This window comes from Ruminococcus sp. RTP21358st1_G6_RTP21358_211008 (assembly GCF_040908885.1).
Classification (GTDB): domain Bacteria; phylum Bacillota; class Clostridia; order Lachnospirales; family Lachnospiraceae; genus Blautia_A; species Blautia_A faecis.
This window is the reverse complement of record NZ_JBDGDM010000030.1, coordinates 1-50,491: the sequence shown is the minus strand read 5'-3', so window position 1 is coordinate 50,491 and position 50,491 is coordinate 1. Positions and strand designations below refer to the sequence as shown.

The following is a 50,491-nucleotide window of genomic DNA, read 5'->3' as shown; positions in this document are numbered from 1 at the left end:
AGATTTAATCATATACACCCCTGCCTATATTTTAACACAATGAAAGGAACCTGCGAACAGATTCCTTTCCATTTTTTTCTTAAGTTTATGATGTTGACCATAGCAGGTGGCCGTGGGGAGCATCTGGAAGAGCTGGCAGATCAGGTTATTGATCTGATAGGGAAAGCACAGGAACCAGATGGATATCTGAATACTTATTTTTCCGTAAATGCCCCTGCGAAGAAGTGGACCAATCTGGTGGAGGGCCACGAATTGTACACAGCCGGACATATGATCGAAGCTGCTGTTGCTTATTACCAGGCTACAGGTAAGGAGAAAATCCTTAATATTGCAAAGAAAAATGCAGATCTCATATGCAGGGTGTTTGGTACAGGAAAAGGCCAGAAACGAGGTTATCCGGGACATCAGGAAATTGAACTGGCCCTGGTGAAGCTTTACCGGGAGACCGGAAAGAAGATTTATCTTCAGCAGGCCAGGTATTTTATCCAGGAGAGGGGCAGGAATCCTAATTATTTGCAGGCAGAAATTGCGGGAAGAGGACATCCGGAATTTTTTCCGGAGTTCGAGAGGTACGATCTGGAATATTCCCAGGCTCACAAGCCTCCTGTAGAGCAGGATGAGGCAGTTGGACATGCAGTAAGGGAAATGTATATGTGCTCCGCAATGGCTGATCTGGCCGGAGAAGATGCCGATTCAGGGCTTATGGAAGCTTGCAGCAGAATTTGGGAGAACATGACGACACGGCGGATGTACATTACAGGAGGAATCGGAAGCAGCGGCTTCCGCGAGCGGTTTACTACAGATTACGATCTTCCAAACAGTACCAACTATTCTGAAACCTGCGCATCTATCGGTGTGATGATGTTCGGGCAGAGAATGGCAGCCATCACAGGAGATGCTTCTTATTATGACTATGTAGAGAAAGCGTTGTATAACACTGTGATTGCAGGAATCAATATTGCAGGAGACCGGTACTTTTATGTAAACCCACTTGAGGTGGTTCCGGAATTTTGCACAGAGCACACTTACATGGAGCATGTGAAACCGGTAAGGCAGAAATGGTTTGGAGTTGCCTGTTGCCCGCCAAATGTGGGAAGAACCCTTGCTTCTTTGGGACAGTACATATACGCAGAAGATGAGGAAGGGGTTTATATTAACCAGTTTATCTCCTCTACAGCAGATACAGAAATCAAAGAGAGCCGTATGAAGATAAAAATGGATTCCACGCTTTTGCAGGATGGAAAGGTTCAGCTCCAGGTGCAGTCGTCCGGACCAGGAATCCTGAACATCCGCATTCCCTGGTACAGTGAGAAATGGGAATGTGTGCAGAATGGAATTTCCATAAAAACGCAGCCTGACAAAGGCTATCAGAGGCTTTGCATTTCACCGGGAGACACACGGATCAGTATTGATTTCCATGTGGTTCCCAGATGGATGGGAGCCAATGACCAGGTGAGGGCAGATGCAGGAAAAACAGCCCTGATGAAAGGTCCGCTGGTGTATTGCCTGGAGGAAAAAGAAAACGGCAGATTCCTTTCAGAGATTTTTGTAGAAGAGAACACTTCGATAGAAGAAAACGCTCCCGCAGAAGAACTGGTAGGAAATGTTCCAACTCTTTCCTATAAAGGAATACGTGTAAGAAACAAAGGTGCAGACGGCGAAAATCAGTTGTACGGAAGTGTAGAGCTGGAAAAAGAAGAAGTTTCTCTGCGGGCCGTTCCGTATTGTATGTGGAACAACCGGGGACAGGGGGAAATGCTTGTATGGCACAAGCTGCGGATATGACAGTATTACAGATTAACTTTAAAACAGTAAATGTTTACAGCGGCCAGGCAAAGCCGTTATAATAAGATTAAGAAAAGGAGAAGTAGTATGAAGAAAAAACAGTTATTGGGGATTTTACTTGCAGGTACAATGATGGTTGGAGCAGCAGTTCCGGTTTTTGCAGCAGATGGTGACAGAGTAAAGATCACATATGCACAGTGGGGAAATGAAACTGAGACAGCAGCTACACAGGCAGTTGCTGATAAGTTCAACAGCGAACAGGACAAGATCGAAGTAGAAGTAGTGAAGATCGATCACGATACCTACGTTACCAAGCTGAATGCCATGGCTACAGCTGGTGAGCTTCCGGATACCGGTATTATGAGTGAGGCCGGCGTGCTGAAATTTGCAGAGAACGGACTTCTTGCAGACATCAGCTCTATGTATGGTGAAGGCGATGCCAAACCTCTGGATTGTCTGACATTCCGTTACGACGGCACACCAGTTGCATATTCTGCAGCAAACGAAGTTCTGAACCTTTGGTACAACAACGATCTTCTGAAAGAGGTTTGTGAGAAGCAGGGAATCGATCCTTCAGAGGTGACTCCTCCGGCAGATGCTGAGGATGCATGGGATTGGGATACTTTTGTCCAGACAGCACAGAAGCTGACTCTGGATATCAATGGAAAGAATGCTTTGGATCCTGATTTTGATCCGGACAATGTAGATATTTACGGATGTACCATTAACACACTGCCATGGCAGCTGGAAGTATGGGCAAAATCCAATGGCGGCGGATATTACAGCGAAGATGGCTCTGAATGCACCATTGACTCTCCGGAAACGGTAGAAGCACTTCAGAGAATCGCAGATCTGTCAGACGTTTACCACTGCGCACCTCCTGTAACAAGTGCTGCTAATGCTCTGGAATCCTCCCTTGGAAGCAAAAAGGTGGTTATGGCAACAGACGGTGCATGGAACGTCGGCACCTTCCTTGGACCAAGCGCTGATTTTGATTACGGTGTAGGTGTTCTGCCTTACATGAAAGAAAAAGTTACTATCTGTACTGGTGGACCAAACGTGGTATTCTCCACAACAGAGCACCCGGAAGAAGCTATGGAATGGCTGAAATGGTATTATCAGGAAGAGAATTCCTGGTCCCTGATCGAGGCTGGAACATGGATGCCGATCCTGGATTCCTGGTACACAGATCCTGAGAAAACAGATAAATGGATCAGCAACCCGAACTATCCGGATAAAGACATGTACAAGAGCGCAGTTGTGGATTATGCTATGAACAACGCACAATCTACCTCCTGGTATTATGTAAACGGAACTGAAGAGTTCAACGCCACACTTGATTCTGTATTCTCCAGCGTATGGGCTGGTGAGGAGACCATGGAAGAAGCGATTAACGAGAACCTGGAAGAGCTTCAGGATATCTTTGCTGAGAACAATGGCTGATCGGAGCTGTTCATACAGGCTCTAGAGCTGGTTATTTTATAGCAAAATAGTGAACGAAACAGTTACTGATAATAGGTAACATGAAGCAGCAGTGAAAATCTGCTGAAAAATAGGAAAAGCAACTGGACTGACCGGTTACTGTCCAAGGATATTATTTCATATTACTGACAGATACCGGTCAGCTCCCTTTTAAGAGGTGCGGGCATGAAAGCAAATAAGAAAAACAAAATAAAAGTGACATCAAGGGCCGGTAGAAAAGAAGAAAGGACCGCTTATCTCTGTCTGATACCGGCATTCCTTGGAGTAAGTCTGATCAGTTATCTGCCGACACTGGCAGTATTTGTTTTAAGCGTATTTAAGTGGAATGGTCTTTCCTCACCGGAGTTTGTAGGTCTGGAGAACTTCCAGCGTATTTTTACAAAAGATATTTATTTCGCAGATTCTATAAAAGCGACAATTTTGTACGCTCTTCTGGCTGTGGTAGGCGCTATTATCTATTCTCTTCTGGTAGCCCTGCTTTTGAATATGAAAATATGGGGACGGACATTATTCCGTTCTGTTTTCTTCATTCCATACCTTTTGCCTGCAATCGGTGTTTACAAAGGATGGCAATGGTTATATGAAGGTAACTTCGGACTTTTTAACTTTGTCCTTCGAATGGTGGGACTGAAACCTCAGAGATTCCTGGACAGTCCGAGTCAGGTAGTACCTTCCCTGGTAGTAATTGCAATCTGGACAAGCGGCAACCTGATCGTGGTTTTCCTTGCAGGACTTCAGAATGTACCGCGGGTTTACATGGAAGCAGCGGAAATTGATGGTGCAAATGCATGGCAGCGCTTCTGGAACGTTACCATTCCAAGCATTTCCCCGATTATTTTTTACAACGTGCTGACTGCCCTGATCACACACCTGCAGGTTATCAACCCGGCGCTGGCTCTTACAGATGGCGGCCCAGGAAAAAAGTCCATGTTTATGTCCTATGTTATTTATCTTTATGCATTTAAGAAAAACAAACTGGGATATGCAGCTGCTTATTCTGTGATCTTCTTTATCCTGGTTGGAATTTTTACGGCAGTACTCTTTAAGACGCAGAAAGAACAGATTTTCGGAGAGGGGGAATGAGAAATGGCTGGAAAAATGGCAAGCAGAAAGAAAAAAGAAAAAGCCTTTAATGTTCTGGCGTTTTTCATTGTACTGATTCTGGCTGCATTGGTACTTCTTCCCATCTGGTGGATTTTCCGTTCTTCCCTGATGAGCACGGCAGCATTGAATGAATATCCGCCTTCCTTTATTCCTCATGAGTGGCTCTGGTCAAACTATTCCAAAGCGCTGGAGACTTTTGAGTACTGGACTTATTTTAAGAACACATTCACCATTATCATTCCGGCAGTTACCTTTGGTACCATCACTGCGATTTTTTGCGGATATGCCTTTGCAAGACTTCGTTTCCGCGGGAAAAAGCTGATCTTCAACATCTGTGTTGGCACGATTCTTCTTCCGGGAATGGTAACCTTGATTCCTCTGTATATTTTCTGGACAAAGGGAATGGGACTGGGTGATACATATTGGCCGTTGATCTTGCCGTTCTTAACAGGTGGTGGCTTTTTCAACATTTTCCTGATCCGGCAGTTTCTGATGACGATTCCAAAGGAACTTGATGAGGCGGCTTCCATTGACGGGGCTGGAAGAATGAGAATCCTATGGACAATTCTTGTTCCTTCAATTAAACCGGCGGTAGTTGTAGTTGGAATGATGCTGTTCATCCAGATATGGAACGACCTGCTTCAGCAGATCATTTACATTAACAGCATGAGCAAATTTACCTTTGCCATTGCGCTGACCAACTTTACCGGCTCATTCGGAACTAACTGGCCGGTGGCACTGGCAGCCACGTTTATGACAATCCTTCCTGGTATTGTGATTTATATCTTCGGGCAGAAGAGCTTTGTGGAAGGAATTGTGCTGACTGGTATGAAAAATTAAATTATAACAATATTAACATTTTCAGGCAGGGCGGTGGTCCTGCCTGTACGAAATTTAAAATGAGGATGTAAAAAGCCTCTTTTTCAAACACGCTCTAAGACAATGCTTTGTGGGGTGTATGAAGAGGCTGTAATCAGGCAGTAATTTTGAGGAAAAGCATATGAGACTGACAAAAAGATTCATGGACTGGTATCAGGGAAATAATGATAAGGAGAAAGAGACGCCAAAGGGCGGTGTGAAGAGAGTTGGTTATGTACTCTGGAATTACGCCGGCAGACTGGTTGGGGCAAATGTGCTGTTCCTTTTGTGCTGTATTCCAATCGTGACGATTCCGGCAGCTCTGTCAGCACTGAACCGTTATCTTTCGGCGATTTACCGGGTAGGATATGGTTTTTCCCTGGAGGATTACTGGAAAGAATTTAAGTCTGATATTCTGAAAAATCTTCCGGCGGGAGTGCTCACCGGCGCTCTGGGATTCTATTCCTGTTATCTGCTCAGTCTTGCTGGAAATTTTGGCAAGGGAACTACCCATGATGTGCTGATTGGGTGTGGGATTGGTGTAATGATCTTTGCCATACTTATTGGTGGATATTATTTTGTAATGTCCGCTATGTTAGACCTTGGCGTGGGGGTATTGCTGAAAAATACATTTCTCATTATGGTATTGGAATGGAAGCTGAGTATGGTGATCGTAATCACTGTGGTAATTGCCGGCGGAATTTTGCTGGCACTGGCACCATATTCTCTGTTTCTGCTGCTTACGATCGGCGTTTCTTTTCCGCAGATGGTGATATATGCCTGTGTGGACAGGGCCGTGGAGCGAAGGGTGCTGCAGCCCTTTGAAAAATTACAAAGTAGAAGAGCAGGGGAGTAGAGATGGCGATTGTGGCTGTGAATAAAATATGATAAGATTGTGATAGAAAGAATTAATAAAAAAACCGGAGGGAGAAGTTCCATGCCGACCATAAAAGAAATTGCAAAAGCCTGTAACGTATCAGTTGCGACTGTTTCCAATATTATAAATCATAAAGGCAGCGTTGGTGATGCCACCAGGGAGCGTGTAGAGAAGGTGATTCGCGAGATGAATTATACGCCTAATTATGTTGCCAAAAATCTGAAAACCAAAAACACCAGAAGTATCGGTGTTATTGCAGAAGATATGACAGTTTTTGCTCTTCCTGATATTATCGACGGCATTACGGAATACTGTGAGGAAGCTGATTACCAGATTCTTCTTGTAAATCTCCGTCTTTATAAGAAATTCCAGGATAATTATTACCGTGATAACCGTCACAAAGAAATTGTACGTCAGGAGTTCCAGAAGCTTCTGGCAAAGCAGGTCGAAGGAATTATTTATGTGGCTGCCCATGAGCGCCTGATCGATATTATCCCAGAGGATCTGCCCATTCCAACGGTAGTTGCTTATGGCTTTACTGGCAGTGGGAAAATCCCATCTGTAGTGGTGAAGGATATCAAAGGTGCCCATGATCTGGTCAGTTATATTGTTTCCAGAGGACACAGGAAAATTGGTGTTATCGCAGGTAAGAAGGAGAGTATTCATACCCAGTCCCGTCTGGAGGGCTACCAGAAGGCTTTGTTCGAAGGAGGGATTCTCTATGATCCGGATATGGTCACTTATGGTGACTGGGATCGGCAGAGTGGTTATGAGAACACAGATATCCTTTTGGAAAAGGGTGCAACAGCTATTTTCTGTATGAATGATTTCATGGCTGGTGGAACCTATGACCGTTTGGAAGAGCTTGGGCTTCATGCTGGGAAAGATGTGGCTGTGGCTGGCTATGATAACCGTGAAATGGCATGCTATGAAAAGCCGCCGCTTACTACCATGGCTCTTCCTCTTCATGATATTGGCTATAAAGCCTGTCAGATCATTATTGGGATTCTGACAAAAGAAGAAGTGGAGTTGGATAATGGAAATTGCTTTGTGGAGTGTATTCCTTGTATTCGGGAGTCGGTGAATGCGGTGGAGGCATAGAGAACGGTATTTGCTATTTAATGTGCTGAAAAGTTCTTCAGGAGGGACGCATTGTCCAAATGCGTCCGGAATAACGACCAGCACATTAAATAGCAACTTTTTTAAGAAATCGCAGCTTCAGCGAATGCAGTTGTAACCAGGTTTTCACAATCTGCCCTGTCAGATAATTCTCCTGCACTCTCCAGAATATCCTGCAAAAGTTCAAAACTATCTTTTTCGAATATCAGATTCTCTTTCCAGGTATCCTGCTCATAATAACGCTTGACAATTGTGGTAAGAGTATCCATATCTGTTTCCGGGAATTGAGGGGAAATCACTTGCGCAATTTCCTCAGGGGAATGGCTTTGTACATAGTCCATACCTTTTTGAAGGGCGTTTGTGAAGCTCTGGATAATCTGTGGGTTTTCGTTTAGAAAGCTGGTCTTTGCACTGTAAGAGGTATAGGGGACATAACCGGAATCCACGCCCAGAGAAGCCACTACATAACCTTTTCCTTCTCTTTCAAGGGCAGTTGCGGAAGGCTCAAATTCAACAGTAAAATCAGCCGACATGTCACCAGTAAATGCAGCAGCAGTGGAACCAAAATCAATACTCTGGTCAATTTCCAGATCTGTCATCGGATCAATATTATGATTCTTTAAAATGTACTCAAATACCATTTCTGGCATACCACCCTTACGACCACCAAGAACTCTCTTATCTCTCAGCTCATCCCATGTGAAATCCGGCATTTCTTCTCTTGCCACAAGGAAGTTTCCAGCCCTCTGGGTGAGCTGTGCGAAATTCACAACCGGATCAGTGGCACCTTCCTGATAAGCATAGATAGATGCCTCGGCACCCATAAATCCAATATCAGCTTCCCCGGAAATAACAGCAGTCATAGTCTTATCCGCACCAAATCCTGTGACAAGTGTCAGATCCAGCCCTTCCTCTGCGAAATACCCTTCTTCAATTGCCACATACTGCGGTGCATAGAAAATCGAATGTGCTACTTCGTTTAAGGTAACCTTTGTAAGCTCCTCTTTTGATTCTCCATTCTTTGCAGCAAAGACTGTGGCTGGCAGTGCAGTTACTGTAAGAATCACAGCTGCTGCCAGTGAAATCCATTTTTTATTTCTCATACAGTGACTCCTTTTTTGACTTCTGCTGTTAGGATATGCAAAATATGGGAAAGATGTTCGTAATAAGCATATTGCAAAGCTAAAAAAGAGGGTCGAGAAAAGTTATTTATCTGCCTCTTCTGATAAAATTTGTAACTGGATTTTTAACTTTCCTAACAGTTAAAAAATATGAAACGTACTTAACAACAATTCAATTGTGCTCATCTGTCAATTCTGCTATGCTTTAATCACAAAAGCTTTTGGAATTTTAACCGAATAAGCTGCGAAGCAGCATTCGGTTATGAGCAAGTAGCGAAGCGGACCTGGAATATCCGCTTGACTCAGGAGAAAAATATGATGAATATTGGAAATGTGATTAAAAAATATAGAAAAGAATTAGGTTACACGCAGGAAGAAATGGCAAACCGTCTGGGAGTAACCACTCCGGCGGTGAATAAGTGGGAAAACGGGAACTCCAATCCTGATATTGAATTGTTAGCGCCTATTGCAAGACTACTGCATATTTCCCTTGATACCCTTTTGTCTTTTCGCGAAAATCTGACTGACATTGAAATCGAAGAGCTGATCCACAAAATGGACAAAATGTTTTCTGAGGAAGGCTTTGAGAAGACCTATCAGTGGGCTGTAAATACTATAAAAGAATATCCAAACTGCAATCTGCTGATCTGGCAGCTGGCAGTAATGCTTGATTCGCGGCGGATCATTGGCATGTGCGAGAATCCTGACAGGTACGATGAGCAGATCAATTCCTGGTACGAAATGGCGCTCGGTGATAAAGAGGAAAGAATTCAGCACCATGCAGCTGATTCCCTGTTCGGCTTCTATTTGCGGAAAAAGAATTATGAAATGGCAGAAAAATATTTAAACTATTTTTCCAATTATGATCCCATGAAAAAGGTGAAGCAGGGACAGTTATATATGGAGCAGGGGAAAACAGAAGAGGCATTTGAAATGCTGGAAAAGGCTGTTTTTTCAGAGTATACCACTTTAAATATGGCTTTTGGAATCATGATTACTAAGGCTCTTGAGGAAAAAGACCATGGATACGCAAGGTTTCTGGCAGAGAAAATGAGTACATTAGCTTCAGGCTTTGATATGGGAAAATACAATGAATGTGCAGCAATGTTGAATGTTGTGACCGCCGAGAACAATGTGGAGGGCACTTTCCAGGTTGCAAAGCAATTGCTGAACAATGTGGACACCATAGGTGATTTTCAAAAATCCCAATTATACAAGCATATGAAATTCCGGGAAGTCGAAAATCCATATACGGAAGAAATGAAAAAAGAATTGCTGGAAGGCTTCAGAAACGCGGAAGAGTTTGCTTATATGAAAGAATATGAACCCTGGGAAAAATTGTTATCAGGGAATTAAAATTGTCACTTTCCTCAAAATGGTTGTATATAAATAAAGAACGATGTATAGTATATGCAAGGTTTTTTCTTTTATTCCAAATCAGGAACATGCTTATGTGGCAAACAGAGTATAGAAAGACATACGAGGAGTGACAGCAATGGAAACAATCACAAGAGACGAGGCTTTTGCATTATTAAAAAAATACAACAAGGATCCATTTCATATCCAGCATGCACTGACTGTGGAAGCGGTCATGAAATGGTATGCAAACGAACTGGGATATGGAGAGGATGCTGAATACTGGGGAATCGTAGGGCTTCTTCACGACATTGATTTCGAGCTTTATCCGGAAGAGCATTGCCTGAAAGCACCGGAAATGCTTCGCGAGGCAGGGGTAGGCGAGGATGTGATACATAGTGTGGTATCTCACGGATATGGAATAACTGTAGGCTGCGGTGTAACAATCGATGTAGCACCGGAACAGGAGATGGAAAAAGTGCTCTTTGCAGCAGACGAACTTACCGGATTGATCTGGGCAGCAGCATTAATGCGTCCGTCCAAGAGCACTAAGGATATGGAACTGAAATCCCTGAAGAAAAAGTACAAAAGCAAAGGTTTCGCAGCAGGCTGCTCCCGGGAAGTAATTGAGCGCGGTGCGCAGCAGCTTGGATGGGAACTGGAAAAACTGCTGACCATGACACTGCAGGCGATGGCAGCCAGTGAAGATACGATTAATGCGGAACTGGAAAATGCCTGAATACTTTTTGTAACCGAATGAATTGCTTTGCAGTATATCAGTCAACTATGGTATACTGCATCATTTCATAATGTAATCTGCATCCTTCAGTAATATCAAATGGAAGAAGTGCTCTTGCTACCAGCTTCAGTTCTTCTTCGGGAAGATCTGTCCTGCGCAGATGAGCGTAGTCGCCATCAATAGATTCTACAATATAATCACAAATTAACATAGGAATATTTCCTCCGGTTTGTATTATTTATATGCTTATAGAATACCACAGAGAAAAACGTTTTTCAAACACCAATTCAGGTGCTATAATAGAATTCATAGATGAAAAAATTATCAGTGAATAACATCAGAAAATGAGGTATCAAAAATGTCAGCATTAACAATCAGTCCGGAAGATGAAAAAAGAGTAAAAGGAATGGGCTTTTTGAATAACAGAGGAACCGATCTGTTTTCAGCAAGAGTTCTTACAACAAATGGAAAAGTAACTGCAGCACAGCATCGCTGTATGGCAGATGCAGCAGAAAAATTTGGCAGTGGTGAGATTCTGTATACCACCAGACTCTCTGTGGAAATTCCGGGAATTCCTTATGACAAGATTGAAGAATTTCAGAAATTTATAGCGAAAGAAGGCCTGGTAACAGGCGGAACAGGGGCAAAGGTACGTCCTGTAGTGTCCTGCAAAGGAACCACCTGTCAGTATGGACTTCTGGATTCCTACGCAATCTCTGCAGAAATCTACAAACGCTTTTATGAAGGCTACGGAGATGTGGCGCTGCCACATAAATTTAAGATTGCAGTAGGCGGATGTCCAAACAACTGTGTAAAGCCAAATTTGAATGATGTAGGCATTATCGGTCAGAGAATTCCGGAAGTGAACACAGACGTCTGTAAAGGCTGCAAAAAATGCGCCATCGAAGCGGCTTGTCCCAATAAAGTGGCAAAGGTCGTAGACGGGAAAATTCAGATTGATAAAGAAGCCTGCAAGCACTGCGGCCGCTGTGTTGGAAAATGTCCGTTCCACACCATTGAGGATGGCGCTTACGGCTATAAGATATACATAGGTGGCCGTTGGGGCAAGAAAGTGTCAATGGGAAAAGAGCTTGGAAAAATATTCACATCCAAAGAAGAAGCACTGGATGTAATTGAAAAGGCAATTCTTTTCTTCCGTGACAATGGAATAAAGGGAGAACGTTTTGCGGAGACTATTGAGAGAATCGGCTTTGAAAATGTGGAGAAGCAGCTGTTAGAGCAGCTGTGAAAAGACGTTACCCGGGAGAGTCATTACAATTTGTGGAAATGCTCTGCAAAGATAAAATAGAATTTGGAGGAAATAAACACCTATGAATACAAGAGAACAAATCCATGCATTATCTGAGAAAATGCTTGAAAATCTTGGAAAGCTGGTTGCTATTGATTCCCAGCTTGGCACCCCGTCAGAGGGAAAACCCTTCGGAGAAGGACCGGCAGAGGCACTTGAAATCGGGCTTGAAATTGCCAGAGAGCTTGGCTTTAAAACCGTAAATCTTGATAATTACTGTGGTTACGCCGAAATGGGAGAAGGCGAGGAAATTGTAGGTATTGCAGGTCATCTTGATATTGTACCTGTAGGTGGGGACTGGACCTACGATCCATTTAAGCTGACACGAGATGGCGACCATGTATACGGACGTGGAACTACAGATGACAAAGGACCTGTAATTGAAGCTCTCTATGCTATGAAGCTTCTGAAGGATTCCGGTGTGAAACTGAACAAAAGAGTCCGTCTGATCATGGGATGCAATGAGGAAACCGGTTCCAAATGTATGGCACATTATAATGAGGTAGAGGAAGAGTTATCCTGCGGCTTTACACCTGATGCAAATTTCCCATGTATTCATGGTGAAAAAGGCTATATGTCCATGATGGCATATTCCAAAAATACCAGAATTATCTCCATGAATGGTGGTTTTGTTTCTAACGCAGTATGTGATAACTGTACTACTGTGATTCCGGCAGGGGCTGGTCTTAAGGAGAAGCTGGAGCAGGTGCTTTCCGAAACAAAACTTCAGGAATATAGAGTTACAGAAGCCGAAAATCAGATCACCATTTATGCAAAAGGCGTACCGGCTCATGCCAGCACTCCAACCCTTGGCATCAACGCCGCAGGTGTTACCATGGAATGTCTTGCAAAGGCAGGCTTCGAAGATGATTTTGTTAAATTTTATAATCAGCACATTGGAACAGCCTGTGATGGCTCTGGTGTTGGTCTTAAAATTTCCGATGAGTTTGGTGAGCTGACCTTCTGCAATGGAATCGTAAAAACAGAGAATGGTGTGATTTCCTGCACCATCGACATCCGTGTACCTGTAACCTTCAAAAAGGATGATATTCTGAATCGTATAGAGGGTAATCTGGAAGATGAAAATGGCCGTATTGAGGTGGGGGAAATCGGTAATCCGTTGTTCTTCCCAAGAGAATCTCCGCTGGTAAATGCCCTGTACAAGGCTTATGTGGATGTGACTGGCGACACGGAGAACAAACCAATGGTAATTGGCGGTGGTACCTATGCCAAATCTCTGAAAAATATTATTGCATTTGGTCCGGAAAAGCTGGGTGTGGATTATCGTATTCACGGTGCAGATGAGTTCATTCTTGTTTCCGAGATGGAAGAGGCTGTGGAAGTGTATATGGAAGCAATTAAGAATTTGTTAGCAATTTAACCAAACCCAACAAGTTTAAATATAAAAATAAAAGAAGAAGTCCTCGAATGTTTCTGGCATCCGAGGGCTTTTTTACGTGATCAGGAAATTACTTTGTAATACTTCTTAAAAAAATGTCAATATCTGTATCAGAAATGACAATACCCGAATCGTTTTTTTATTGAAGAATGGCTATACGGCTGTCTGTATTGCCAGTCCACTGGCTTAGTTCGGTGCGTGTGCATTTCTGATCCCTTGCTATTACAGGATGATGAAAGACAGCGCACAGACTGCTTAAATTGTGGACTCCATATTGACTTGAAAAAACAGATATTTCTCGGTATTATTATTGGGAATATCTGTTTTTTTGTAAGAAAAATCGAAGAAAGATAATTTTTATACGGTTATGTCATTCGATGATAGCTGTTTAGAGGAAAAGGGAGAAATTTAAAATGAATGAAATTATAAAAAGTTTATATAATAGAAAATCCATGCGCGTATACGAAGAAAAGTCCATTCCGCAGGAGATGAAGAAGGTCATCCTTGAAGCCGCAGCCCAGGCGCCTACAGCAGGTTGTCAGCAACTTTATACTATTTTGGACATTACAGATGAAGAATTGAAAAAGGCTTTATCTGAGACCTGCGACTACCAGCCATTTATTGCGAAAGCACCTATGGTACTGGTATTCTGTGCTGACTGCAAGAAGTGGTATGATGCATATCTGGAAGCTGGCTGTGAGCCAAGAAAACCAGGTATAGGAGACCTTATGCTTGCGGTGACAGACACGGCAATTGCCGCACAAAATGCAGTTGTGGCAGCGGAGAGCTTTGGTATCGGTTCCTGCTACATTGGTGATATTATGGAAAATTATGAGAAACAAAGAAGACTTCTGAACCTGCCTAATTATGTTTTTCCAGCTGTTATGCTGGTATTTGGTTGGCCCACCCAGCAGCAAAAGAATCGCTCTAAACCCCAGAGATGTGCACAGGAACATATTGTCCATGAGAATACCTACCGCAGTATGGACGACACTGAACTTCGCGAAATGTTGAGTCACCAATACAAAAATTCCACCTTCGAAGACTGGTGCAAAGCCTTCTGCAAAAGAAAATATAATTCCGATTTTTCAAAAGAAATGACACGGTCGGTGGGGGAATATCTGAAGCAGTTTGAGTGAATATTGCAGTTTTTAGAATTACTTATATCAGGGAAAAGGAGAACAATAGGATGTTCAGAATTGGAATAGCAGAGGATGATCCCTCATTCCAGAAGACAATTTCCGAATATATTGAGCGTTACAAAAAAGAAACAAATATAGATATCCAGGCGTCTTTTTTTCAAGATGGAAATGAATTGGTATTTAAATACGAACCCATATATGATGTTCTTTTACTGGACATTGAAATGCCAAAAATGAATGGTATGGATGCTGCCAGAGAAATCCGAAAAAGGGATCAAAGAGTGCTGATTATATTTATAACCAACATGGCGCAATATGCAATCAATGGTTACGAAGTGGGTGCCTTGGACTTTGTCCTGAAGCCTATAAAATATTTTTCTTTTTCTATGAAACTGGAAAAAGCCCTGAAGTCTGTGAAAGGCCAGGAGTCTGTTAATATTCTGTTGGAATACAAAGACGGGATGAAAAAAGTGTCCTCCGATGAGATTGTTTATGCGGAGATTCGTGATCACTGGCTGCATATTTTTACGGTAGATGAAGAATATCAGCTTCTTTCTACCATGAAAGAATTTGCGGCAAAATTGGCAGACTATCATTTTATTTGCTGTAGCAGTTCCTTTTGCATTAACATGAAATACGTCACAGATTTTCAAAAGGATATTATAACCTTGAATGATAAAACAGAATTAAAAGTCAGCCGATCGAAGAAAAAAGAGGTAAAAAAGGCATTACTTGATTATTACAAAGGAGGGCTGCGCTGATGGTATCAGAAATTTTATCCCAAATTCCCATATACATAGGACATGCATTTTTTTCAATCAACGTGTTCCCAATCATACTGTTATTTTCAATTGGCATTCAGAAAAGAAAACACTTTGCATGGCGAATTGTCCTTGGCTTTCTGATATCCGTATGTTGTTCTGCGCCCTTTTCTCATGGGCTTTTTACATACATCATGCAGTTTACCTTGTTTGTATTCAGCAGTTATTTTGCATACGAAATTTCCTGGAAAGAGGCTTTGTATAGCGTTACATGTGCCTATGCAGTACAGCATATCAGCTATTGTGTATATCTGATTTTGTTTCGACCAGTTCATGGAATACCGGTTTATGCACCGGCATATATTGTGTGTGCAGTGTGCATTGCACTTTTGCTGTACTGGTTTATCGGAAGAAAATTACCTGAAAATGGACATTATGATGTGGATATTCGTTTCTCTATGATGTCGTTTTTCCTTATTATCATGCTCGCTCTGGGGCTTAGTATTGCAGCAGATACCATGTTTAATGCAGAAGAAAATAATCTCTATTACCTATGTAAAGCATACGATCTGATTTGTTGTCTGTTTGTATTATGGGAACAGATGGATTACAAAAATAAATTGAATAAACAGAGAGAGCAGGATCTGGAAAAACAGGTTCGGCTGAAACAAAAGGAATTGTTCCGGCTGAGACAGGATGATGTGGAGCGGATCAATCTGATCTGCCATGATCTAAAAAAACAGCTGGAGCCACTGAAGCTTTTCTCAGATGAAGAACAGCAAAAAGCATACTATGAACAGGTGTGTAAAACTATCCAGTCTTATGATTCCCAAGTGGAAACCGGAAGTAAAGTTCTGGATACTTTGCTGTCCCAGAAAAGACTGGTATGCATGAAAAATAACATAGAATTAACCTGTGTGGCAGACGGGAAGAAAATGGATTTTATATCTGCTGTGGATTTATATACTATTCTTGGAAATGTAATTGACAACGCAATTGAGAGTGTACTTATGGTTTCTGACGAAGAGAAAAAAGTGATTTCCACATCTATTTGGACCAAGGGAAATCTGCTCCTTATTCAGATACAGAATTATATGGAAAACGAGAAAATAAACTTTTCAGAAGGGCTTCCTGTGACTACAAAAAATGCACATGATGGTCACGGATATGGGTTGAAAAGTGTGCGAAAATGTGTGGAAAAATATAATGGAAGTATGGATATTACAGCGGAAAATCACATGTTCAGCCTGACGATTATTATACCTGTCGCAAAATAAAGTGCAAATTACGAAATCTGGAATGCCTGTTACGAAATCTTAAAATATCCTTTTTGAGTATGTGTTAAGCTCCTGACCATGATGAACGCGCGGTCATGAAAAGCAAAAAACAATATTTATTGTTGATCAAATGGGAGGAAACATATGAAAATCAAGAAGGAAATCACCCGTGGTCTGGGTGCTGTTTCAGCTTGTCTGCTTACAGTTGTGTCCATAGGAACTCCTGTGGCAGAGGCCTATGAGGGCAGACTAAACACAGTGCTTGGCATTGAAACTACAAAGACAGTTTCGGATGAAGGCTTAGATGTTGATACAGATTATTATAAAAGCGATTATGGAACTGATATTTATGATGGAGATAAGCTGCAGCAGCTGGAGGATGATGCGGCAGCACAGGCAGTTGCAGAACAGGAAGAAGGTTCTGTTCTTTTGAAAAATGACAACAATGCACTTCCACTGGCGGCTGGAAGCAGCATTACACTTTTTGGACAAAATTCTATTGAGAGTACGGAAAGTGTAGCTGGAAGTACAGGTTTTGGCGGTCCGCAATCCTACTCAGGACCTTTTTACAGTTATCATTCTACGGCTAATTCTACCCAGGAACTGGTAACTTATCTTGGAGCAATGGAGTCCGTTTATGATGTTAATCAGACAATGGTAAAGGCTTATCAGGAGAGCGGTTATATGCGTGTAAAATCTGTTGACGATCCGCAGATTGGAGAAGCACCAGCAGATTTTTACACAGAAAATCTGAAAAATAGCTGGCAGGATCAGTATAATGATGCAGCTGTTGTTATGCTTACAAGACAGGCAAGTGAGGATTGTGACCTTCTTCTTGAAGATTCAGAGGGAATCAGTCAGCTGGCTCTTCATCAGGACGAAAAAGATCTTTTGAATATGCTGAAAGAACAGAAAGAGCAGGGCGTATTTAAGAAAATTATTCTTCTTGTAAATTCTAACTGGGCTATGGAGCTTGGAGACCTGGATGATTATGATGTGGATGCATGCCTGTGGATTGGTTCCCCTGGTATTGTTGGATTTACAGGTGTTGTAAATCTGCTTCAAGGAGAGGCGAACCCATCTGGAAAACTGGTTGATACCTATGCGAAAAATTCCCTGTCAGCTCCGGCTATCACCTATGCACAGATGAAAAATACGCCAGAGTGGGCGAATCTGGATGAGGTTCTGGAATATTGTTCAGACAGCGATCAGTATGTTTCCAACTATCTGATCTATGCAGAGGATATTTATGTAGGATATAAATATTATGAAACCCGTTATGAGGATACCGTACTTGGAAACGGAAATGCAGACAGTATAGTTGGTTCCTCAACTGGAAAAGCATGGAATTATAATGACGAAATCGCTTATCCATTTGGCTATGGACTTTCCTACACAACCTTTTCCCAGACCCTTGATGGTGTAGAGTATGACGAAACAACAGATACTTACAACGTAAAAGTTACCGTGACAAATACTGGTGATACAGCTGGAAAATCTGTTGCAGAAGTCTATGCACAGACCCCATATGGGGATTATGAAAAAGAGAACAATGTGGAGAAATCTGCAGTCCAGGTTGTGGGCTTTGATAAGACAGATATCCTGGCGCCAGGTGCTTCTGAGACACTGGAAATTCCAGTAGAAAGATATCTCCTTGCAAGCTACGATTACACCAATGCCAAAGGCTATATTTTAAGCGAAGGCGATTATTACTTTGCCATCGGCGATGATGCACACGATGCCCTGAACAATATTCTTGCTGCAAAAGGTGCCAAGGGAATGACAGATGCATTGGGCGAGAAGGCTAAAGGAGATGCAGAGAAAGCATACTCCTGGAACAATGCAAAACTGGATACAGAGTCCTATAAAATGTCCCGCTATTCTGATATGGAAGTAACAAACCAGTTCGACGATGCCAATTTAAATAACCTTGGAACAGACACTGTAACTTATCTTTCCAGAAGTGACTGGGAGGGAACATATCCAGCAGAGCAGGTTTCTGTAACTGCAACTGAGGATATGATGAAAACTTTAAATGGTGATCTTTATACAGAACCAGAAGATGCACCATCTGTAGATGATTTTACCCAGGGAGTAGATGCTGGCATTAACTTTGTTGCAATGAAAGATGTAGATTACGATGACGATGCCACATGGGATAAATTCCTTGACCAGCTCACGGTAGAAGAAATGGCTTCTATTCTCCCTGACCAGAACGGTTCTGTACTAGTTGAGAGTATTGCAATGCCGTCTACCTACCGTGGGGATGATATGGACTGTTTGGAGCAGGTAACTTTCAAACTTACTGGAAAATCCGGTATTGTATGGCCTTCCACCGTTGTTATGACCTGCACCTGGAATAAAGATGATGTTGCGAAACGAAGCAGCATGACTGCAAATGAAGCTTATTTTATGGGCGCAACAGAAATCTGGTCTGGCGGCCCGAACTGCCATCGTACACAGTTTAACGGACGAGCTTCTGCTTACTATTCTGAAGATGGAAACATGGGATATCTGGTAGGAACTGTTGTTGCTGAAAACGTTCAGAAATATGGAATTATCCTTGGCTATAAACACATGGTTGTAAACGACCAGGAAGCACATCGTGAGAGTGCGGCAACCTTTACCAATGAACAGGCTCTTCGTGAGCAGTATCTGCGAGCTTTTGAGGGAGCCTATACAAAAGGCGGCGCAATGGGTTGTATGACAGCATTTAACAGAATCGGCTGCACTTACTGCGGAAGTTCCTCAGCACTTCTTACAACTGTTATGAGAGGAGAATGGGCTTACAAAGGACATGTTACTTCTGATGCGGTTGTAAATATGGATTACAAGAAACATTATACTTCTAACATTACAGCAGGACTTGACTACTGGTGCTGGGATATGGCAGGATTCGGAGCTTCCGATGATTCTTCTGTAGTGCTCAGTAAAGACATGGTTACGGAAGCCATCGAAAATGGTGACGGTTACATGCTTCAGACTCTGCGTAATGCAACCAAGCACAATGTTTATGCACAGGTTCATTCTATCCTGATTAATGGACTGGATGAAACCTCTCATGTAGTACATATTACTCCATGGTGGAAAACAGCTTTGAAAGCGGCAACAATTGGATTTGGAACAATTACTATACTGTTTATTGTACTTTACTATCTGGAAATGCTGGTTTGGAGTAAAAAGAGAGGAGAAAATGCATAATGAATATCAAAGATAAGATATTAGGAAAAAGAATCAGCGGCATTTTTAATGCATTAAATATTCTGCTCGGCCTGTTCTGCATTATTTATTACAGTATCAACGCAAACCGTGTAAATGAGTTTAATAAAGCTGTTGATTTTTATCTTGTACTGGCCATTATGTGCTGTGGGATTTACGTATTTGCAGATTATGTGATTGCGGATATTTTCAATCTGATTGCAGTTGTGTTTATTACACTTTCCATTGGAAAAATGATCGTAAACAGTATCAACACTTTTGCAGATGCCTTGAACGGAATTTCCATGTTCGGTTCTTCTGGTGTGATCGGTTATATTATTGTGACAGCGGTGGTTATGGTTATCATGCTGGTGCTGGAAATCGTATCCTGTTTCCTGAGCAGAGAGAAAAAGAATGCAATGAAGGTGGTTGTTTCTGAAAAATAATTTCAGAAGTGTAAAACTTAATTATAAAAAAATCCGACAGAACAGGTATGAAAATACCATCTGTCGGATCTTTTTTATCTATTTGTAGTTCTTAACAAACTATGTTCGCAAATATACTGGAACACAAAATAAAAAATAATTCCCTTTGAAACGGTGGAAAGTGTCAGTGCCCACCAGATTCCATTCAGTCCCAGTGCAGTGTTTGACAGAACCAGTGCAAGGGGGATTCGTATAACAGTCAGGCCAACGCTGATCAGACTGCAAAGCTGTGTCCGTCCAAGACCAGACAGGGCACCCACAGTCATCATTTCCACGCTGAGAAAAATTTCGGAAAATCCGATGATTCGCAGGTAATCAACGGAAAGACGGATAACTTCCTCCTCGTGGAAAAAGAGCACAGAAATCTGCCGCGGGAAAAATACAAAGGCAATAGTGATCAGTGCAGCCCAGCATATCAGAAGCCGAATGGAAATATGGTATCCTGATTTGATTCGGTCTTTTTTTCCTGCTCCGTAGTTCTGCCCCATGAAAGCGTTCAGGGCGGAGCCAAAACCATCAGCTGTGTTCCAGGAAAGGGACTCAATCTGTCCGCCTACACGCTGTACGGCAATAGCACCGTCCCCGAATCCGGAAACCATTCGGGTGAGTATCATGGAGATGATACAGTAAAGGCTTCCTTGAAGCGCAGTGGGGGTTCCAATGCGAAAGACTCCTTTTAAACAGGCAATATCCGGTCGTGAAAGCAGACGGATTTTGTGTAGTACATTGGCTTCACCGTGGTCACGGAGAATTTCTGTAACAAGGATCAGCAGAACTATAATCTGTGCAGTAACAGTTGCAACTGCTGCTCCTACAACTTCTAATCTGGGAAATGGTCCTACACCAAGAACAAGAAGCGGATCAAGGATCATATTCAGTATCAGACCAAAGAAGTTTGCCTTCAATGGTGTTTTGGAATCGCCCTGGGCTGTGAAAAGACCTGTCAGCACCTGGGAAAGGAAGGAAAACAGGATTAGTCCGCAGGTAATCCGCATATAAATTCTGGCACTGTTGTAAGTTTCTGCATCATTTAATGCAAAGAACTGCAGCAGCGGATTCGTAAATAATATACTGATCAATGTAACAAAAAGAGAGAATAGTATGGTAAGCTGCAGAGCTGCCTGTGCAAAGCCTGCGGCAGCCTTCTGATCACCTCTTCCAAGGGAATGCGCCATGTTTACCTGTCCTCCCATTCTTGCCAGGGAAGAAAGTCCCTGGGAGAGCCAGACGTACATACCTCCCACGCCCACACCCGCCACTGCTTTAGAGCCCAGCATTCCTATCCATGCCATATCTGTAATGTTGTAGGCGGTAGACAGGAAGGAAGAAGCCATGATTGGCAGTGCCAGCTCAGACAAAGTCCGTAAAATAGGACCGGAGGTGAGATTTAATTGTTTCTTTTTCATTTTAGATCTCCTGAAAATAGTAAAGTATCATTATTATACCATAGAAAACGCATTTTAAGAAGATGAAATATGACTTGAAAATACTCTAAAGCCTGTTTGAAAAAGTCTAGAGCGTGTTTGAAAAAGGCTTTCTGCAAGATGTGCGTCACAATTTGTGGGAGATTTTGTCCGGATGAAGGCGCCGTAGCGGGCTACGGCAACTGAATTCAGGCAAAATATACCGCAAAGTGGGGCGTGCAGATTGCGGGAATGATTTTTCAAACACGCTCTAATGTGAAAAAAATATGAAATTATGTTCCATACCTTGACTTTTAAAAGAATGAATGTTATATTACAAATAGAACAAAAATAAAAGTTATTTCCCGTGGATGTTCGGGAGATGGACAACAGCATTCCCCGGAAGAGATTCCGGGGAATTTGTAGATACTGAATAGTTACAATAAATTGACATTACTGTATTCAGAAAATATATTACAAAGTATATGGATGAAAGCTGTGGGCAGTAATGAATTTATTTCGCAATATGAGGAGTCAGAGGTGACCAGTATGGGAGCAAAGAGAGATTATTATGAAGTGCTGGGAATCAGTCGCAGCGCGGATAAAGATGCTATAAAGAAAGCTTATCGTAAGATGGCAAAGAAATACCATCCGGATTCAAACGCGGGAAATCCGGATGCTGAAGAAAAGTTTAAGGAAGTCACAGAAGCATATAATGTGCTCAGTGACCCTGAGAAGAAAAAACTCTATGATCAGTTCGGTCATGCAGCATTTGAAGAAGGTGCTGGCGGTGCCGGATATGGTGAAGGTGGCTTTAATAGAAACGGCGGCTTTGACGGCTCTGGATTCAGTGGCTTTGGCGGTTTTGGAAATAGTCATAGCGGTGCTTATAGAAGTCCGGATGGCAGCTATCAGGAATTTCATTTCGAAGGTGGTGACATGGACGATATTCTGAAGAATCTGTTTGGAGGAGGCTTCGGAGGAGGAAGCAATTCTGAAAAGGCTGGTTCCGCACACGGATTTGGAGGAAGCGGTTTTGGTCACTCTGGTTTTGAAAACGGCTCTTTTAGAAGCGGATTTAATGGTAGTTTCGGCAGTGGAGGTTTTGATGGTACCGGTTATGGAGATGGCTTTGGAAACAGCTGCAATAGCGGCTTTAGTGGCAGTCACCAGCAGAAAGGCCAGGACCTGAACGCAGAAATTTCCATCAGCTTCAACGAGGCAGCATTTGGTTGCGACAAGCTGATTAATCTTTCTGGTGCAGACGGCAGTGGAAAACAGACTCTGAAAGTTCACATTCCTGCCGGAATTGACAACGGCAAGAGTATCCGTCTGAGAGGCAAAGGAAATCCAGGTTACGGAGGTGCTCCCGCAGGGGATCTTCTTCTGAAGGTTCATGTAGGCGAGCGCCCTGGCTTTGAGCGAAAAGGCACCGACGTTTACACCACCGTAAATGTGCCGTTCATCACAGCTGCTCTGGGCGGTGAGGCAAAAGTCCAGACCCTGAATGGCCAGGTAATGTGCCGTATCCCGGAAGGCACACAGTCTGGCAGCAAGATCCGTCTGAAAGGAAAAGGTATCCAGGCAATGGGAAAAGCTGGAGTCTACGGTGATCTGTACGTAACCGTCCAGGTTCAGGTACCGAGAAATTTAAGCGAGGAATCCAAACGGAGACTTCGTGAATTTGATACCAGTACCAGAATGGCTGGTACAAGAGGAAGTCGAACAGCGTAAAATTGCCTGCTATTAAATAACTATTTATTAAATAAGCGAAAGGTACAATATAGCTTACATGTATAAAATTTGGTTTGCTAAATCTAAGCTGAATGCATGTAAGCAGTTTGTTTCTATGTCTTGATCATAATCCGAAATCGGACTAAATCTATTAAAAAAGGTCCGATTTCGGATTTTTTGTGCTGCTTTACAGATCGGGAAAGCAAAAAGGAGAGAAAACGCATATGGCAGAAGCTCTGGGATTGACCGGTTCTGTGTCCTGTCTGGTGAAGAATAAAAAGAAATATCATTATTATTAGAAAAAACACTATATTTCTTGAAAAAATGATATTGATTTAAGTACATGAATTGTGGCATGATATAAACATGTATGTTAAACTGTAATAAGTGTAACAATATATGCTAAAGTATGATGCTTTTGAACAGGGAGGAAAAAATGGGAAATCAGAGAGAATGTGGCGTGCTGCTTCCAATCAGTAGTCTGCCTTCAAAATACGGAATTGGATGTTTTTCAAAAAGTGCCTATGAGTTTGTGGATCAGTTGAAGGCAGCCGGACAGGGCTGTTGGCAGATTCTGCCCCTTGGACCAACCAGCTACGGTGATTCACCTTATCAGTCTTTTTCCACCTTTGCAGGAAATCCTTATTTTATCAGTCTGGAAGACCTGATCGAAGAGGGAGTGCTTACGGAAAAAGAGTGTGATGCTGTGGATTTCGGTTCCAGGGAAGATGATGTGGATTATGAGAAAATTTACAAAGGACGATACAAACTTCTTCGTAAAGCCTATGAGAGAAGCGATATTTCCAAAAATCCTGACTTTGTAAGATTCCAGCAGGAGCAGGCGCATTGGCTTGGCGATTATGCACTTTTTATGGCGGTGAAGGATCGTTTTGAGGGAATTCCGTGGACAGAATGGGCGGAGGACATCCGTCTTCGCTGGAATAATGCACTGGATTATTACAGAAAAGAACTGTATTTTGAAATTGAATTCCAGGAGTATATGCAGTTCAAATTTTATGAACAGTGGGCGAAACTGAAAGCGTATGCAAACAGAAGAGGAATTCGTATTATCGGAGATATTCCGATCTATGTTGCCATGGACAGCGCAGATACCTGGGCAAATCCAGGACTTTTCAAACTGGATGAAAATAACGAGCCTACACAGGTAGCCGGATGTCCGCCAGATGGATTTTCTGCAACAGGACAGCTTTGGGGAAATCCGCTGTACAGATGGGATGTGCATAAAAATACCGGATTCGAGTGGTGGATCAAACGTCTGGCACATTGCTTTAATATGTATGATGTTGTCCGCATTGATCATTTCCGTGGATTTGATGAATATTATGCGATTCCATATGGTGATAAGGATGCAAAACGCGGCTGGTGGGAAAAAGGACCTGGAATGGATCTTTTCCGTACCGTTTCCTATCGGTTGGGACACAAGGACATTATTGCTGAGGACCTTGGTTTCATGACTGATTCTGTGAAGCGTCTTGTGGAGGAGAGTGGTTATCCAAACATGAAGGTAATCGAGTTTGCCTTTGATGAGCGGGATACTGGAAATGCCAGTGATTATCTGCCTCATAACTACACAAATAACTGTGTGGTTTATACCGGAACCCACGACAATGAGACACTGCTTGGCTGGTATGGGGATATTACTCCTGAGGAGCGTCATATGGTTCGGGAATATCTGTGGAACTTCCACGATGATGAGAAAGGCATCTGCCGGAATATGATCCGTCTGGTTATGGGAAGTGTAGCCGGAAGATGTATTATTCCGATTCAGGATTATCTGCAGCTTGATAATTCAGCCCGCATTAATCAGCCATCCACTCTGGGAACAAACTGGAAGTGGCGCCTGAAAGAAGGACAGTTCAGCAAAGAATTGCAGAAGGAAATGCTGACTCTGGCGACCAGATTCGGAAGGAAAAACTGGACCCCGGATCCGTTGGAAGAGAAAATGGAATAAATTTAATATTTAATCAGTTGTTGCATAAAAAAAGGTAGAAGAGTAAAATTGAGGGCAAGGGTGTTTGCCCTCAATTTTGTATATACGGAGAGCTGAAAAGTTCGTGCTTTTCATAAAAAACATGAGGAGGAAACTAAGTTGGAAATTGAGAGAAAGTTTCTCATTAAGAGAGAAAACCTTCCGGAAAACCTGGAGCAGTATCCAAGCAAGGTAATTGAGCAGGGCTATCTGTGCACAGAGCCGGTAGTGCGGATCCGCAAATCTAATGACAATTACTATCTGACTTATAAATCAAAGGGACTGCTGGCAAGAGAGGAATACAATCTGCCGCTGACAAAAGAAGCTTATGAGCACTTAAAACCCAAAGCAGACGGAATCGTGATCTCCAAGGTACGTTATGTGATTCCTGAGAAAGACGGTTTATCCATTGAACTGGACGTATTCAAAGCCCCCTACGAAGGTCTTCTCCTGGCAGAAGTGGAATTCCCCACCGAAGAAGCTGCCCACGCTTACCAGCCGCCAAAGTGGTTCGGGGAGGATGTGACGTATTCCACAGAGTATCACAACAGTACCTTAAGTAAAGGGAAAAAGAGATAAAATTTTTATTTTATAATGAACCTTAACTAGAGCCTGTTTGAAAAATCATTCCCGCAATCTGCACGCCCCACTTTGCGGTATATTTTGCCCGAATTCGGTTGCCGTAGCCCGCTACGGCGCCCTCATCCGGGCAAAATCTCCCACAAATCGTGACGCACATCTTGCAGAAAGCCTTTTTCAAACACGCTCTAAACAACGACCTACATGAAAGGAGCAGAAGATATGAAAATCGGATTTATCGGATGTGGAAATATGGGTTCTGCAATGATCGGTGGAATCCTGAAAAATGGTGTGTTTGAAAAAAATGAGATTATTGTTTCAAATCTCACAGAAGAAGGAAGCAGAAGAAGTCAGGAAAAACTTGGAGTTGTGACAACTCTGGATAATTGTGAAGTTGTGAAAAATGCAAATATTGTTATATTAGCAGTAAAGCCTCAATTCTATGAGGAGGTAATCGGTGAAATTAAAAATTTCCTGACACCACAGCATATGATCGTAGGAATTGCGCCCGGTAAAACTCTTGCATGGCTGGAAGAAAAATGTGAGCAGCCGTTAAAGGTGGTACGTCTTATGCCGAATACCCCGGCACAGGTAGGGGCAGGAATGACAGGTGCCTGTGTCAATGATCGGGTAACAGAAGAGGATCTGGATCAGATTCTTGCCATTACAAACAGCTTCGGTCGCACAGAGGTGGTACCTGAAAGACTGATGGACGCAGTCAGCGCAGTCAGTGGGTGCTCTCCGGCTTATGTATTTATGTTTATTGAAGCAATGGCAGATGCCGCTGTGGCACAGGGAATGCCAAGAAAACAGGCCTATCAGTTTGCTGCCCAGGCTGTACTTGGAAGTGCGAAGCTGCTTCTGGAGACAGGCATGCATCCGGGAGAACTGAAGGATATGGTATGCTCCCCGGCAGGAACGACCATTGAGGGTGTGCGTATCCTGGAAAAAAATGGTTTCCGCAGTGCTGTGTTTGAAGCATTGCAGGGAGCTGCTGATAAAGGAAAGAAAATGTGAGCTTTGCCTACAAAAAACACCTCGCGGAATATTACCAGTGAGCAGTAACTATAAGTAAATAATTGTGAAAATGAATCAGGAGGTTCCACTATGAGCAAAAAAGTATACATCTTCCTCGCCGACGGTTTTGAAGACATTGAAGGCTTAACTGTAGTTGATCTTATGCGAAGAGCAGGAATCACTATTACAACCGTTTCTATTAAAAACACCAAACAGATCACCACAGCCCATGGAATTACCATGCTGACCGATACCACCTTCCGTGAGGCGGATTTCTCCGACGCAGACATGCTGGTTCTCCCGGGCGGACAACCTGGAACCACTTATCTTGGAGGATTCGAGCCACTTACCGATCTGGTTAAAAGCTTCTATAATAATGGAGGTAAGATCGCAGCCATCTGCGCGGCACCTACTGTTTTTGCAGAAATCGGACTTTTACATGGAAAGAAGGCCACTGCATACCCGGCCTGCATGGACGGTCTTGGAGATGCTGTGAAGTCTGAAGAAAAGGTTGTAATTGATGGAAATATTACTACAAGCCGTGGACTTGGAACTGCAATTGACTTTTCCCTTTCCCTGATTTCCCAGCTCCTTGGACAGGAAAAAGCAGACCAGATTGCAGAATCCGTAGTTTATAAGTAGGAAATATTATAAAAAACCCTAATTTTTTAGGAATAACAGGGAAAACCATAAAAAACACTGGCGTTTTTAATTTGGTTGTGCTATACTTCTACAATGACTGTAATAATAGGGGGAAACCCTGCGCATTTATAACCGCAGAAGGATCGCAGTGACAGGAACTTGTTTTGGACTTTCCGGTTATCATCTGCGGTATCATTATTAAGAAATGGACAATGTCAATGCATTGGACCTGACATTTTACCTGAGAATATTAAGGAGGAACACGAAAATGAGTTTACAGGTGGAGAAATTAGAGAAAAACATGGCGAAGCTTACCATCGAAGTTTCCGCTGAAGATTTAGACAAAGCAATGGAGAAAGCTTACCAGAAACAGAAAAGCAGAATCAGCCTTCCAGGATTCCGTAAAGGAAAAGCTCCGAGAAAGATGATCGAGAGCATGTATGGCAAGGGTGTATTCATGGAAGACGCTGTTAATTCTCTTGTACCACAGGAGTATACAAAAGCTCTTGGCGAGTGCGATCTTGAGATTGTTTCCCAGCCGGAGATCAATGTTACACAGATGGAGCCTGGTAAAGCTCTTATCTTCACAGCTGATGTAGCTGTGAAACCAGAGGTTACTCTTGGAGATTACAAGGGTGTAGAGGTTCCGAAGTCTGAGATCGCTGTAACAGACGAGGAAGTTGACGCTGAGGTTAAGAAAGAGCAGGATAAGAATGCAAGAACAGTTGCAGTTGAGGATCGTGCAGCTGCAAACGGCGATATCACAACAATCGATTTCGAAGGATTTGTTGATGGTGTTGCATTTGACGGCGGTAAAGGAACTGACTACGCACTTACACTTGGTTCCGGTACATTTATCCCGGGATTCGAGGATCAGCTTGTTGGAGCAAACACTGGTGACCATGTAGAAGTTAAGGTTACTTTCCCAGAGGAATATCAGGCAAAAGAGCTTGCTGGCAAGGAAGCTGTATTCCAGTGTGACGTTAAGAAGATTGAGACCAAAGAGGTTCCGGAGCTTGACGATGAGTTTGCGAAAGACGTATCTGAATTTGATACTCTTGCTGAGTACAAAGAAGATGTTAAGAAGAAACTGACAGAGAAGAAAGAGAAAGAAGCAAGAACTGCAAAAGAGAACGCTGCAGTAGATAAAGCAATCGAGAATGCACAGATGGATATTCCGGAGCTTATGACAAAGACAGAGTGCCGTCAGATGATGGACGATTTCTCCAGAAGAATGCAGCAGCAGGGATTATCCATGGAGCAGTACTTCCAGTTCACAGGCCAGAGCATGGACAAGATGATGGAAGACATGAAGCCACAGGCTCTCAAGAGAATCCAGACAAGACTGGTTCTTGAGAAAGTAGCTGAGGCTGAGAACATCCAGCCATCTGAAGAAGAGATCACAGAAGAAATCCAGAAGATGGCAGATGCTTACAAGATGGAAGCTGACAAGATCAGAGAAGCTATCGGTGAGAGCGGACTTGAGCAGATGAAGAAAGATATGGCTGTTCAGAAGGCTGTTACTGTTATCGCTGATGCAGCAGTTGAAGTTGAGAAAGCAGCAGACGCTGAATAATCAGCAGGCAGATAACTGCACATCCCAAGAGGGAAAAATTATTTTGTTATGAAAGCGCTCTCTCTGGCGCATTATAATGCAGACCAGGTGGAGCGCATCTGATAAGAAAAGAGGGAATATATGAGTTTAGTGCCTTATGTCATTGAGCAGACAAGCAGAGGGGAGAGAAGCTACGACATCTATTCAAGGCTTCTGAAGGACAGAATCATTTTCCTGGGAGAGGAAGTAAACGATGTAAGTGCCAGCCTGGTAGTTGCTGAGTTGCTTTTTCTGGAAGCAGAGGATCCTGGAAAGGATATCCAGCTTTATATCAACAGCCCGGGTGGTTCCGTGACAGCTGGTATGGCTATCTACGATACCATGCAGTATATCAAGTGCGACGTTTCCACTATTTGTCTGGGAATGGCTGCCAGCATGGGAGCATTCCTTCTTGCTGGTGGTACAAAGGGTAAGAGATTTGCACTGCCGAATTCTACGATCATGATCCATCAGCCATCTGGCGGAGCCCAGGGACAGGCTACTGAGATCCAGATCGTGGCAGATCACATTGCCAAGACAAAGAGAACATTAAATGAAATTCTGGCTGCAAACACCGGACAGCCTCTTGAGGTAGTAGAGAAAGATACAGACCGTGACAATTACATGTCCGCAGAGGAAGCATTGGCTTATGGTCTGATCGATGGTGTTGTAACCCACAAATAGGGAAAAACTGTAACTGGATAACCGAGTGTACACTGATGAAGATGTAGTATATTTGTGTATTTCCAGTATAAACTTTCCCGCCTAAACTGAAAACAAAAGAAATCCCCCTGGAGCTTTTAGAACTCTAATAGCCGGAGTTTTCTTTTGCATGCTACTGTAAGAAAAGACTCCTGAACTAACAGGAGTCTTATCTTGTAAAATGGGATAATTTTGTAAAATAGGTATATTTTACAGAATAATTTCAAATTTTAAGAAATAAAGAAAACTTTTTTCAGAATAGCTCTGAATAAGGTTGCTTTATTTAAAAGAAAGGAAAAGTTAAAGATTCATGGCTGAGAAGATAAGAGAAGGAAAAGTAAGATGTTCCTTTTGCCAGAAAACCGAGGATCAGGTCCGCAAATTAATCGCCGGACCGGATGGGGCCTACATCTGCGATGAGTGTGTAGGTATCTGCTCGGAAATCATGGAGGAAGAATTTGGAGGATACGATCAGGAAGATATTCTTGGATCTGAGATCAATCTGATGAAACCAGAGGAAATCCATGCAATTCTGGACGACTATGTAATCGGACAGGATGAGGCCAAGAAAGCACTTTCTGTTGCTGTATACAATCATTACAAACGTGTTACTGCTTCAAGAAATCTGGATGTAGAGCTTCAGAAGAGCAACATCCTTATGCTTGGACCAACTGGTTCCGGTAAGACACTTCTTGCCCAGACACTGGCAAGACTTCTGAATGTACCGTTTGCCATTGCAGACGCCACTACCCTGACAGAGGCAGGATATGTAGGTGAAGATGTTGAGAATATTCTTCTGAAGATCATCCAGGCTGCTGATTATGATATTGACAGAGCGCAGTACGGAATTATTTATATAGATGAGATCGACAAGATCACACGTAAATCCGAGAATGTTTCCATCACTCGTGATGTTTCCGGAGAGGGTGTACAGCAGGCACTTCTGAAAATTCTGGAAGGCACTGTTGCAAGTGTTCCTCCTCAGGGTGGAAGAAAGCATCCGCATCAGGAATTCATCCAGATTGATACTACAAATATTCTGTTTATCTGCGGCGGTGCCTTTGACGGTCTGGAGAAGATCATTGAGGGAAGACAGGATACCAAGGCAATTGGCTTTGGCGCAGAAGTCGCTTCCAAAGAGGAACAGAATGTTGGTGAACTGTTCAAGCAGGTAATGCCTGAGGACCTGATCCGTTATGGACTGATTCCGGAGTTTGTAGGACGTGTGCCTGTAGTGGTAACCTTAGACGGACTTGATGAGAACGCACTTCTTCGCATCCTTCAGGAGCCGAAGAACGCACTGACCAAGCAGTACCATAAACTGTTTGAACTTGATGGAGTAGAGCTTGATTTTGAAGATGAAGCACTTCGCGTTATGGCGAGAAAGTCCATGGAACGCAAAACCGGAGCCAGAGGACTTCGTGCGATCATGGAGAGCACTCTTATGGATCTGATGTATAAGACTCCGTCTGACGATACCATTCGTAAATGCATTATTACAAAAGAAGCTGTAGAGGGAACTGGTGAACCTCAGATCGTTCATGGGGAAGCTCCTGCGCAGCCGGTGAATCCGGCAAATACAGGCAGAAGAAGCCAGCGTGCACACAAAAAGGGTACTCCGGAAACAGCCTGATGAAGGGATTTGACTACAAATGAGTGAGCCAATCAATGTACTTCCTGCCCTTGCCCTTCGCGGAACTACCATTCTTCCGGGAATGATCATTCATTTCGATGTAAGCAGGGAACGTTCCAAAAAGGCAATCGAAGCGGCAATGTTTCAGGATCAGAAGATCTTTCTGGTAACCCAGAAGGATCCCCAGATTGAAGATCCTGGATTTGTACAGCTGTTTCAGGTAGGAACTATTGCATATATTAAGCAGGTTGTGAAACTTCCTGACAACCTGCTGCGTGTTCTTGTTGAGGGAAAAAGAAGGGCAGAACTTCTTGGCCTGGAACAGGAGACACCATATTTAAGAGCAGAGACTGTTCTTGTTAATGAGGAAGAAGAGGAACTGCCTCAGGCGATGCTGGAGGCAATGTACAGAAGTATCAGGGAGCTGTTCCAAACTTATTGCGCTAAGGGTGGAAAGATTGGAAAAGAACTGGCTGCCCAGATCATGAATATAGAGAAAGCACCGGAGCTGATCGACCAGATCGTAATTAATCTGCCTCTTTCCTGGCAGAGCAAACAGAAGCTTCTGGAGGCAGCCAGACTGACAGACAGATATGAGCTTCTTGGTGCCATTTTGAGCAATGAGATCAATGTGCTGGATATCAGCCATGACCTTCAGCAGAAACTGAAAAAGCGTGTAGATAAAAACCAGCGTGAATATATTTTGAGAGAACAGTTGAAACTGATACGGGAGGAGCTTGGCGAGGACAATACTGCTGATGAGGCTGAGGAGTTCCGAAGAAAAGCCAAAGAGCTTACTGCTTCCCAGGAAGTAAAGGATCGTATTTTCAAAGAAATCGGCCGCTTTAAAATCACCAGCACCAATGCCGCTGAGAGCAGCATTCTGCGGGGATATATTGAGACACTTCTTTCCCTTCCGTGGGATAAGTGCTCTGAAGATTCTGAAAACCTGAAGGCAGCCTGGAAGATTCTTGAAGAAGGTCATTATGGTCTGAAAGATGTAAAAGAGCGTATTATGGAATTCCTGTCTGTACGTAAGCTGACACATAAAGGAAAATCTCCTATACTTTGCCTTGTGGGACCTCCTGGAACCGGTAAGACTTCTATTGCCAAATCTGTTGCAGAAGCCACTGGCAAGCGTTATGTCCGTATCTGTCTTGGTGGTGTGAAGGATGAAGCTGAGATCCGCGGACATAGAAAGACTTATGTGGGTGCTATGCCGGGAAGGATTACCGTTGCCCTTCAGCAGGCAAAGGTTGCCAATCCGCTTATGCTTCTGGACGAAATTGACAAGACGAGCAGTGATTACAAGGGAGATACTTCTTCTGCGCTTCTTGAGGTGTTGGATCCGGAGCAGAACAGTCATTTCAATGACCATTATGTGGAGCTTCCCCAGGATCTTTCAGAGGTGTTGTTTATTGCAACAGCCAACGATATTCAGGGAATCCCAAGACCGCTTCTTGACCGAATGGAGGTCATTGAGATCAGCGGTTATACGGAGAATGAGAAAGAGCACATTGCAAAGGAGCATCTGATTCCCAAGCAAATGGAAGCCAATGGAATTGAGAAAGGCAAACTTTCCATTCAGGGCGGCGCTCTTCGAAAAATCATCAATAATTATACGAAGGAAGCCGGTGTCCGCAATCTGGAACGTCTCATCGGTCAGATCTGTCGTAAGACAGCACGTCTGATCATGGAAGATGGCAAAGAGAAGGTAACGGTCACTGGCAAGAACCTTGAGAGCTTTCTGGGGCAGGAGAAATACAATTACCTGATGGCGAATAAAAAGGATGAGGTTGGTATCGCAAGAGGTCTTGCCTGGACACAGGTTGGCGGTGATACCCTTCAGATCGAAGTAAATATTATGCCGGGTAAAGGGGAATTTGTGCTTACCGGACAGCTTGGAGACGTGATGAAGGAGTCTGCAACAGCGGGCATCAGCTACATCCGCTCTGTAGCAGCCAGATATGGAATCAATCAGGAATTTTTCCAGGAAAATGACATTCACGTACATATTCCGGAAGGGGCAGTGCCAAAGGACGGTCCGTCAGCCGGAATTACCATGGCAACTGCAATGCTTTCTGCCATTATTGACAAGCCGGTAAGAGCGGATCTTGCCATGACTGGTGAGATCACCTTAAGAGGTCGTGTACTTCCAATCGGCGGACTGAAAGAGAAGCTTCTTGCAGCTAAGTACGCCAAGATTAAAGAAGTACTGGTTCCAAAGTCCAATAAACCGGATATCAAAGAACTGGATGAGGAGATCACAGACGGACTGAAGATCACGTTTGTGGAAAATATGAATGAAGTGCTGGAACGGGCACTTGCCTGAAATGAGAGGTAGGAAAAATGGTAATTAAAAATGTTTCACTGGATATCGTTTGTGGTATCACCAGCAAACTGCCAGACACAGGAAGACCTGAAATTGCTTTTGCAGGGAAATCCAATGTGGGAAAATCCTCCCTCATTAACGGTCTGCTGAACCGAAAAGCGCTGGCAAGAACAAGTTCCCAGCCGGGAAAAACACAGACTATCAATTTTTATAATGTAAATGATTTTATGTACCTTGTGGATCTTCCAGGTTATGGATATGCCAAGGTTCCGGAGACCGAGAAGGCGAAGTGGGGAAAAATGATCGAGCGTTATCTTCATACCTCACAGACTCTGAAGGCAGTATTTCTCCTGATCGACATCCGGCACGATCCATCTGCAAATGATAAGCTGATGTATGACTGGATCGTAAATAACGGATACAATCCGATCATTATTGCAACCAAGCTGGATAAGCTGAAAAGAAGTCAGGTACAGAAGAATATTAAGGCTATCAAGGACGGACTGAAGCTGCGCCCGGGCAGTAAGATCATTCCTTTTTCCGCTGAGACAAAGCAGGGAAAAGATGAAATCTGGGCGTTAATGGACGAGTTGACCGGTGCAGTTCCGGCAGCTACGGACGAGCTGAAGGCCTGACAGACGAGGAAAAAGAATATGGGAATTATCAAGGCATTCAAGCTGGGATTTGACTATCTCAAGTATGATGAGGACGGCAATGTGGAAGCAACGCAGCGTGCTGTCAATGATGTAAACCTGGACATTGAAGCCGGCGATTTTGTGGCCGTTCTGGGGCACAATGGTTCCGGAAAATCCACATTGGCGAAGCAGATAAATGCATTGCTTATCCCTTCAGAGGGAACCATGTGGGTGGATGATATGGACACAGCCAAGGAGCCGGAGCTGTGGAAAATCCGCCAGAAAGCGGGGATGGTTTTTCAGAATCCGGACAACCAGATCATTGGTACGGTTGTGGAAGAGGATGTAGGCTTTGGTCCTGAGAATATGGGAGTACCTACAGACGAAATCTGGAAGCGTGTGGATGACAGTCTGAAAAAGACAGGAATGACCGCTTACCGTTATCAGTCTCCGAACAAGCTTTCCGGAGGCCAGAAACAAAGAGTGGCCATCGCAGGTGTTGTGGCGATGCGTCCAAGCTGTATTGTACTGGACGAGCCAACTGCAATGCTTGATCCGAATGGCCGGAAGGAAGTATTGAAAGCCGTTTCCGAGCTCAATAAAAAAGAAAATGTAACCGTTGTCCTCATTACCCATTATATGGAAGAAGTGATCCATGCCAACAAGGTTTATGTGATGGATGGTGGAAATGTGGTAATGCAGGGAACTCCAAGAGAAATTTTTTCCCAGGTAGAGACACTGAAGAAATACCGGCTGGATGTACCCCAGGTGACATTGCTCGCCCATGAGCTTCACAAGGCTGGCGTGGACATTCCGGAAGGAATACTGACGAAAGAGGAATTGGTGGGTGCATTATGTCGATAGAGCTTAAGAACGTGACCTATACTTACAGTCAGGGTACTGCTTATGAAAGCCACGCCCTGAAAGATATAAATCTTGTAATTCCGGATGGACAGTTCATTGGTGTGATCGGTCATACTGGAAGTGGAAAATCAACCTTGATCCAGCATTTTAATGCTTTGATCCAGCCTACAAGCGGTCAGATCCTTTATAATGGAGAAGACGTGTGGGCGGAGAATTATAACCGCCGGGCTCTTCGAAGTGAGGTGGGGCTGGTATTCCAGTATCCGGAGCACCAGCTGTTTGAGAATACAGTTCTGGCAGATGTTTGCTTTGGCCCTATGAATCAGGGACTTTCCAGGGAGCAGGCTGAGGAAGAGGCAAAAAAGGCCCTTGCCCATGTAGGTGTGAAGGAAGAGAATTTTACCAAGTCTCCTTTCGAGCTTTCAGGAGGCCAGAAGAAACGGGTTGCCATTGCAGGTGTTCTGGCAATGAACCCGAAAATCCTGATCCTGGATGAGCCTACTGCAGGGCTCGACCCACAGGGAAGAGATGACATTCTGGATCAGATTGCGGCTCTTCATAAGATGAGAGGAATTACCATTATCCTGGTTTCTCATAGCATGGAGGACATTGCCAAATATGTGGAACGCCTGATCGTTATGAATCATGGGGAAATGGTGTTTGACGATACACCGAAGAATGTATTTTCCCATTATAAGGAACTGGAAGAAATGGGACTTGCGGCACCGCAGATCACCTATATCATGCATGCGCTTTCCGAAAATGGCCTGAATGTGGATACCACAGCTACCACTGTGGAGGAAGCCAGGGATACGATTCTGGAAGCTTTAAAGAAGCAGAAGCCTTCACTTCTTAAGAAGGGAGGCAGAAGCGAATGATCAGAGATATTACGATCGGACAGTATTATCCGGCAGATTCCGTGATTCACAAGCTGGATCCAAGAACCAAACTGGTAGGAACCATTGGATTTATTGTATCTGTATTTTTGTTTCACACCTTCGCAGGATATGCAGTGGCTACTATATTTCTTGCAGGAATGATCCTGTTGTCCAAGGTTCCGGTGAAGTTTATTTTTAAAGGTCTGAAGACTATTTTCATGCTGCTTCTGATCACCATATTTTTTAATATGATTCTTACCCCTGGTGAGGTGGTATGGAAGCTGGGATTTATTAAGGTAACAAAGGAAGGTCTGGTGTTGGCAGGTACTATGGCGATCCGACTGGTTTATCTGGTGATCGGTTCTTCCATTATGACACTGACGACTACGCCTAACCAGCTGACTGATGGTCTGGAGCGTCTGCTCCGCCCGCTGAATAAGCTCCATGTACCAGTGCATGATATTGCTATGATGATGTCGATCGCCCTACGTTTTATCCCTATTCTTCTGGAAGAAACGGATAAGATCATGAAAGCGCAGATCGCCCGCGGAGCTGATTTCGAGAATGGGAATCTGATCCAGAAGGCGAAGAACATGGTTCCCCTTCTGGTGCCGCTGTTTATTTCCGCATTTCGCCGTGCAAATGATCTGGCCATGGCCATGGAAGCAAGATGCTATCATGGCGGCGATAACCGTACCCAGATGAAACCGCTTTGTTATAAAAAAAGAGATCATATGGCATATGTGATTTTGGCAGCGTATCTGGCTGTTGCAATTGGATTTAGGGCAGCTGGAATTTAAATCGACTGAACATCCATTTAAAAAGTTATAGTTCCCTCATCTGTATTCAGAGTCTTAAAATAGACTACGGATGCAGATGAGGGAATTTTCACAAGGAGAAAGATGATGAAACGAATTGGACTTGTTGTAGCATATGATGGAACGAATTATTGTGGCTGGCAGACACAGCCCAATGGAATTACAGTACAGGGAGTGTTGAATGATACACTTTCTGAGCTTCTGGGAGAAAAGATTGAAACGATTGGTGCCAGTCGTACAGATGCAGGCGTACACGCCCTTGGAAACGTAGCGGTATTTGACACCAACACCCGTATCCCGGGAGAGAAGATTTCTTATGCTCTGAACCAGCGTCTGCCGGAGGATATCCGGATTCAGATGTCCGAAGAAGTGGAACCGGACTTCCATCCAAGATACTGTGACAGTGAGAAAACATATGAATATCGCATTCTGAACCGCAAATTTCCGGTACCAACAGAGCGGCTTTATTCCTATTTCTATCATTACAAATTAGATGTGGACAAAATGAGAGAGGCAACATCCTACCTGATCGGAAGGCATGATTTTGCCAGTTTCTGCGGCTCCGGAGCCCAGGTGAAAACAACTATCCGTACAGTTACCGGAATTGAAGTTTTCCGTGATGGTGACATAGTTACGATTCGCGTTTCGGGAACTGGTTTCCTCTATAATATGGTCCGCATTATTTCCGGCACCTTGATTGAAATCGGAAATGGACAGTATCCACCGGAGCGCATGCAGAAAATCCTGGATGCCAAAGACCGTTCCGCTGCTGGTCCTACCGCACCGGCGCAGGGACTCACCCTGATGGGGATACAGTTCTTTGATTAATGAGTAACGTTGCTATTTAATGTGTTGAAAAGTTCTTCAGGAGGGACGCATTTGGACAACTTTCAACATATTAAATAGCAAATTTTCGAGATGCACCTTTCCAATACTTCTTTTTGGCATATCACTTCACACATTAAAAATGTCAATAGCACATAATTACAATCTAGCATAATTTCACAACAAAAATGTCCACCCCAGCACAATTTTGTGCATATCATAACACAAAAAATGAAAGAGCAATCCAAAATTAGTCCATTTTACACAGAGCATCGATATGATATTATAATCCCATCAAAAAGCTATAGAACATAGCAAATAAAAATGATACGGGAGGTTTTTTCATGAAGAGAAAAGTAGCAATGGCAATGGTAGCAGCAATGGCAGTTGGTTCACTTGCAGTTCCAGTAATGGCAGAAGACGGAGCAGCTGGCGGAAAGATCGGTATTTCAATGCCTACACAGTCTCTGGAGCGTTGGAATCGTGATGGTTCCTATCTGCAGAAACAGTTCGAAGATGCTGGATACGAAGTAGAGCTTACATACTCTGACAACGAGACAGACCGTCAGGTAAACGATATCCAGAACCTGATTTCCGACGGAGTTAACCTGTTAGTTGTAGCAGCTATCGATGGCGAGGCTCTTAATACAGTTATGGATGAAGCAGCAGATGCAGGAATCCCGGTTATTTCCTATGACCGTCTGATCAAGTCCGACGCTGTTTCCTATTATATTTCTTTTGATAACTACACAGTAGGTACCCTTCAGGGACAGTACGTAGTAGATTCTCTGGATCTGGACAATGCTGGAGACAAGACATACAATATCGAGTTTACAGCTGGTGATCCTGCTGATAACAATGCCGGATACTTCTTCAATGGAGCATTTGATGTATTAAAACCATACATTGATGCAGGAACCTTAAATGTAGTTTCCGGACAGACTGATTTTGATTCTGTTGCAACACCTGCATGGGATACCCAGACAGCACTTGAAAGAATGCAGAATATTCTGGCATCCTACTATGCAGACGGAACACAGCTTGATGTAGCTCTTTGCTCCAACGACTCCACAGCACTTGGTGTAACACAGGCAATCGAGTCTGACTATGCTGGTGATAACACAGTTCTGATCACAGGACAGGATGGTGATGAAGCAAACCTTGCAAACATCGTTGACGGAAAACAGTCCATGACCGTTTACAAAGCAGTTGCTAATGAAGCAGTCGTAACACTTGACCTTGCAAAAGCAATGCTGGCTGGTGATACAGTTGATGAGTCCCTGATTGAAAAATCTGGTTGGGATTTCGAGTGTGCATATGATACAGAGTCCTATGAGACATCTGAAGGCAACAAATGCCCATCCTTCCTTCTGGTTCCTACAGTTGTAACAAAAGACAACCTTCAGGAAGCACTGGTTGACCCAGGATATTACACAATGGATGATGACGGATATCTTCATCCGGCAAACTAATGAAGACTGAACGAAAACGTCATACAAATCAAAAATAAAGGTTTAAATGTGGGCGGGGTGAAAAGCCCCGCCTGCTTTATGGGAAAGGGGGCGCCATTTTGGCTGACAATATTTTAGTAATGGAACACATTACGAAGGAATTCCCCGGTGTCAAAGCTTTGGATAACGTTAACCTTGAAGTTCAGCGTGGCGAGATTCATGCGCTGATCGGTGAAAACGGTGCGGGAAAGTCCACATTGATGAACGTATTAAGTGGTCAGTATCCATACGGCAGCTATACTGGAACGGTTACCTACGAGGGTGAAGAGTGTAAGTTTAAAAAGCTTAATGACAGCGAGGCAAAAGGTATCGTTATTATTCACCAGGAGCTTGCATTGATCCCACTGCTTTCCATCGGTGAAAACATGTTTCTCGGAAACGAGATCAAAAATAAAAGAGGAGCCATCGACTGGGATAAAACATACAGCGAGGCTGAGAAACATATGGCTCAGGTAGGTCTTCATGAATCTGCCCAGACCCTGATCAAAGATATCGGAACCGGCAAACAGCAGCTGGTAGAAATTGCGAAAGCTTTTTCAAAAGATGTTAAACTGCTCATCCTGGATGAGCCGACTTCATCCCTGAATGATGAAGATGCAAAGATGCTTCTGGACCTGCTTATGGAATTTAAAAAACAGGGACTGACATCTATTATTATCACACACAAACTGAATGAGATCATTTACTGTGCAGACCGTTGTACCATTCTTCGAGACGGAAGCACAATCGAGACACTTACAAAAGGCGTGGATGACTTAAGCGAGGACAGGATCATCAAAGGAATGGTTGGACGTCCTATGGAAGATCGTTATCCGAAACGTGAGCACAATGTAAGTAAAGAAGTGATGCTGGAGGTAAAGAACTGGACGGTTCATCATCCTCTGTATCCGGAAAAAATAGTAGACGACAATATTTCCTTTAAAGTACATAAAGGTGAGGTTGTTGGTTTCTCAGGACTGCAGGGTGCAGGCCGTACAGAGCTGGCAATGTCCATCTTCGGTAAGAGCTATGGAAGTGCAATTTCCGGAGAATTGTACATAAAGGGTGAAAAAGTAGATTTGAAAGATCCTCGTGCAGCCATCCAGCATGGTCTTGCATATGTAACTGAGGACCGTAAGACAAACGGACTGATCCTTGATGAGTCCATTCGTTTCAATACAACTCTTGCCCGTCTGAACAAAGTCTGTGATAATGGAATTATCAACACGGACCTTGAGGTACAGCTGGCGGAGCAGATGACAAAAGAAATGGGAACGAAAACACCTTCCAATGAGCAGCGTATTGGTAACCTGTCTGGTGGTAACCAGCAGAAAGCCCTTCTTGGAAAGTGGATGTTCACAGAACCAGATATTTTGATTCTGGATGAGCCTACCCGTGGTATCGACGTAGGTGCAAAATATGATATTTACTGTCTGATCAATCAGATGGTGGAACAGGGAAAATCTGTAATCATGATTTCCTCAGAAATGCCTGAAATCCTTGGTATGTGCGACCGGATTTATATCATGAATGAAGGTAAAATGGCCGGAGAACTGGATGCGAAAGAAGCTACCCAGGAAGGCATCATGGCACATATCATGCAGAATCAGAAGAAATAATGAAGGGGGAAAACAAAATGAATGCAAAAATAAAAGACTTTTTAAGAAAATATACGATGGTTATTGCACTTGTAATCGTATTTATCCTGTTCTGTGCTCTGACTGATGGACGACTTCTTTTCGCACAGAACATGTCAAACCTTATGCTCCAGAACGGATACGTACTGGTTCTTGCATGTGGTATGTTACTCTGTATCTTAACTGGTGGTAACATCGATCTTTCTGTTGGATCTGTTATCTGCTTCGTTGGTGGTGTTGCAGCTGTCCTGATCGGCAGCAAGGGCTTCAATCCATTTATCACCATTCTCCTTTGCCTGGTAATCGGCCTTCTGGTTGGTGTATGGCAGGGCTACTGGATTGGTTATAAGAGAATTCCTCCATTTATCACAACACTTGCCGGCATGTTCATTTTCCGTGGATTTGGACGTCTGGTACTGGATAATAAGACAGTATCTATCCAGAACAAATCTTTCCTGAATGTATTTACATCCTACATTAACATTCCTGGACTTGATGATGGAAAGAAATATTCTGCACTGATCGTTGGTGTTCTGATCGCATGCTACATTATTTTCTCCACTATGCGTTCCAGAGCAAACAAAGCGAAAAAAGGTTATCGTCAGAATACCGCAGCTTCTGATTACAGCAGAGCAGCCGTGATTGCAGTTGTTATTCTGTGGTATTGCTACAAATTGTATCAGTACAAAGGTATCTCCGTAATGCTTGTATGGGTAGTTGCAATCTGCATGATCTACAACTTCATCACATCCAAGACAGCGTTTGGACGTTACTTTTACGCAATCGGCGGTAACGAGAAAGCAACACAGCTTTCCGGTATCGATACAAATAAGGTTTATTTCATTGCATATGCAAACATGGGCTTACTTGCTGGTCTTGCCGGTCTTCTCTGCGCAGCACGTGTAGGTTCTGTAAATGGTAGTACAGGTACATCCTTCGAGATGGATGCAATCGGTTCCTGTTTCATCGGTGGTGCTTCTGCATACGGTGGAAGTGGTACTGTAGGCGGTGTTGTAATCGGTGCTCTTCTCCTTGGTGTTATCAACATGGGTATGTCAATCATGGGTATCGGTGATTCCTGGCAGTATGTTGTAAAAGGTGCCGTACTTCTGATCGCAGTTGTATTTGATGTTATCTCTAATAGAAAATCCAACTAAATAATTGCCAAAAAACTGCTGAGAGTGCAGTAAGTAATCAGAAACTACTGTTCACTGGTGACGTTCCGCGAGGCGTTTTTTGTGAACAAAGTTCACAGAAAACCCGAGAATTGCGGCGCGAAATCATGCGAATGCATGATTTCTGTGCATCGCGAAGCGTGTTGCTGGTCACGGAGTGAACAGTAACAATCAGAAAGGAGCTGTTGCAGAAATGCAATGGCTTCTTTTGCATATAGCATGCAAATATGGTAAACTGTAGATGTTTGAAAGCATATTTATTTTATAATAAAATGGCGGTTTGCCTACAGGCAAAAGCGCGGGCAATAAAGGAACTTATTAATTATGAAAAAATCCACATTGACTGTTTTTTTTATTATAGTAGGCTGTATGTTATTTCTCTCTGGAATCTGGATTTATTTCCAGAAAAAACTGGATCAGGTGGATCTTGGTGAAGGAGAGGGGGCATCCAGCTACGCAAAACATTATCTGATGATATCAGGAGAGGAAAATACCCTGATGTGGGATTCTATCTATGAAAGCGCCAGCCAGGCGGCAAAGGATGCAGATGCTTATCTGGAATTGATCGAGCCCGGACACGATTCCAATTATAGTCAGGCGGACTATCTGCGTATTGGAATTGCCTCCCAGGTGGACGGAATCATTCTGGAAGCTGATGGAAGCGATGAAGAGCAGGAACTGATCCAGGAGGCCTCAGATGCGGATATTCCAGTAGTTACGGTGCTGACAGATGATTCCTCCAGTGCCAGAATCAGCTTTGTTGGACTGAATAGTTATCAGCTTGGAAATGCTTACACGGAACAGATCCTTGGACTTTTAAAGGAGCATGAGAATACGCAGGTCCTTCTTTTGTCAAATTCCCAGTCCAAGACACAGGAGACCAATCTGATCTATTACCAGATTAAAAAAGAACTGGAGGAAAAAAAGAAGGATTATCAGACCGTAACGATTTCAGAATACAACATTGACAGCAGCTCTGGCTTTGATACAGAGGAATTTGTCCGGGATATTTTTGTAAGCGAGGAGAACCTGCCAGATGTGCTGGTGTGCATGGACGAGGTTGTGACAGAGTGCGTTTACCAGGCTCTGGTTGACTATAACCAGGTTGGAAATGTGGATGTAGTTGGTTTTTATTATTCCGATGTAATTCTGGATGGTATCAGCAAAGGGATTATTTCTTCGGCTATCGCTCTGGATATGGATGAAATCGGAAGATACAGCGTGAATGCCCTGGAAGAGTTTTCCTCCTTGGGACATACCAGCAACTATTACAGTGTGGGTCAGCATGTGATCACCAGAAGCAATGTTGGTGCTTACAGAACGGAGGGGAATTAAATGAGAGAGAGAAAAGGAAGCCTTTCCGTCCAGAATTCCATACAGACAAGATTAAGCTTTGTTATGGCCCTTGTCATGGTGTTTGTAGTATGCATCAATTTTTTTATCTTTGAACAGATCCATACCGGTGTAGACCGGATTGATGCTGTTTTTTCCAGCAATGCAGCGATTAATGATCTCTCGGATACCTTAAACAAGCTGGAAGGAACGGTTTACGAATATCTGAATATAAAGGGAACCAAGGCTCTGGAAAATTACTATCGCTATGAGCAGGATTACCGGGAGCTTCTGGATAAGCTGAATGACCGGAATGTGGACAATGAAGTAAAAATGCTGGAAAAAAATATACGCAGAATGTCAGAAAGCTATCTGAATCAGACCAGCGAGACTGTTCAGGCCAAGCGAGGCAGAAATATTGAGAAGTACAAGGCTTCTTATGAAAAAGAACTGCAGCTTTATAAATATATCAATTCTTATATTTACAAGCTGAATAATCTGCGTTTCCGGATGAATTCCTCCAATTACCAGCTCCTGCTTTCTTCTATGGATGTACTGTATCGGCTGGCGTTGGTGGTTATTTTCATTGTGGCAGCAGTAGGCGTGGCTATTATCATTCTGTTTGTGCAATCCATGATCCGGCCGCTGACCCAGCTTTCCAGTACTGCTCATGAGGTTGCCCTGGGAAATCTGAATGTGCCAATTCTGCCTGTTGTCTGCGAGGATGAGGTTGGCGTGGTAACACGGAGCTTTAATCAGATGCTGGACAGCATACGCATTCATATTAAACAACAGCGTGAAAGTATAGAGAAGCAGGCTCAGATGAAGGAGAGGGAGCTTCTTATGGAGACCCATCTGAAGGAAGCACAGCTGAAGTATCTTCAGGCTCAGATCAATCCTCATTTCCTGTTTAACTGTCTGAATGCTGGTGCCCAGCTTGCCATGCTGGAGGATGCAGAGCGTACTGGTGTTTTTCTGGAAAAGATGGCAGACTTTTTTCGATATAATGTACGGAAAATGGAGGATGACGCACTTCTCTGGGAAGAGGTGGATGCAGTTGACAATTATATTTATATTTTAAATGTCCGATTTGCCGGAGATATCAATTATGAAAAAGATGTGGATGAGGGAATCGGGAATTTCAGGATTCCAAGTATGATTTTGCAGCCTCTGGTGGAAAATGCAGTGCAACATGGAATCCACGACTGTATGGAAACTGGAAAAATCAGAATGTCTATTCACAAGGATGGAGATGATCTGGAAATCACAGTCAGTGATAATGGCGCCGGAATGACACAGGAGATGATCAGGTCTGTTATGGCAGGGAAAGCACGAAATAATGGAGAGGACCGTTATTCTACAGGTATAGCAGTAGGAAATGTAATTGACAGATTGGAACTGTATTATAAACAAAAAGGTCTTCTTACCATAGAAAGTGATGGTCTGGGACTTGGAACCAGTGTGCATATCACCTTACCGGTGGAGGTTGAAGGTACCAGTGAATGAGTAAAAAGTGATAGCACGGAGTATGCTGCAATGAGCAGTGAACAGAGGCTGAATAAAGGGGAGCAAAAAAATGTACCGTATTCTGATAGCAGATGATGAAGGACTTATGCTGGAGGCTTTTAAAGGAGTGATTCTGGCTGAATTCGGAGATAAATGCAGTGTGGAAACTGCGAAAACAGGAAGGGCGGTAATCGAGAAGGCGGAGACTTTTCACCCGGATATTGTGTTTATGGATATTCACATGCCTGGAATTAACGGAATCCAGGCCATGCGGGAAATCCGGAAGTTCAACAATTCCGCCTTGTTTTATGTGGTTTCCGCATATGACAAATTTGATTACGCTAAAGAAGCCATTAATCTTGGTGTGGAACAGTATCTTACGAAACCGATTTCGAAAAGTAAGATTATTTCTGTGGTGGAAGAAGCGACAGCAAAGGTGGATAAGGTGCGTGATCAGAGAAGTAATCTGTTGAAAATCCAGGAAAAGCTGGAGACAGTTATCCCGGTTGTGGAATCTGGTTATGTAAATTCTCTTCTTTTCCAGAAAGAGATGGCAGCAGCAGATTATTACCAGCAGCTTCTTGATATTGAATACAGCCAGGGTTATGTTATGGTGGTGCAGTTTGGACAAAGCTATGAAAATGGAAGACTGGTAAGCCCGGTTGGAATGAATGTGAAAGCCCAGAGCTTTTATCCGGAATTCCGGGATGTGGTGAAGTCTGCTTTTCCTTGTGTGGTTGGAAATATTATGTCCAATCGTATCCCTGTAGTAGTACCTTGTGAAATTTTTCAGAATCCTTATGAAGACCGCATTGATCTGGTGGAAAAGGCAAGAGAACTGGTGGCAAGGCTGGAAGGCAGACTGGATGCAAAATTCCGTGTGGGAATTGGAAGAGTATGGGAAATGGAAGAGCTTGAGAGATCTTACCGTGAAGCACTCCGGGCATTAAACGGAAGCCTGAGCCGGGTAATTCATATAGAGGATCTTTCCCAGAATGGTGTCTATGACGAGGCTTTTCCCGGCAATGATGAGAAGCGGATGTTCCGCTGCCTTGAGGAAGGAAATGAAGAGGGTATGCTCCAGGAGGTGAACTTCTTCTGTGACTGGATGGTGGAGCATTATTCACAGGATATGAATAATATCCGCCTGAAAATACTGGAGTTTATTATCTGGGGAGAGAAGATTGCTTTTGAAAGCGGCGCGATCAATTATGGATTTAGTTACCGCAGAGACTATTTGGATACTGCCATGTCGCTTTCTACTTATGAGGATCTTCGTAAATGGTTTCAGGAAAAGATGGTAAATGTATGCCGGGCAATCCGGGATCAGAAGGAAGATCAGTCTAATTCCGCGGTAAAGAAGGCCATGCTTTATATTCAGGAAAATTACAGCAGGGATATTTCTCTGGATGATGTATCCAGCCAGGTGAATATCAGTCCTTATTATTTCAGCAAGATTTTTAAGGAGGAGACTGGGGAGAATTTTATTGAGTATCTGACCAGAGTCCGGATCGATAAAGCCAAAGAGCTTCTGGTGGATGAAAATGTGAGCGTAAAGGAAGCGGGAATCCAGAGCGGCTATTCAGATCCAAATTATTTCAGCAGGATTTTTAAGAAGCAGATGGATATGACTCCAAGTGAGTATAAAGCGAGGTATGGAAAATGAGAAAGTGTCGTTGGCTGATCTTGTCGCTGGTTTTGATCCTGGCAGCTGCATTGGCAGCAGGCTGCGGAAGTAAGCCTCAGGAGCCGCAGAAGGAAGAAGCAAAAGAGGAAGATAAGCTGCAGATCGGGCTTAGCTTTGACTCTTTTGTAATTGAGAGATGGCTGCGGGACCGGGATATGTTTGTTTCTACTGCCCAGAGCCTTGGGGCTGAGGTGAATGTGCAGGTGGCCGGAGGCGTTGTGGAAGAGCAGATCTCCCAGATAGAGTATTTCATTAAGAAAAAGATGGATGTGATCGTGGTGATCCCTATTGATGGAAATGCTCTGTATGATGTGCTGAAGGAAGCCCGGGAAATGGGGATTTATATAATCTGCTATGACCGCATTGTGGAAAATGTTAATGCAGATCTGTATATTACCATTGATAATGAAAAGGTTGGAACCCTTATGGGAGAGGCGCTGATCCAGGCTTGTCCGGAGGGAGGAAATATTTTTGCCATCAATGGATCTCCTACAGACAGAAATGTGGATGAAGTTGTGAGGGGGTTCAATAAAGCCATTGAAGGCAGTAATCTGAATGTGGTTTATACGGAATATTGCGATAACTGGATGGCAGAGCTGGCCGGAAATTATGTGACTCAGGGGTTGGAAGTTACAAAAGATATTGTAGGAGTGATGTGCGGAAATGATGATCTGGCAAGTCAGGCAGTGAAGGTATTGTCGGAGAACCGGTTGGCAGGGAAGGTTGCTGTGGTGGCTCAGGATGCGGATCTGGCAGCTTGTCAGAGGATTGTGGAAGGTACACAGGAAATGACCGTCTATAAGCCTATTGAACTGGAAGCGAATACGGCGGCAGAGTTCGCTGTAGCGCTTGGCAAAGGAGAGGATATTACTTCAGGAGAAGGGGAATACAAGGCGGTAGAAACTTTCAATGACGGGACATATGACATTCCTTATTATAAAATCGATCCAATTGCGGTGACAGCGGAAAATATGGATAAGGTGATCATTGATGGGGGATTTCATACGAGAGAGGATGTTTATTTGAATATTCGATAAGGAAAGGTGCTTCAAAGCGGACGCAGTGCGGACGAAATAACAAAAAGACTGGTTCTTCATGTAGCTGCAGGAAGAACTAGCCTTTTTTTGTATGGGGGAAAAGAATTTTTTATGCATATACTCTGTCGATTTGGATCACAGCACAATAGTTGCCATCGTCCATATTGCGGATGCGCTCTTTGAGGAGATTGGTGATCTCTACGTTTGTGAGTTTGCATTCGAAAGGAACCGCTACGTCGAAGATCAGGTTTGTGTGGGTAGGACCTTCTACTATGCGAAAATCGTGAATGGAAAGACGGCGGTCCAGATTGCGGGTGATTTCTTCAATCTGGCTGCGCATTTCATTGACCTCCTTGTTGTCTGTAACAATGGGATCAATGTGGATGGTGGCAGAACAATTCAGTTTGTCCTGAAGCTCATGCTCAATGTTGTCAATCTCATCGTGGATGATCAGCAGATCTCCGTGGGCGGGAACCTCAGCGTGGAGGGAAAGAATCAGTCTGCCTGGACCGTAGTCATGGACAATCAGGTCATGCATGCCGTGGACAAGGGGATGGGCAAGAACGATCTCTTCGATTTCCTCTACTAAATTTTTCTCCGGGGCTTGTCCGAGAAGGGGATCAATGGTATCCTTCATTGTAGTGATTCCGGTATAGAAGATAAAAATGCCAACCAGAACACCGAACCATCCGTCCAGCACCAGTCCGGTAAGCTGACTGATGATAGTTGCCAGAAGAACCAGACTGGTGGAAACTGTGTCACTTAAACTGTCTCCGGCTGTAGCCTGCATGGCAGTACTGTCGATTTTGTGACCGATAGTGCGGTTATAGTAGTACATATATATTTTTACCAGAATAGATGCAATAAGGACAGCAATAATAACCGGGCTGCATTCAATGGGCTCCGGGGTGCGGATCTTGTCAATGGAGGAGCGGATCAGCTCGAAGCCCATGATCAGAATCGCAACTGAGACAAGAAGTCCGGAGATATATTCCATGCGTCCATGTCCAAAGGGATGCTCTGTATCCGGTTTTTGTCCGGAGAGCTTGAAGCCCACCAGAGTGATCACAGAGGAGCCTGCATCCGATAAGTTGTTGAAGGCATCCGCCGTGATGGCAATAGAGCCGCTTAGGATTCCGGCAAGCCATTTTCCTATAAAAAGAAAAATGTTCAAGGCAATTCCCACAGCTCCGCAGAGCATGCCATAAGACTGGCGAACCTGGGGGGAGCTGTAGTCTTTGTAATCTTTGATGAAAAAACGGGATAAAAATGTTATCATAAAAACTTCACCTCAAATATAAGAAGAAAAGGAACTGTTCAGTTCTTTTACAGTTACGCGCTTTGTGATGCACAGAAAGGTGAACCTTTCTGCGGTATTCCCACAGCTGCCACCTGGGGCTTTCATAGTGAAAATGTTCCGCGGAATAGTACTTGCTGAATAGTTACCTGAAAAAATAAAATAGTTACTGTGTATCCTGTGGATAAATTCTTTCTAATATAGCACATTGCGGAGAAAAATACCAGAGAAAATTTATAAAATGTCTGATTAAAGTGTGGATAAATCGTTGTTCTAAAAGACACTTGTTGTGGATGGGCGTGTATAAGGTGGAGACAGCAAGCAGGCTTTGTGGAAAAGCTGATCAGCAATCCAGGAAGAATGTGGAAAACTTTTTGAAAAAAAGATGGAAATATGGGGAAAAAGTGGTTGACAGAAACGGAGGCTTATAATATAATAACTCAATGTGACGTAGTGCGAGATACTTTAGCCAATAGCCCCGGCGACGGTATTTATCAGCGGTTTCGGACATTTCCGCAGTAATTGCACCATCGTTTCCATATTACTAACATATGCGAGAATTCGCATTTATACAAACAATCGTTGATAAATAACAGGAGGTAAAACCATGCAGACTTATATGGCTAATCCAGATAAAATCGAGAGAAAATGGTATGTAGTTGACGCTGAAGGCTGCACCCTTGGCCGTCTGGCTTCTGGCGTAGCAAGCGTTTTAAGAGGAAAGAACAAACCTCAGTTTACACCACACGTTGACACAGGTGATTATGTAATCGTTGTTAACGCTGACAAGATTAAAGTTACAGGAAAGAAAATGGATCAGAAGATCTACTACAATCACTCTGATTATGTAGGTGGAATGAAAGAGACTACATTAAAAGAGATGATGGCTAAGAAACCTGAGAAAGTTGTTGAGCTGGCAGTTAAAGGTATGCTTCCAAAAGGACCATTAGGAAGAGAAATGTACACAAAACTTTTCGTTTATGCCGGACCTGAACACAAACATGCGGCTCAGAAACCGGAAGTTTTAACATTTTAATTAGGAGGTAGAAAACATTGGCTAGCGCAAAATTCTACGGAACAGGAAGAAGAAAAAAATCAGTAGCAAGAGTTTACCTTACCCCAGGTACTGGTAAAATCACTATCAATAAAAGAGACATTGATGAGTATTTCGGATTAGATACACTTAAAGTTATCGTTCGTCAGCCACTGGCTGCTACCGAGACAGAAGGAAAATTTGACGTTCTTGTAAACGTACACGGTGGCGGATACACAGGACAGGCTGGTGCTATCAGACATGGTATCTCCAGAGCACTCCTTGAGGCAGACAAAGAGTACAGACCAGTTCTTAAAGCAGCTGGATTCCTTACTCGTGATCCTCGTATGAAAGAGCGTAAGAAATACGGTCTCAAAGCAGCTCGTCGCGCTCCGCAGTTCAGCAAACGATAATCGACTGCTCAGACTATATCAAAATGGTTCAAAAACCCCGGAAAATCAAGGTTTTCCGGGGTTTTGCTATATCTAAACGGGCTGATATGGTTTGACCAAATTTGGCAAAACGAGAGCCGATTTCATCCAATTTTTAGTGGTCCGCAAGTCAATGCTAGCAATATAGTGTCAACTTAAGCCAGTTATATTGGCTCATCTGTTCCTTGAAAACTAAATAGTAAAAATA

Annotated in this window: 43 protein-coding genes and 3 pseudogenes; 40 read left to right on the top strand and 6 right to left on the bottom strand. The window is 43.4% G+C overall.

Translation table 11 applies throughout. The annotated features are described in order from the left end of the window. The 6 genes from AB5Z12_RS12805 to AB5Z12_RS12780 form a co-directional block, all read left to right on the top strand. On the top strand, positions 1 to 1,785 hold a 1,785-nt coding region (locus AB5Z12_RS12805; RefSeq protein ID WP_368368672.1), incomplete at its 5' end, for a glycoside hydrolase family 127 protein. An 87-nt stretch (positions 1,786 to 1,872) separates the two neighbouring features. Next, positions 1,873 to 3,228, top strand: a complete 1,356-nt coding sequence (locus AB5Z12_RS12800) for a sugar ABC transporter substrate-binding protein (RefSeq protein ID WP_173717466.1) — start codon at positions 1,873 to 1,875, stop codon at positions 3,226 to 3,228. A gap of 204 nt (positions 3,229 to 3,432) precedes the next feature. Next, positions 3,433 to 4,350, top strand: a complete 918-nt coding sequence (locus tag AB5Z12_RS12795; protein ID WP_118582639.1) for a carbohydrate ABC transporter permease — start codon at positions 3,433 to 3,435, stop codon at positions 4,348 to 4,350. Between the two features lie 3 nt (positions 4,351 to 4,353). Continuing rightward, positions 4,354 to 5,211 carry a carbohydrate ABC transporter permease gene (locus tag AB5Z12_RS12790; RefSeq protein ID WP_226815327.1) on the top strand — a complete coding sequence of 286 codons (858 nt, stop codon included), beginning with the start codon at positions 4,354 to 4,356 and terminating at the stop codon, positions 5,209 to 5,211. Between the two features lie 160 nt (positions 5,212 to 5,371). Next, positions 5,372 to 6,085: a hypothetical protein gene (locus tag AB5Z12_RS12785; RefSeq protein WP_118582642.1), complete on the top strand. Its 714-nt coding sequence runs from the start codon at positions 5,372 to 5,374 to the stop codon at positions 6,083 to 6,085. A gap of 81 nt (positions 6,086 to 6,166) precedes the next feature. Next, complete coding sequence (locus AB5Z12_RS12780; protein ID WP_118582645.1) at positions 6,167 to 7,207, top strand: LacI family DNA-binding transcriptional regulator; 1,041 nt, start codon at positions 6,167 to 6,169, stop codon at positions 7,205 to 7,207. 101 nt (positions 7,208 to 7,308) lie between these two features. Here the strand turns inward: AB5Z12_RS12780 and AB5Z12_RS12775 are convergent, their stop codons facing one another. After that, entirely contained in the window at positions 7,309 to 8,328 is a 1,020-nt protein-coding gene (locus tag AB5Z12_RS12775; protein ID WP_195379877.1) for an ABC transporter substrate-binding protein, read from the bottom strand. A gap of 333 nt (positions 8,329 to 8,661) precedes the next feature. Here AB5Z12_RS12775 and AB5Z12_RS12770 point away from each other — a divergent pair, with 333 nt between their 5' ends. Together AB5Z12_RS12770 and AB5Z12_RS12765 are read left to right on the top strand one after the other, a co-directional pair. Further along, positions 8,662 to 9,702 carry a helix-turn-helix domain-containing protein gene (locus AB5Z12_RS12770; protein ID WP_243243797.1) on the top strand — a complete coding sequence of 347 codons (1,041 nt, stop codon included), beginning with the start codon at positions 8,662 to 8,664 and terminating at the stop codon, positions 9,700 to 9,702. A 139-nt stretch (positions 9,703 to 9,841) separates the two neighbouring features. Further along, positions 9,842 to 10,441 (top strand): HDIG domain-containing metalloprotein, encoded by a 600-nt coding sequence (locus tag AB5Z12_RS12765; RefSeq protein WP_195379876.1) that lies wholly within the window; start codon positions 9,842 to 9,844, stop codon positions 10,439 to 10,441. Positions 10,442 to 10,478: 37 nt separating this feature from the next. Here the strand turns inward: AB5Z12_RS12765 and AB5Z12_RS12760 are convergent, their stop codons facing one another. Further along, positions 10,479 to 10,652: a chorismate--pyruvate lyase gene (locus tag AB5Z12_RS12760; protein WP_118582657.1), complete on the bottom strand. Its 174-nt coding sequence runs from the start codon at positions 10,650 to 10,652 to the stop codon at positions 10,479 to 10,481. A 147-nt stretch (positions 10,653 to 10,799) separates the two neighbouring features. Here AB5Z12_RS12760 and AB5Z12_RS12755 point away from each other — a divergent pair, with 147 nt between their 5' ends. The 7 genes from AB5Z12_RS12755 to AB5Z12_RS12725 all read left to right on the top strand — a co-directional run bounded on the left by AB5Z12_RS12755 (position 10,800) and on the right by AB5Z12_RS12725 (position 19,973). Then, complete coding sequence (locus AB5Z12_RS12755) at positions 10,800 to 11,690, top strand: 4Fe-4S dicluster domain-containing protein (protein WP_195379875.1); 891 nt, start codon at positions 10,800 to 10,802, stop codon at positions 11,688 to 11,690. A gap of 82 nt (positions 11,691 to 11,772) precedes the next feature. After that, positions 11,773 to 13,131: a M20 family metallopeptidase gene (locus AB5Z12_RS12750; protein WP_215660837.1), complete on the top strand. Its 1,359-nt coding sequence runs from the start codon at positions 11,773 to 11,775 to the stop codon at positions 13,129 to 13,131. Positions 13,132 to 13,562: 431 nt separating this feature from the next. Further along, positions 13,563 to 14,288 (top strand): nitroreductase family protein, encoded by a 726-nt coding sequence (locus AB5Z12_RS12745; protein WP_195409777.1) that lies wholly within the window; start codon positions 13,563 to 13,565, stop codon positions 14,286 to 14,288. Between the two features lie 50 nt (positions 14,289 to 14,338). Continuing rightward, entirely contained in the window at positions 14,339 to 15,052 is a 714-nt protein-coding gene (locus tag AB5Z12_RS12740; protein ID WP_173773115.1) for a LytTR family DNA-binding domain-containing protein, read from the top strand. Between the two features lie 257 nt (positions 15,053 to 15,309). Then, entirely contained in the window at positions 15,310 to 16,329 is a 1,020-nt protein-coding gene (locus AB5Z12_RS12735) for an ATP-binding protein (RefSeq protein WP_173773116.1), read from the top strand. 144 nt (positions 16,330 to 16,473) lie between these two features. Then, positions 16,474 to 19,530, top strand: a complete 3,057-nt coding sequence (locus tag AB5Z12_RS12730) for a glycoside hydrolase family 3 protein (RefSeq protein ID WP_173773117.1) — start codon at positions 16,474 to 16,476, stop codon at positions 19,528 to 19,530. Then, positions 19,530 to 19,973: a hypothetical protein gene (locus tag AB5Z12_RS12725; RefSeq protein WP_173719362.1), complete on the top strand. Its 444-nt coding sequence runs from the start codon at positions 19,530 to 19,532 to the stop codon at positions 19,971 to 19,973. Before AB5Z12_RS12730 ends, AB5Z12_RS12725 begins: the two co-directional genes overlap by 1 nt. Before the next feature lie 74 nt (positions 19,974 to 20,047). Here the strand turns inward: AB5Z12_RS12725 and AB5Z12_RS12720 are convergent, their stop codons facing one another. After that, the gene (locus AB5Z12_RS12720) at positions 20,048 to 21,418 is read right to left on the bottom strand and encodes an MATE family efflux transporter (RefSeq protein ID WP_173770254.1); all 1,371 of its coding nucleotides are present in this window, start codon (positions 21,416 to 21,418) and stop codon (positions 20,048 to 20,050) included. A gap of 54 nt (positions 21,419 to 21,472) precedes the next feature. Continuing rightward, a pseudogene (locus AB5Z12_RS12715) lies at positions 21,473 to 21,619 on the bottom strand (DUF6783 domain-containing protein); the annotation flags it as partial. Between AB5Z12_RS12715 and AB5Z12_RS12710 the strand changes: the two are divergent. The 4 genes and pseudogenes from AB5Z12_RS12710 (at position 21,557) to AB5Z12_RS12695 (ending at position 25,718) form a co-directional block, all read left to right on the top strand. Then, a pseudogene (locus AB5Z12_RS12710) lies at positions 21,557 to 21,706 on the top strand (DUF6783 domain-containing protein). The pseudogenes AB5Z12_RS12715 and AB5Z12_RS12710 sit on opposite strands and share 63 nt — an antisense overlap. 207 nt (positions 21,707 to 21,913) lie before the next feature. After that, on the top strand, positions 21,914 to 23,149 hold the full coding sequence (locus AB5Z12_RS12705) for a DnaJ C-terminal domain-containing protein (RefSeq protein WP_368368671.1): 1,236 nt from the start codon (positions 21,914 to 21,916) through the stop codon (positions 23,147 to 23,149). Positions 23,150 to 23,585: 436 nt separating this feature from the next. Beyond that, positions 23,586 to 25,121 (top strand): 4-alpha-glucanotransferase, encoded by a 1,536-nt coding sequence (gene malQ / locus AB5Z12_RS12700; protein ID WP_173719365.1) that lies wholly within the window; start codon positions 23,586 to 23,588, stop codon positions 25,119 to 25,121. A gap of 138 nt (positions 25,122 to 25,259) precedes the next feature. Further along, the gene (locus AB5Z12_RS12695; RefSeq protein WP_173719366.1) at positions 25,260 to 25,718 is read left to right on the top strand and encodes a CYTH domain-containing protein; all 459 of its coding nucleotides are present in this window, start codon (positions 25,260 to 25,262) and stop codon (positions 25,716 to 25,718) included. A 22-nt stretch (positions 25,719 to 25,740) separates the two neighbouring features. Here AB5Z12_RS12695 and AB5Z12_RS12690 read toward each other — a convergent pair. Further along, a pseudogene (locus AB5Z12_RS12690) lies at positions 25,741 to 25,839 on the bottom strand (DUF6783 domain-containing protein); the annotation flags it as partial. Between AB5Z12_RS12690 and AB5Z12_RS12685 the strand changes: the two are divergent. The 19 genes from AB5Z12_RS12685 (at position 25,798) to AB5Z12_RS12595 (ending at position 47,522) form a co-directional block, all read left to right on the top strand. Beyond that, entirely contained in the window at positions 25,798 to 25,926 is a 129-nt protein-coding gene (locus AB5Z12_RS12685) for a DUF6783 domain-containing protein (protein ID WP_308768464.1), read from the top strand. The pseudogene AB5Z12_RS12690 and the gene AB5Z12_RS12685 sit on opposite strands and share 42 nt — an antisense overlap. A 14-nt stretch (positions 25,927 to 25,940) precedes the next feature. Next, the gene (proC, locus tag AB5Z12_RS12680) at positions 25,941 to 26,735 is read left to right on the top strand and encodes a pyrroline-5-carboxylate reductase (RefSeq protein WP_173719367.1); all 795 of its coding nucleotides are present in this window, start codon (positions 25,941 to 25,943) and stop codon (positions 26,733 to 26,735) included. 90 nt (positions 26,736 to 26,825) lie between these two features. Continuing rightward, on the top strand, positions 26,826 to 27,377 hold the full coding sequence (locus AB5Z12_RS12675; protein ID WP_173719368.1) for a DJ-1 family glyoxalase III: 552 nt from the start codon (positions 26,826 to 26,828) through the stop codon (positions 27,375 to 27,377). Between the two features lie 268 nt (positions 27,378 to 27,645). After that, on the top strand, positions 27,646 to 28,953 hold the full coding sequence (gene tig / locus AB5Z12_RS12670; RefSeq protein WP_173770238.1) for a trigger factor: 1,308 nt from the start codon (positions 27,646 to 27,648) through the stop codon (positions 28,951 to 28,953). Between the two features lie 120 nt (positions 28,954 to 29,073). Beyond that, positions 29,074 to 29,655 carry an ATP-dependent Clp endopeptidase proteolytic subunit ClpP gene (gene clpP / locus AB5Z12_RS12665; RefSeq protein WP_118582708.1) on the top strand — a complete coding sequence of 194 codons (582 nt, stop codon included), beginning with the start codon at positions 29,074 to 29,076 and terminating at the stop codon, positions 29,653 to 29,655. A gap of 328 nt (positions 29,656 to 29,983) precedes the next feature. After that, a complete protein-coding gene (gene clpX, locus AB5Z12_RS12660; protein ID WP_118582711.1) occupies positions 29,984 to 31,306 on the top strand; it encodes an ATP-dependent Clp protease ATP-binding subunit ClpX in 1,323 nt (440 codons plus the stop codon). A gap of 19 nt (positions 31,307 to 31,325) precedes the next feature. After that, a complete protein-coding gene (gene lon, locus AB5Z12_RS12655; protein ID WP_295261061.1) occupies positions 31,326 to 33,638 on the top strand; it encodes an endopeptidase La in 2,313 nt (770 codons plus the stop codon). Between the two features lie 17 nt (positions 33,639 to 33,655). Next, a complete protein-coding gene (gene yihA, locus AB5Z12_RS12650; protein WP_118582717.1) occupies positions 33,656 to 34,273 on the top strand; it encodes a ribosome biogenesis GTP-binding protein YihA/YsxC in 618 nt (205 codons plus the stop codon). 18 nt (positions 34,274 to 34,291) lie between these two features. Further along, on the top strand, positions 34,292 to 35,137 hold the full coding sequence (locus AB5Z12_RS12645) for an energy-coupling factor transporter ATPase (protein WP_118582720.1): 846 nt from the start codon (positions 34,292 to 34,294) through the stop codon (positions 35,135 to 35,137). Next, positions 35,128 to 36,015: an energy-coupling factor transporter ATPase gene (locus tag AB5Z12_RS12640; RefSeq protein WP_173772748.1), complete on the top strand. Its 888-nt coding sequence runs from the start codon at positions 35,128 to 35,130 to the stop codon at positions 36,013 to 36,015. Before AB5Z12_RS12645 ends, AB5Z12_RS12640 begins: the two co-directional genes overlap by 10 nt. Continuing rightward, positions 36,012 to 36,815 (top strand): energy-coupling factor transporter transmembrane protein EcfT, encoded by an 804-nt coding sequence (locus tag AB5Z12_RS12635; RefSeq protein ID WP_118582725.1) that lies wholly within the window; start codon positions 36,012 to 36,014, stop codon positions 36,813 to 36,815. The genes AB5Z12_RS12640 and AB5Z12_RS12635 overlap by 4 nt, the downstream gene beginning before the upstream one ends. A 102-nt stretch (positions 36,816 to 36,917) precedes the next feature. Further along, positions 36,918 to 37,661, top strand: coding sequence for a tRNA pseudouridine(38-40) synthase TruA (gene truA, locus AB5Z12_RS12630; protein ID WP_330382759.1), 744 nt, complete (start codon positions 36,918 to 36,920; stop codon positions 37,659 to 37,661). A gap of 341 nt (positions 37,662 to 38,002) precedes the next feature. Then, positions 38,003 to 39,130 carry a sugar-binding protein gene (locus AB5Z12_RS12625; RefSeq protein WP_148461696.1) on the top strand — a complete coding sequence of 376 codons (1,128 nt, stop codon included), beginning with the start codon at positions 38,003 to 38,005 and terminating at the stop codon, positions 39,128 to 39,130. Between the two features lie 98 nt (positions 39,131 to 39,228). Then, positions 39,229 to 40,767, top strand: a complete 1,539-nt coding sequence (locus AB5Z12_RS12620) for a sugar ABC transporter ATP-binding protein (protein WP_173771707.1) — start codon at positions 39,229 to 39,231, stop codon at positions 40,765 to 40,767. A 17-nt stretch (positions 40,768 to 40,784) separates the two neighbouring features. Next, a complete protein-coding gene (locus AB5Z12_RS12615; RefSeq protein WP_368357279.1) occupies positions 40,785 to 41,942 on the top strand; it encodes a sugar ABC transporter permease in 1,158 nt (385 codons plus the stop codon). Positions 41,943 to 42,284: 342 nt separating this feature from the next. Continuing rightward, on the top strand, positions 42,285 to 43,295 hold the full coding sequence (locus tag AB5Z12_RS12610) for a substrate-binding domain-containing protein (RefSeq protein ID WP_226838021.1): 1,011 nt from the start codon (positions 42,285 to 42,287) through the stop codon (positions 43,293 to 43,295). Then, a complete protein-coding gene (locus tag AB5Z12_RS12605) occupies positions 43,296 to 44,798 on the top strand; it encodes a sensor histidine kinase (RefSeq protein ID WP_173717153.1) in 1,503 nt (500 codons plus the stop codon). 70 nt (positions 44,799 to 44,868) lie between these two features. After that, positions 44,869 to 46,464, top strand: coding sequence for a response regulator (locus AB5Z12_RS12600; protein WP_173717154.1), 1,596 nt, complete (start codon positions 44,869 to 44,871; stop codon positions 46,462 to 46,464). After that, positions 46,461 to 47,522, top strand: a complete 1,062-nt coding sequence (locus AB5Z12_RS12595) for a sugar ABC transporter substrate-binding protein (protein ID WP_173717155.1) — start codon at positions 46,461 to 46,463, stop codon at positions 47,520 to 47,522. The genes AB5Z12_RS12600 and AB5Z12_RS12595 overlap by 4 nt, the downstream gene beginning before the upstream one ends. 109 nt (positions 47,523 to 47,631) lie before the next feature. Here the strand turns inward: AB5Z12_RS12595 and AB5Z12_RS12590 are convergent, their stop codons facing one another. Further along, complete coding sequence (locus tag AB5Z12_RS12590) at positions 47,632 to 48,801, bottom strand: cation diffusion facilitator family transporter (RefSeq protein ID WP_173717156.1); 1,170 nt, start codon at positions 48,799 to 48,801, stop codon at positions 47,632 to 47,634. Positions 48,802 to 49,426: 625 nt separating this feature from the next. Here AB5Z12_RS12590 and rplM point away from each other — a divergent pair. Together rplM and rpsI are read left to right on the top strand one after the other, a co-directional pair. Beyond that, positions 49,427 to 49,855, top strand: coding sequence for a 50S ribosomal protein L13 (gene rplM / locus AB5Z12_RS12585; RefSeq protein WP_117853326.1), 429 nt, complete (start codon positions 49,427 to 49,429; stop codon positions 49,853 to 49,855). Between the two features lie 17 nt (positions 49,856 to 49,872). Continuing rightward, positions 49,873 to 50,265: a 30S ribosomal protein S9 gene (rpsI, locus tag AB5Z12_RS12580; RefSeq protein WP_118580486.1), complete on the top strand. Its 393-nt coding sequence runs from the start codon at positions 49,873 to 49,875 to the stop codon at positions 50,263 to 50,265. Positions 50,266 to 50,491: the final 226 nt, after the last annotated feature.

Bases quoted from the DNA above. Each gene is read 5' to 3' on its own strand.
- AB5Z12_RS12780 (WP_118582645.1), top strand. From the start codon at position 6,167: ATGCCGACCATAAAAGAAATTGCAAAAGCCTGTAACGTATCAGTTGCG.
- AB5Z12_RS12600 (WP_173717154.1), top strand. From the start codon at position 44,869: ATGTACCGTATTCTGATAGCAGATGATGAAGGACTTATGCTGGAGGCT.
- AB5Z12_RS12800 (WP_173717466.1), top strand. From the start codon at position 1,873: ATGAAGAAAAAACAGTTATTGGGGATTTTACTTGCAGGTACAATGATG.
- malQ (WP_173719365.1), top strand. From the start codon at position 23,586: ATGGGAAATCAGAGAGAATGTGGCGTGCTGCTTCCAATCAGTAGTCTG.
- AB5Z12_RS12590 (WP_173717156.1), bottom strand. From the start codon at position 48,801: ATGATAACATTTTTATCCCGTTTTTTCATCAAAGATTACAAAGACTAC.
- clpX (WP_118582711.1), top strand. From the start codon at position 29,984: ATGGCTGAGAAGATAAGAGAAGGAAAAGTAAGATGTTCCTTTTGCCAG.
- AB5Z12_RS12760 (WP_118582657.1), bottom strand. From the start codon at position 10,652: ATGTTAATTTGTGATTATATTGTAGAATCTATTGATGGCGACTACGCT.
- tig (WP_173770238.1), top strand. From the start codon at position 27,646: ATGAGTTTACAGGTGGAGAAATTAGAGAAAAACATGGCGAAGCTTACC.
- AB5Z12_RS12645 (WP_118582720.1), top strand. From the start codon at position 34,292: ATGGGAATTATCAAGGCATTCAAGCTGGGATTTGACTATCTCAAGTAT.
- AB5Z12_RS12725 (WP_173719362.1), top strand. From the start codon at position 19,530: ATGAATATCAAAGATAAGATATTAGGAAAAAGAATCAGCGGCATTTTT.
- AB5Z12_RS12765 (WP_195379876.1), top strand. From the start codon at position 9,842: ATGGAAACAATCACAAGAGACGAGGCTTTTGCATTATTAAAAAAATAC.
- yihA (WP_118582717.1), top strand. From the start codon at position 33,656: ATGGTAATTAAAAATGTTTCACTGGATATCGTTTGTGGTATCACCAGC.
- truA (WP_330382759.1), top strand. From the start codon at position 36,918: ATGATGAAACGAATTGGACTTGTTGTAGCATATGATGGAACGAATTAT.
- AB5Z12_RS12595 (WP_173717155.1), top strand. From the start codon at position 46,461: ATGAGAAAGTGTCGTTGGCTGATCTTGTCGCTGGTTTTGATCCTGGCA.
- AB5Z12_RS12755 (WP_195379875.1), top strand. From the start codon at position 10,800: ATGTCAGCATTAACAATCAGTCCGGAAGATGAAAAAAGAGTAAAAGGA.
- AB5Z12_RS12770 (WP_243243797.1), top strand. From the start codon at position 8,662: ATGATGAATATTGGAAATGTGATTAAAAAATATAGAAAAGAATTAGGT.
- AB5Z12_RS12750 (WP_215660837.1), top strand. From the start codon at position 11,773: ATGAATACAAGAGAACAAATCCATGCATTATCTGAGAAAATGCTTGAA.
- clpP (WP_118582708.1), top strand. From the start codon at position 29,074: ATGAGTTTAGTGCCTTATGTCATTGAGCAGACAAGCAGAGGGGAGAGA.
- AB5Z12_RS12675 (WP_173719368.1), top strand. From the start codon at position 26,826: ATGAGCAAAAAAGTATACATCTTCCTCGCCGACGGTTTTGAAGACATT.
- AB5Z12_RS12605 (WP_173717153.1), top strand. From the start codon at position 43,296: ATGAGAGAGAGAAAAGGAAGCCTTTCCGTCCAGAATTCCATACAGACA.
- proC (WP_173719367.1), top strand. From the start codon at position 25,941: ATGAAAATCGGATTTATCGGATGTGGAAATATGGGTTCTGCAATGATC.
- AB5Z12_RS12730 (WP_173773117.1), top strand. From the start codon at position 16,474: ATGAAAATCAAGAAGGAAATCACCCGTGGTCTGGGTGCTGTTTCAGCT.
- AB5Z12_RS12790 (WP_226815327.1), top strand. From the start codon at position 4,354: ATGGCTGGAAAAATGGCAAGCAGAAAGAAAAAAGAAAAAGCCTTTAAT.
- AB5Z12_RS12775 (WP_195379877.1), bottom strand. From the start codon at position 8,328: ATGAGAAATAAAAAATGGATTTCACTGGCAGCAGCTGTGATTCTTACA.
- rplM (WP_117853326.1), top strand. From the start codon at position 49,427: ATGCAGACTTATATGGCTAATCCAGATAAAATCGAGAGAAAATGGTAT.
- AB5Z12_RS12785 (WP_118582642.1), top strand. From the start codon at position 5,372: ATGAGACTGACAAAAAGATTCATGGACTGGTATCAGGGAAATAATGAT.
- AB5Z12_RS12615 (WP_368357279.1), top strand. From the start codon at position 40,785: ATGAATGCAAAAATAAAAGACTTTTTAAGAAAATATACGATGGTTATT.
- AB5Z12_RS12635 (WP_118582725.1), top strand. From the start codon at position 36,012: ATGATCAGAGATATTACGATCGGACAGTATTATCCGGCAGATTCCGTG.
- AB5Z12_RS12745 (WP_195409777.1), top strand. From the start codon at position 13,563: ATGAATGAAATTATAAAAAGTTTATATAATAGAAAATCCATGCGCGTA.
- AB5Z12_RS12740 (WP_173773115.1), top strand. From the start codon at position 14,339: ATGTTCAGAATTGGAATAGCAGAGGATGATCCCTCATTCCAGAAGACA.
- AB5Z12_RS12610 (WP_226838021.1), top strand. From the start codon at position 42,285: ATGAAAAAATCCACATTGACTGTTTTTTTTATTATAGTAGGCTGTATG.
- AB5Z12_RS12625 (WP_148461696.1), top strand. From the start codon at position 38,003: ATGAAGAGAAAAGTAGCAATGGCAATGGTAGCAGCAATGGCAGTTGGT.
- AB5Z12_RS12795 (WP_118582639.1), top strand. From the start codon at position 3,433: ATGAAAGCAAATAAGAAAAACAAAATAAAAGTGACATCAAGGGCCGGT.
- lon (WP_295261061.1), top strand. From the start codon at position 31,326: ATGAGTGAGCCAATCAATGTACTTCCTGCCCTTGCCCTTCGCGGAACT.
- AB5Z12_RS12720 (WP_173770254.1), bottom strand. From the start codon at position 21,418: ATGAAAAAGAAACAATTAAATCTCACCTCCGGTCCTATTTTACGGACT.
- AB5Z12_RS12640 (WP_173772748.1), top strand. From the start codon at position 35,128: ATGTCGATAGAGCTTAAGAACGTGACCTATACTTACAGTCAGGGTACT.